57 protein-coding genes (1 of these 57 only partly in view) are annotated in these 55,530 nt (G+C 71.2%); 33 read left to right on the top strand and 24 right to left on the bottom strand.

Features of this window, described 5'->3' with window-relative positions; all coding sequences use genetic code 11:
* A protein-coding gene (locus QM572_RS04475) for a hypothetical protein (protein ID WP_415090466.1) crosses the window boundary here: on the top strand, positions 1-1,433 show its 3' portion. It extends 952 nt beyond the left edge of the window; the window shows 1,433 of its 2,385 coding nt (coding positions 953-2,385); its start codon lies off the left edge, out of view; it ends in the stop codon at positions 1,431-1,433.
* Between the two features lie 274 nt (positions 1,434-1,707).
* On the opposite strand, the gene QM572_RS04470 is transcribed toward QM572_RS04475, so the two are convergent.
* Positions 1,708-3,867 (bottom strand): MMPL family transporter, encoded by a 2,160-nt coding sequence (locus tag QM572_RS04470; protein WP_415090464.1) that lies wholly within the window; start codon positions 3,865-3,867, stop codon positions 1,708-1,710.
* A gap of 201 nt (positions 3,868-4,068) precedes the next feature.
* Here QM572_RS04470 and QM572_RS04465 point away from each other — a divergent pair, with 201 nt between their 5' ends.
* From QM572_RS04465 to QM572_RS04445, 5 genes are read left to right on the top strand one after another with little or no spacing between them, the layout of a single operon-like run.
* Positions 4,069-4,461, top strand: coding sequence for a hypothetical protein (locus tag QM572_RS04465; protein ID WP_415090462.1), 393 nt, complete (start codon positions 4,069-4,071; stop codon positions 4,459-4,461).
* Between the two features lie 19 nt (positions 4,462-4,480).
* Complete coding sequence (locus QM572_RS04460) at positions 4,481-5,236, top strand: phosphatase PAP2 family protein (RefSeq protein ID WP_415090460.1); 756 nt, start codon at positions 4,481-4,483, stop codon at positions 5,234-5,236.
* 4 nt (positions 5,237-5,240) lie between these two features.
* Entirely contained in the window at positions 5,241-5,870 is a 630-nt protein-coding gene (locus QM572_RS04455) for a DedA family protein (RefSeq protein ID WP_415090458.1), read from the top strand.
* Positions 5,845-7,056: a sensor histidine kinase gene (locus QM572_RS04450; protein WP_415090456.1), complete on the top strand. Its 1,212-nt coding sequence runs from the start codon at positions 5,845-5,847 to the stop codon at positions 7,054-7,056. The genes QM572_RS04455 and QM572_RS04450 overlap by 26 nt, the downstream gene beginning before the upstream one ends.
* Entirely contained in the window at positions 7,053-7,712 is a 660-nt protein-coding gene (locus tag QM572_RS04445; protein ID WP_415090454.1) for a response regulator, read from the top strand. Before QM572_RS04450 ends, QM572_RS04445 begins: the two co-directional genes overlap by 4 nt.
* On the opposite strand, the gene QM572_RS04440 is transcribed toward QM572_RS04445, so the two are convergent.
* The gene (locus QM572_RS04440) at positions 7,702-8,415 is read right to left on the bottom strand and encodes an NADPH-dependent F420 reductase (RefSeq protein WP_415090452.1); all 714 of its coding nucleotides are present in this window, start codon (positions 8,413-8,415) and stop codon (positions 7,702-7,704) included. The two genes, QM572_RS04445 and QM572_RS04440, sit on opposite strands and share 11 nt — an antisense overlap.
* A 92-nt stretch (positions 8,416-8,507) precedes the next feature.
* Here QM572_RS04440 and QM572_RS04435 point away from each other — a divergent pair, with 92 nt between their 5' ends.
* The gene (locus QM572_RS04435; RefSeq protein ID WP_415090450.1) at positions 8,508-8,912 is read left to right on the top strand and encodes a winged helix-turn-helix transcriptional regulator; all 405 of its coding nucleotides are present in this window, start codon (positions 8,508-8,510) and stop codon (positions 8,910-8,912) included.
* Positions 8,913-8,918: 6 nt separating this feature from the next.
* On the opposite strand, the gene QM572_RS04430 is transcribed toward QM572_RS04435, so the two are convergent.
* On the bottom strand, positions 8,919-9,488 hold the full coding sequence (locus QM572_RS04430; RefSeq protein WP_415090448.1) for a hypothetical protein: 570 nt from the start codon (positions 9,486-9,488) through the stop codon (positions 8,919-8,921).
* A 124-nt stretch (positions 9,489-9,612) separates the two neighbouring features.
* The gene (locus QM572_RS04425) at positions 9,613-10,251 is read right to left on the bottom strand and encodes a TetR/AcrR family transcriptional regulator (protein WP_415090445.1); all 639 of its coding nucleotides are present in this window, start codon (positions 10,249-10,251) and stop codon (positions 9,613-9,615) included.
* A 96-nt stretch (positions 10,252-10,347) separates the two neighbouring features.
* On the opposite strand from QM572_RS04425, the gene QM572_RS04420 reads away from it, so the two are divergent.
* The 3 genes from QM572_RS04420 to QM572_RS04410 are packed head-to-tail and all read left to right on the top strand — an operon-like array spanning position 10,348 to position 13,195.
* A complete protein-coding gene (locus tag QM572_RS04420; RefSeq protein ID WP_415090443.1) occupies positions 10,348-11,817 on the top strand; it encodes an MFS transporter in 1,470 nt (489 codons plus the stop codon).
* Between the two features lie 56 nt (positions 11,818-11,873).
* Complete coding sequence (locus tag QM572_RS04415; protein ID WP_415090441.1) at positions 11,874-12,353, top strand: VOC family protein; 480 nt, start codon at positions 11,874-11,876, stop codon at positions 12,351-12,353.
* Complete coding sequence (locus QM572_RS04410) at positions 12,350-13,195, top strand: SDR family oxidoreductase (protein ID WP_415090439.1); 846 nt, start codon at positions 12,350-12,352, stop codon at positions 13,193-13,195. Before QM572_RS04415 ends, QM572_RS04410 begins: the two co-directional genes overlap by 4 nt.
* A gap of 79 nt (positions 13,196-13,274) precedes the next feature.
* On the opposite strand, the gene QM572_RS04405 is transcribed toward QM572_RS04410, so the two are convergent.
* Together QM572_RS04405 and QM572_RS04400 are read right to left on the bottom strand one after the other, a co-directional pair.
* On the bottom strand, positions 13,275-14,132 hold the full coding sequence (locus QM572_RS04405; protein WP_415090437.1) for a mycofactocin-coupled SDR family oxidoreductase: 858 nt from the start codon (positions 14,130-14,132) through the stop codon (positions 13,275-13,277).
* 40 nt (positions 14,133-14,172) lie between these two features.
* Positions 14,173-15,708 (bottom strand): aldehyde dehydrogenase, encoded by a 1,536-nt coding sequence (locus QM572_RS04400; protein WP_415090435.1) that lies wholly within the window; start codon positions 15,706-15,708, stop codon positions 14,173-14,175.
* Between the two features lie 287 nt (positions 15,709-15,995).
* Between QM572_RS04400 and QM572_RS04395 the strand changes: the two genes are divergently transcribed.
* A complete protein-coding gene (locus QM572_RS04395) occupies positions 15,996-17,474 on the top strand; it encodes an MFS transporter (protein ID WP_415090433.1) in 1,479 nt (492 codons plus the stop codon).
* A 103-nt stretch (positions 17,475-17,577) separates the two neighbouring features.
* Here QM572_RS04395 and QM572_RS04390 read toward each other — a convergent pair whose 3' ends face one another.
* The 4 genes from QM572_RS04390 to QM572_RS04375 are packed head-to-tail and all read right to left on the bottom strand — an operon-like array spanning position 17,578 to position 20,968.
* The gene (locus QM572_RS04390) at positions 17,578-18,132 is read right to left on the bottom strand and encodes a cysteine hydrolase family protein (RefSeq protein WP_415090431.1); all 555 of its coding nucleotides are present in this window, start codon (positions 18,130-18,132) and stop codon (positions 17,578-17,580) included.
* Positions 18,129-19,598, bottom strand: coding sequence for an MFS transporter (locus QM572_RS04385; protein WP_415090429.1), 1,470 nt, complete (start codon positions 19,596-19,598; stop codon positions 18,129-18,131). Before QM572_RS04385 ends, QM572_RS04390 begins: the two co-directional genes overlap by 4 nt.
* Positions 19,599-19,805 carry a ferredoxin gene (locus QM572_RS04380; RefSeq protein WP_415090427.1) on the bottom strand — a complete coding sequence of 69 codons (207 nt, stop codon included), beginning with the start codon at positions 19,803-19,805 and terminating at the stop codon, positions 19,599-19,601. It abuts the gene before it with no gap.
* On the bottom strand, positions 19,799-20,968 hold the full coding sequence (locus QM572_RS04375; RefSeq protein WP_415090425.1) for a cytochrome P450: 1,170 nt from the start codon (positions 20,966-20,968) through the stop codon (positions 19,799-19,801). The genes QM572_RS04380 and QM572_RS04375 overlap by 7 nt, the downstream gene beginning before the upstream one ends.
* 162 nt (positions 20,969-21,130) lie before the next feature.
* Here QM572_RS04375 and QM572_RS04370 point away from each other — a divergent pair, with 162 nt between their 5' ends.
* On the top strand, positions 21,131-21,769 hold the full coding sequence (locus tag QM572_RS04370; protein ID WP_415090423.1) for a TetR/AcrR family transcriptional regulator: 639 nt from the start codon (positions 21,131-21,133) through the stop codon (positions 21,767-21,769).
* 4 nt (positions 21,770-21,773) lie between these two features.
* On the opposite strand, the gene QM572_RS04365 is transcribed toward QM572_RS04370, so the two are convergent.
* Entirely contained in the window at positions 21,774-22,259 is a 486-nt protein-coding gene (locus QM572_RS04365) for a MarR family winged helix-turn-helix transcriptional regulator (protein WP_415090421.1), read from the bottom strand.
* 125 nt (positions 22,260-22,384) lie between these two features.
* Here QM572_RS04365 and fdxA point away from each other — a divergent pair, with 125 nt between their 5' ends.
* The 3 genes from fdxA to QM572_RS04350 all read left to right on the top strand — a co-directional run bounded on the left by fdxA (position 22,385) and on the right by QM572_RS04350 (position 24,946).
* Complete coding sequence (fdxA, locus tag QM572_RS04360; protein WP_415090418.1) at positions 22,385-22,699, top strand: ferredoxin; 315 nt, start codon at positions 22,385-22,387, stop codon at positions 22,697-22,699.
* Positions 22,700-22,706: 7 nt separating this feature from the next.
* Entirely contained in the window at positions 22,707-24,032 is a 1,326-nt protein-coding gene (locus QM572_RS04355) for an FAD-dependent oxidoreductase (RefSeq protein WP_415090414.1), read from the top strand.
* A gap of 92 nt (positions 24,033-24,124) precedes the next feature.
* On the top strand, positions 24,125-24,946 hold the full coding sequence (locus tag QM572_RS04350; protein ID WP_415090412.1) for an IclR family transcriptional regulator: 822 nt from the start codon (positions 24,125-24,127) through the stop codon (positions 24,944-24,946).
* Between the two features lie 75 nt (positions 24,947-25,021).
* On the opposite strand, the gene mftR is transcribed toward QM572_RS04350, so the two are convergent.
* Positions 25,022-25,633, bottom strand: a complete 612-nt coding sequence (gene mftR, locus QM572_RS04345) for a mycofactocin system transcriptional regulator (protein ID WP_415090409.1) — start codon at positions 25,631-25,633, stop codon at positions 25,022-25,024.
* 94 nt (positions 25,634-25,727) lie between these two features.
* Between mftR and mftA the strand changes: the two genes are divergently transcribed.
* From mftA to QM572_RS04310, 7 genes are read left to right on the top strand one after another with little or no spacing between them, the layout of a single operon-like run.
* Positions 25,728-25,826, top strand: a complete 99-nt coding sequence (gene mftA / locus QM572_RS04340; RefSeq protein ID WP_415090407.1) for a mycofactocin precursor MftA — start codon at positions 25,728-25,730, stop codon at positions 25,824-25,826.
* Complete coding sequence (gene mftC / locus QM572_RS04335; RefSeq protein WP_415090405.1) at positions 25,826-27,142, top strand: mycofactocin radical SAM maturase; 1,317 nt, start codon at positions 25,826-25,828, stop codon at positions 27,140-27,142. Before mftA ends, mftC begins: the two co-directional genes overlap by 1 nt.
* Entirely contained in the window at positions 27,142-28,353 is a 1,212-nt protein-coding gene (gene mftD, locus QM572_RS04330; protein WP_415090403.1) for a pre-mycofactocin synthase MftD, read from the top strand. Before mftC ends, mftD begins: the two co-directional genes overlap by 1 nt.
* Positions 28,354-29,022, top strand: a complete 669-nt coding sequence (gene mftE / locus QM572_RS04325) for a mycofactocin biosynthesis peptidyl-dipeptidase MftE (RefSeq protein WP_415090401.1) — start codon at positions 28,354-28,356, stop codon at positions 29,020-29,022.
* Positions 29,019-29,828, top strand: coding sequence for a mycofactocin-coupled SDR family oxidoreductase (locus tag QM572_RS04320; RefSeq protein WP_415090399.1), 810 nt, complete (start codon positions 29,019-29,021; stop codon positions 29,826-29,828). The genes mftE and QM572_RS04320 overlap by 4 nt, the downstream gene beginning before the upstream one ends.
* Positions 29,825-31,261, top strand: a complete 1,437-nt coding sequence (gene mftF / locus QM572_RS04315; protein ID WP_415090397.1) for a mycofactocin biosynthesis glycosyltransferase MftF — start codon at positions 29,825-29,827, stop codon at positions 31,259-31,261. The genes QM572_RS04320 and mftF overlap by 4 nt, the downstream gene beginning before the upstream one ends.
* Positions 31,262-31,283: 22 nt before the next feature.
* Positions 31,284-32,099, top strand: a complete 816-nt coding sequence (locus tag QM572_RS04310; RefSeq protein WP_415090395.1) for a mycofactocin-coupled SDR family oxidoreductase — start codon at positions 31,284-31,286, stop codon at positions 32,097-32,099.
* Here QM572_RS04310 and QM572_RS04305 read toward each other — a convergent pair whose 3' ends face one another.
* On the bottom strand, positions 32,100-32,423 hold the full coding sequence (locus QM572_RS04305) for a hypothetical protein (protein WP_415090393.1): 324 nt from the start codon (positions 32,421-32,423) through the stop codon (positions 32,100-32,102).
* Entirely contained in the window at positions 32,410-34,044 is a 1,635-nt protein-coding gene (locus QM572_RS04300; RefSeq protein WP_415090391.1) for a flavin-containing monooxygenase, read from the bottom strand. Before QM572_RS04300 ends, QM572_RS04305 begins: the two co-directional genes overlap by 14 nt.
* 175 nt (positions 34,045-34,219) lie before the next feature.
* Here QM572_RS04300 and QM572_RS04295 point away from each other — a divergent pair, with 175 nt between their 5' ends.
* Positions 34,220-35,164: an SDR family NAD(P)-dependent oxidoreductase gene (locus QM572_RS04295; protein ID WP_415090389.1), complete on the top strand. Its 945-nt coding sequence runs from the start codon at positions 34,220-34,222 to the stop codon at positions 35,162-35,164.
* A 60-nt stretch (positions 35,165-35,224) separates the two neighbouring features.
* Here QM572_RS04295 and QM572_RS04290 read toward each other — a convergent pair whose 3' ends face one another.
* Together QM572_RS04290 and QM572_RS04285 are read right to left on the bottom strand one after the other, a co-directional pair.
* Positions 35,225-35,992 carry an SDR family NAD(P)-dependent oxidoreductase gene (locus tag QM572_RS04290; RefSeq protein WP_415090387.1) on the bottom strand — a complete coding sequence of 256 codons (768 nt, stop codon included), beginning with the start codon at positions 35,990-35,992 and terminating at the stop codon, positions 35,225-35,227.
* A gap of 53 nt (positions 35,993-36,045) precedes the next feature.
* Positions 36,046-36,963 carry a VOC family protein gene (locus QM572_RS04285; protein WP_415090385.1) on the bottom strand — a complete coding sequence of 306 codons (918 nt, stop codon included), beginning with the start codon at positions 36,961-36,963 and terminating at the stop codon, positions 36,046-36,048.
* A gap of 103 nt (positions 36,964-37,066) precedes the next feature.
* Between QM572_RS04285 and QM572_RS04280 the strand changes: the two genes are divergently transcribed.
* Positions 37,067-37,978, top strand: coding sequence for a cyclase family protein (locus QM572_RS04280; protein ID WP_415090383.1), 912 nt, complete (start codon positions 37,067-37,069; stop codon positions 37,976-37,978).
* On the opposite strand, the gene QM572_RS04275 is transcribed toward QM572_RS04280, so the two are convergent.
* The 5 genes from QM572_RS04275 to QM572_RS04255 are packed head-to-tail and all read right to left on the bottom strand — an operon-like array spanning position 37,972 to position 41,258.
* A complete protein-coding gene (locus tag QM572_RS04275; protein ID WP_415090381.1) occupies positions 37,972-38,739 on the bottom strand; it encodes a GntR family transcriptional regulator in 768 nt (255 codons plus the stop codon). The two genes, QM572_RS04280 and QM572_RS04275, sit on opposite strands and share 7 nt — an antisense overlap.
* Positions 38,736-39,437, bottom strand: a complete 702-nt coding sequence (locus QM572_RS04270) for a TetR family transcriptional regulator (protein WP_415090379.1) — start codon at positions 39,435-39,437, stop codon at positions 38,736-38,738. The genes QM572_RS04275 and QM572_RS04270 overlap by 4 nt, the downstream gene beginning before the upstream one ends.
* Before the next feature lie 6 nt (positions 39,438-39,443).
* Positions 39,444-39,917, bottom strand: a complete 474-nt coding sequence (locus QM572_RS04265; RefSeq protein ID WP_415090378.1) for an HtaA domain-containing protein — start codon at positions 39,915-39,917, stop codon at positions 39,444-39,446.
* Complete coding sequence (locus tag QM572_RS04260) at positions 39,914-40,525, bottom strand: carboxymuconolactone decarboxylase family protein (protein WP_415090376.1); 612 nt, start codon at positions 40,523-40,525, stop codon at positions 39,914-39,916. The genes QM572_RS04265 and QM572_RS04260 overlap by 4 nt, the downstream gene beginning before the upstream one ends.
* 4 nt (positions 40,526-40,529) lie before the next feature.
* Entirely contained in the window at positions 40,530-41,258 is a 729-nt protein-coding gene (locus QM572_RS04255; protein ID WP_415090374.1) for an SDR family oxidoreductase, read from the bottom strand.
* 199 nt (positions 41,259-41,457) lie between these two features.
* Here QM572_RS04255 and QM572_RS04250 point away from each other — a divergent pair, with 199 nt between their 5' ends.
* The gene (locus QM572_RS04250) at positions 41,458-42,687 is read left to right on the top strand and encodes an NAD(P)/FAD-dependent oxidoreductase (RefSeq protein ID WP_415090372.1); all 1,230 of its coding nucleotides are present in this window, start codon (positions 41,458-41,460) and stop codon (positions 42,685-42,687) included.
* 6 nt (positions 42,688-42,693) lie between these two features.
* Here QM572_RS04250 and QM572_RS04245 read toward each other — a convergent pair whose 3' ends face one another.
* The 3 genes from QM572_RS04245 to QM572_RS04235 form a co-directional block, all read right to left on the bottom strand.
* Positions 42,694-43,506: a mycofactocin-coupled SDR family oxidoreductase gene (locus tag QM572_RS04245; RefSeq protein ID WP_415090370.1), complete on the bottom strand. Its 813-nt coding sequence runs from the start codon at positions 43,504-43,506 to the stop codon at positions 42,694-42,696.
* An 84-nt stretch (positions 43,507-43,590) separates the two neighbouring features.
* A complete protein-coding gene (locus QM572_RS04240; protein WP_415090368.1) occupies positions 43,591-44,094 on the bottom strand; it encodes a flavin reductase family protein in 504 nt (167 codons plus the stop codon).
* The gene (locus QM572_RS04235) at positions 44,091-44,501 is read right to left on the bottom strand and encodes a hypothetical protein (RefSeq protein ID WP_415090366.1); all 411 of its coding nucleotides are present in this window, start codon (positions 44,499-44,501) and stop codon (positions 44,091-44,093) included. Before QM572_RS04235 ends, QM572_RS04240 begins: the two co-directional genes overlap by 4 nt.
* A gap of 291 nt (positions 44,502-44,792) precedes the next feature.
* Here QM572_RS04235 and QM572_RS04230 point away from each other — a divergent pair, with 291 nt between their 5' ends.
* From QM572_RS04230 to QM572_RS04195, 8 genes are all read left to right on the top strand, one after another.
* Positions 44,793-47,405, top strand: a complete 2,613-nt coding sequence (locus QM572_RS04230; protein ID WP_415090363.1) for an ATP-binding protein — start codon at positions 44,793-44,795, stop codon at positions 47,403-47,405.
* Positions 47,406-47,555: 150 nt separating this feature from the next.
* Positions 47,556-48,767, top strand: coding sequence for an acyl-CoA dehydrogenase family protein (locus tag QM572_RS04225; protein WP_415090361.1), 1,212 nt, complete (start codon positions 47,556-47,558; stop codon positions 48,765-48,767).
* A complete protein-coding gene (locus QM572_RS04220; protein WP_415090359.1) occupies positions 48,757-49,794 on the top strand; it encodes a phosphotransferase family protein in 1,038 nt (345 codons plus the stop codon). Before QM572_RS04225 ends, QM572_RS04220 begins: the two co-directional genes overlap by 11 nt.
* 45 nt (positions 49,795-49,839) lie before the next feature.
* Positions 49,840-51,066, top strand: coding sequence for an acyl-CoA dehydrogenase family protein (locus QM572_RS04215; protein ID WP_415090357.1), 1,227 nt, complete (start codon positions 49,840-49,842; stop codon positions 51,064-51,066).
* Between the two features lies 1 nt (position 51,067).
* A complete protein-coding gene (locus QM572_RS04210) occupies positions 51,068-51,868 on the top strand; it encodes an enoyl-CoA hydratase/isomerase family protein (RefSeq protein ID WP_415090355.1) in 801 nt (266 codons plus the stop codon).
* A gap of 39 nt (positions 51,869-51,907) precedes the next feature.
* Positions 51,908-53,482: a fatty acyl-CoA synthetase gene (locus QM572_RS04205; protein ID WP_415090353.1), complete on the top strand. Its 1,575-nt coding sequence runs from the start codon at positions 51,908-51,910 to the stop codon at positions 53,480-53,482.
* A gap of 9 nt (positions 53,483-53,491) precedes the next feature.
* Positions 53,492-54,469, top strand: a complete 978-nt coding sequence (locus tag QM572_RS04200; RefSeq protein WP_415090351.1) for an NAD(P)H-dependent flavin oxidoreductase — start codon at positions 53,492-53,494, stop codon at positions 54,467-54,469.
* The coding region (locus QM572_RS04195) for a CaiB/BaiF CoA transferase family protein (protein WP_415090349.1) at positions 54,466-55,530 on the top strand (1,065 nt) is incomplete at its 3' end. The genes QM572_RS04200 and QM572_RS04195, both read left to right, overlap by 4 nt.

The raw sequence follows: 55,530 nt of genomic DNA, 5'->3' as shown, positions 1-55,530 counted from the left end.
GGGATCGCGACGGCGTACGCGATGCCGACGAGCCGCCGGCGAACATGCAGCTCACCGTCGGAGGCGTCACCGCCCAGATCGGCAGCGACGGCGCCTTCACCGCATCCGAGGTCCCGCTCGGCACCCAGCCGATCGCCGTCGGCCAGTCCGACTGGGACCTCACCGGTGCCACGCAGGTCACCGTCACCTCGGCAGGGCAGACGGTCACGAACGTCGTGGTCGGTGTCGCCCGCCCCGACGACGGGCACTCGCTCCTCCTGCACGGGAAGGTGTACGTCGACACCGACGCCGACGGTGTCCGCGACCCGGGCGAGCCGACCGTCTCGGGGATCTCCCTCCAGCTCCTCCACCAGTACGACGCCATCGAGCGCCGGTGGACCACCGACGCACGCACGCCCGGCCTCACCGCCGACGACGGGACGTGGTCGATCTGGTTCTACGACCCCTCCGTGACCGACTTCGACGACTACGTCGTCTATCCCACCTCCGGGACGACGAGCACCCCGGTGCTGAGCAGCGGGCTGCCGCCGTGGGCCCGGTTCGTCGGCGGGCTCGGCGGCCGGCCCGATCCGTTCGACCTCGCCTACCCCGGCGGCGGCACGCCCCCCTATCCCGTCACCTCCATCACCGCGACGCCCGGCGGCCACTCGGCGACGTTGAGCTGGATCGAGCGCACCGACTTCAACCAGAGCAACGGCATCACCGGCTACGTCGTGCAGCGGCTCGACGGGCACGCGTGGGCCGACCTCGCGGTCCTGACACCGGAGGACACGACGACCAGCGAGCCTCTGGAGCGCAACACCGACCTGTGGGAGCGCAGCATCCTCCTGCTGGGCCTGACCCCGGGTGAGACCTACACACTGCGCGTCGTCTACCTCACCGCGGCAGGTCGTGGGTTCGGCAGCTGGATCGGGGAGCAGCGCGACGGCTACGGACTGCTCGTCAGCTCGGGCTACGTCTTCCCGGTCGTCCCCACCAGCGATCCGGAGCCGACCCCCTCACCGACGCCGACGCCCACCGCGACTCCGACGCCCACGCCCACCCCGGATCCGACGGACACCTCCAGTCCCACGCCCGACCTCACCTCCTCGTCGGCGCCGACCACCACTGCTCCGACGGTCACCGCCGCACCCGTTCCCCTTCCGGGAGCGCCCCGCTCCTGGGTCCGGGCATGGCCGAGGAGGTCGGGCACCGCCCGGGTCCGGCACACGGTCACGGTGAGCCGCCCGGTCCTCTCGGCGGCCGGGAAGCGCGCCCACGCGGTGGTCACCTACCAGTGGCTCCTCGACGGGAGGCCGATCACCTCCGCGACCCGGCCACGTCTGCGCATCCCGGTCTCCGCCAAGGGCAGGCGGCTCAGCATCCGCGTGAGCGTCGTCGCCTCCGGCTACCGCCCGCTCGCCAAGACGATCAGCTTCGGCCGCGTGCGCTGACGGCCGGGCGACGCGGACCGCTCCGGCTCGCCCGCCGGACACGGCCCGCGCACACCATTTCACTCCCTCTTCACTCCCTCCTTCACTCCCTCGCGGGGGCGTTCCATCCCCACGTGACCGCACGAGAGGGCGCAAGCGTCCCCTCAGCCCGGCGACGATGCCGGCCGGGACGTACGGACCGCACCCCCGACCCACGGAGCGAACGACACGAGCCCCCGGGTCTGCGTCACCGCAGACTCGGGGGCTCACGACCTTCAGATCGGGTCGGATCCCGTCACGCGGTGGACCCCTGTGCGTCGGCGGTCGAGGGGCCCTCCACCGACAGGTGGGGGGTGATCCGGTCGGCCCAGCGAGGGTAGGCCCAGATCCGGGGGCCGATCAGCCGCATGAGCGCCGGGATGAGGATCATCCGGACGACGAGGGCGTCGACGACGACCGCCAGCGCGAGCCCGACCCCGATCGCCGAGACGATCCGCTGACCGGAGAACCCGAACGACGCGAAGACGGCCAGCATGATCAGCGCGGCGGTGATGATCACCTTGGAGGTCTCGGCGACACCCGCCCGGATCGCCGCGACGTGGTCGCGGCCGTGGGTCCACTCCTCGTGCATCCGGCTCACCAGGAAGACCTGGTAGTCCATCGAGAGGCCGAACATCAGGCCGACGATCATCACCGGGACGATGTAGGAGATCGCGGCCCCGTCGCCCACGCCCAGGAGCGTGCTCCCCCAGCCCCACTGGAAGATCGCCGTCACGACGCCGAGCCCGACGAGGATGGTGGTGAGGTTGCTCAAGGCGCCGACCAGCGGCAGCAGCAGGCTGCGGAACGCGACCATCAGCAGGAGGAACCCGAGCACCGCGATCACCAGCAGGTAGAGCGGGAGGTTGCTCATCAGGTGGTCGGCGATGTCGATGTTGGTCGCGGTCTCGCCGCCGACGTACACCTGCAGACCGCTGCCGGACTCGGCGGCGGGGATGACGTCGTCGCGCAGGTGGTGGACGAGGTCGACGGTCGCCTCCGAGCCGGAGCTGCTCGAGGGCGTGAGCTGGATGACGGAGACCCCGTCGCCGATCTCGACCGGCGCCGAGGCGGAGGCCACGTCGTCGACCGAGGCGAGGCCGGTCGCAAGGTCGGCGAACGCCTGGGCGGACGCCGCGTCGGGGGTCTTCGCCGCCAGGACGAGGGTGGCGTCCAGGCCCTCGCCGAAGGCGGGGCTGACCATCTCGTAGTAGTCACGCGAGGCCGAGCCGGCCTTGTCGGTGCTGGCGTCGGCCTCGCCGACCCGCATCGAGAAGAACGGGATCGCGAGGGCCGCCAGGACGACGAGGGCGACCAGGCTCATCGGCTTCGGCGCGCGGGTGACGAGCCGGGACCAGAGCACGCCGGGCGTACGCCGGGCGGGAGCCGTGGCCTCGACGACCGCTCCCTCGGCGAGCTGACGGCGCTGCCTCTTCGACAGCACCCGGGTGCCGAGCATCGCCAGGAGGGCGGGCAGCAGCGTGATCGCGGCCAGGACGGTGAACACGACGGTCACCGCGGCGGCCTGGCCCATGCCCGTCAGGACGCTCATGTCGACCACGCGCATGGCGACCAGGGCGGCGATGACGGTCATGCCGGCGAAGATGACGGCGCGACCGGAGGTGTCCTCGGCCTTGCGGATCGACTCCTCCACGGAGTCGCCGGCCATCAGCGCCTTGCGGTGGCGGTTGACGATGAACAGGGCGTAGTCGATGCCGACGCCCAGGCCGATCAGCGATCCCATGGTGATGGACTCGCTGGCGAGATCGACCACGTGCGAGCCGACCATGACGAGCAGGAGCGAGGTCACGACGCCGGCCACGCCGGTGATGATGGGCAGCAGTGCCGCCCACGCGGAGCGGAACATCAGCAGCAGGATGACCAGCGCGGCCAGGATGCCGACGCCCTCGGCGATGCCGCCGGACTCGGTCACGGGGGCGAAGGCATGGCCGCCGAGCTCGACCTGGACGGCGTCGGACTCGATCGACTCGGCGACCGAGGTGACCTCGTCGACGTCGACGTCGTCCGTGACCGTCACCACGGCGTAGGCGGTGTCCTGGTCCAGGCTGAGCTGGGCGGACTCGGTGGCGCCGTACGGGCTCTGCACCGAGACGACGCCGGGAAGGTCGGCGACCTCGGCGAGCATGGCGGCGACGTCGGTCCGCACCGCGCCGGCGTCGACGGCCTCGCCGGTGGTGTGCCAGGCGATCCGGCCGGTCTCGGTGTCTCCGGAGGAGGCTTGGGCCGAGCCGATCAGGGTGTAGGCCTGGGCCGACTCGCTGTCGGGGAGGTCGGCGGTGGTCTTGAAGTCGGAACCCACGCCGACCACGAGGCCGATCAGGAGGACGACGGCGCCGACCCAGCCTCCCAGGACGATGAAGCGGTGCCGGGAGCACCAACGGGCAAGAGCGGACACGGGACTGCCTTTCGCAGGGGTTGATCAGGACTCCCTCACGCTCTCGTCTTCGCTCTCCCGAGACGTCCGCCCAGCGCGGTGACCCCTCTACCGCGATCGCGGTACGCCGGATGCCGCATCAGGACGACGCGCGAGGCCGCGACTCCGGCGACGGTGGTGAGACCACCCGAACAGGTCCGCATCGAGTCCAAGGAGACCGAGATGGCATCACCGACGACCGCCGGCGGGCCCCGCCTGGCGAGCACGACCTGCTGCTTCGGCGCCTGCGCGTGGATCGAGCTCGGCGCCTGGAGGGCCGGGGCGCGGCCGCTGGTCGGCGCGCTCCACGCCGCGACGTCACGACTGCCGTCCACCGTGAGCTGGGTCGTGGTCGCCGTGGAGTCCGCCGAGACGCTCACCATCGAGACGGTCACGGCGCTCGCGATCGGCCGCCGGATGCTGGCCGCGCGGGGCCAGCGGCTCGTGCTCTACGTTCCCTCGCTTCCCGAGAGCGCCGGCACCCTCGCCGTGCTCGGCCTCATCCCGTACGTCGTGGCGGGCGGCGAGCACGAGGAGCGCCTGCTCCGGGTGCGCGACGTGCCGGTCGGCGCGTGAGGACGGCCGCCGTCTCATGATGAGGACGCGCACCGCGGCCCGCGTCGCCGGCGAGGTCGGGCTGGCGGCTCTGCTCTACCTCGTCTATCGCGCCGGGCGGCTGCTCGCCACCGGGCACGAGGCGATCGCCCGCGAGCACGCCCGGCGCCTCCATGAGCTCGAGCAGTCCCTGGGCCTCCCGTCCGAGGCCGATCTGCAGCGGCTGCTGCCCAGCCCGGACCTGTTCCATGCGGCCAACGTCTACTACGTCTCGGCGCACTTCCCGATCACCATCGCCTTCCTCGTCGCCGGCCTGCTGTTCCGCCCGCACGTCGAGTACGCCTGGGCCCGCAACCTCCTGGTCGTCCAGACCGCGCTCGCCCTGGTCCTGCACATCGCGCTCCCGCTGGCGCCACCGCGGATGTTCCCGAGCCTGGGCTTCACCGACACGATGACGGTCTACGGGCCCTCGGCGTACGAGGGCGCGACGGCCACGCTGGCCAACCAGTACGCGGCCATGCCGAGCCTCCACGTCGGCTGGGCCGTCCTGATCGCCGTCGTGGTGACGCGCACCGGGCCACGCTGGCTCGCCGTCCTGGCCGGCGCCCACGCGGGCCTCACCGTCTTCGTCGTCGTCATCACCGCCAACCACTGGTGGCTCGACGGCGCGATCGGCGCCGCACTGCTGCTCATGGCCCTCCTCCTCTTCCCCGAGCCCGGCCGGCACCAGCTCGCTGTCCCTCGCCCGGCACGCGCCCCTGCGCGCGCCGAGCCGATCGCGGACGGGCGGAGCTGACGCGATGTGGATCCGTATCGCAGCGGGTGCGGCGGCCGCTCTGGTCGAGGCGCTCCCCGGCGCGGGGGCCGTCCTCCCCGGCGAGGTCACGATCTCCGCCCTCAGCGGGACGATGGCGTCCGCGGACCGGCTCTGGCTGCTGCTGGCCGTGATCGCCGGGGCGGCCGTCGGCGACCAGGTCGACTACTGGCTCGGCCGCCGGCTGGGGCCACGACTGGCCGACAGCCGGGTGGTACGCCGGATCGGCCGGCAGCACTGGGATCGCGGCGTCTCGCTGGTCCGCCGGCGAGGGGTGATCGCCATCGTGCTGAGCAGGGTGGTGCCGATGGTCCGCACGCTGGTGCCGGCCGCCGCCGGGGCGGCCCGGATGAGCCACCTCCGGTTCACCCTCGCCTCGCTGACCGGCTGCGCCCTCTGGTCGATCGCGTGGGTCTTCGCCGGTGCCACGGCCGCCGGCCTGGCGCGCACGCCGCTGCTGCCGATCGTCCTGCTGTGTCTCGTCGCCGCCGCGTCGTGGCTGCTGTATCGGCGCGTCTCCGGGAGAATGCGGAGGAACCCACGGAGCGGCGCGGTCCCGGCCGTCGTACCTCGAGGAGGGAGGGGACGCCTTGGCTGGACGGCCGACGCAGACTGACTGGATCGTCACGGTCGGCACGCTGGCGATGATGCTCACGACGGCCTCCGTGCGCACCGGGGTCTTCGCCGTCCCCGAGCCCGCCCTGCTGGGCGCGACCCTGCTCTCGTGGCTGCCGTTGCTGGGCCGGACCGCCTGGCCGCTCGGGGCACTCGCCGGCACCGTGATCGTGGAGGCGTTCCACATCGCGCTCCTGGGATCGATGAGCCTGCCGCCGCCGGGCGATCCGATGGGCGCCTACCAGCCGGTCCCGGTCGCGACGATGGTGGCGGCCTACACGCTGGCGTCGCGGACCCGCCCCCGGCTGGCGTGGTCCGCCTCGGGCGCCGCCTCGGCACTGCTGCTCCTCACCGGCCTGGTCTTCCACGGCCGGCCGCTGCTCGCCACCGACATGGTGGCCGTCGACCTGGTGCTGATCGCGACCGGGGTCGGCGCCGTCGTCGGCGCGCGTCGCGAGCGCGCCCGACGCGCTGCGGGCCGCATCGCCGAGGAGACCCGACAGGCAGTGCTCGACGAGCGGCTGCGGATCGCACGCGACCTGCACGACGCGCTCGCGCACAACCTCACCCTGGTGAACGCCCAGGCGGCGGTCGCCGACTACCTCCTGAGAACCGACCCGGACGCCGCCGAGACGGCGCTGCGCGACATCACCCAGCACTCCCGGCAGGCGATCGACGAGCTGCGGGCCACCGTCGGCCTCCTGCGGTACGACGAGGGCGACCCGTCCGAGGGGGCGACCGGCGAGACGCTGCGCCCGGTGCCCGGCCTCTCCCAGCTCGACGAGCTCGTCGCCGGCTTCAGAGCCGGCGGCACCCCGGTGGAGCTGGCCGGCACCGGCGCCCCGCAGACCCTGGACCAGCAGACCGACCTCGCCGCCTATCGCATCCTCCAGGAGGCGCTCACCAATGCCGCCAAGCATGCACCCGGCGGAGCTGTGGCCGTGGAGCTCGACTGGACCACGCCGGGATCGCTGACGCTGACGACCATCAACGCCGTCGCTCCCGGTCGCCACGCTCCCCTACTGCCCGGGACCGGGCACGGCCTGATCGGGATGAACGAGCGCGCCACCGCCGCCGGAGGCAGCCTGCGCGCCGGTCCCCTGCGGGACGGAACCTTCGAGGTCCGAGCCACGCTCCCCGCCACCGTCGCGCCGCTCCCGGCACCATCCGAAGGAGATCCGCGATGACCGTGCGCGTCCTGCTCGTCGACGACCAGGCCCTGTTGCGAGGCACCTTCCGCCTGCTCCTCGACTCCGATCCGGAGGTCGAGGTGGTCGGCGAGGCCGCCACCGGCCGGGAGGCCGTCGAGCTCGCCCGCCGGACGCTGCCCGACGTCGTGCTGATGGACATCCGGATGCCCGACATGGACGGGGTCGAGGCGACCGGGCTGATCAGCGCCGACACGGCGCTCGCCGGCGTACGCGTGCTGATCCTGACCACCTTCGAGACCGACGACCTCGTGGTCGCGGCCCTGCGCGCCGGCGCGTCCGGCTTCCTCGGCAAGGACGTCGCTCCCGCGGCCCTCATCGAGGCCGTCCGGACCGTCGCCGCCGGCGAGCAGCTGCTCTCGGCCACCGCCACCCGGGCCCTCATCGAGCGGGTCACGAGCCAGCCCGAGCCTCGTCCCCCGGGGCGGCTTCCGGGCGTCGACCCGCTCACCGAGCGCGAGCTCGAGATCACCGCGCTGGTCGCCCAGGGGCTCTCCAACACCGAGATCGCCGAGCGGCTCTTCATCAGCCCGGCCACCGCCAAGACCCACGTCAACCGCGCCATGATGAAGACCGGAGCGCGGGACCGCGCCCAGCTCGTCGTCTTCGCCTACGAGGCCGGCCTCACCGCGTAGCCTCCGACGCCAGCGCACGCGCCGTCTCCAGCGGCACCGGAGTGGGCTCGGCGGTCATGAATCGCTGCCTCGGGTCGAGATCCGGCTCGTCGCTCTCGCGGTAGTACGGCGTGACGTAGACGGGCGACCCGGGCTGGGACCGCCATCCCTCGGCGAGCGCCCCGAGATCGAGCGCGTCGAATCCGATCGCATCGAGGAACGTCACGACCCGCGCCTTGGCGTCGCCGTCGTCGCCGGCGATCGGGAGCGCGGTCCGGTCGTCGGCGCCGGCCGGACGAGGGAGCATCGGCAGGTGGAGGAAGTCCACGTTGTTCAGGCCCTTGACGACCTGGGCGTCCGGCCACTGCCGGGCCAGCAGCTCGCTGGAGGTGAGCTCGGCGGCGTCGAGGGCCGGGACGTGTCCGTCCCGGTCGGGGTAGTAGTTCGTGGCATCGATCACCACCTTCCCCGAGAGCGACGCCGCCGGGAGGGCCGCGCTGGCGCCGAAGGGAAGGGCGAGCACGACGAGGTCGGCGCGGGCGACGGCATCCTCCACCGTGGCGGCCGTCGCGCTCGGCCCGAGCTCGGAGATCAGCGCGTCGAGCGTCTCGGGGCCACGCGAGTTCGCCACCACCACCGGCAGGTCGGCCGCGGTCGCCATGCGGGCGACGCCGGCGCCGATGTTGCCGCTGCCGACGATCCCCACCATCACCACTGGATCCACGTCTCGCTCCTCCGTCTCGCGGGCGTCTCCGCCTCGGTCGTCTGCTCAGCACTTCCGAATCAGAAGTGCCCTCTCCGGGCTACGGTAGCAGGGTGAGCAGAGCCACCGAGCGCGCCGAGCAGATGAGCGTCTTCGATCCCGAGTGCCTCTCGCGCAGCGTGCTGGAGCACGCCACCGGGCGATGGGGCTCGCTCGTGCTCGCCTCGCTCTCCGACGGTCCCCTGAGGTTCGGGCAGGTGCGGCGCTCGGTGACCGGGATCGGCGACCGGATGCTGGCGCAGACGCTTCAGCGCCTGGAGGCCGACGGGCTGGTCTCGCGAGCCGAGCACTCCGCGGTTCCGCCGCACGTGGAGTACGCGCTGACGGCGGTCGGGCAGCCGATCGCCGAGCGGATCGGCGAGCTGATCGAGACGATCTATCAGCAGCTGCCCGCGATCGTCGCCCACCAGCGGGACCGGCGGCCGACGGCCGCGAGCGGTACGGCCCGACACCCGTAGGGAACCTCACCGCAGCAGCTGGCGGGCCTGGCGGCTCCGGTCCTCGAGCGCATCGAGCTCGCGGGCGATCTTCGGGGCGACCGACTCGGTGCGGCGGCGCCTCACCCAGAGGTAGGCGACCCCGGCGCCGATCCAGTGGGCCAGGCCGGCAGCGCCCAGGCCCGCGGAGAGCAGCTGCGCGTCGTCGCCGAGGGCGAAGACCGAGCCGGCCAGCTGGGCGCAGCCGATGAGGAACACCACCAGCGCCACGGTTGCCGGGACGAAGGTCTTCGACCGCTCCAGGCGACCGATCAGCGCGAGGGACTCCTCCGCCTTGTCCTGAAGGCTCCGCAGGGTCAGCGGGTGCTGGGAGTGGGACTCGCGGCTCATCCGGAGGGTGGCGACGTTCGGCCTGATCGCGGGCATCAGCGGCAGCAGCCGGATCGGGCGGGCGGGCTCGGCGGACACGATGGTCCAGCCGAATCCGCGAAAGGTGTCACAGCCCAGCGCTTCGATGGCGCGAGGAACCCGCACGGAGGTGTACTCGCGCGTGGCGCGGTCGTCGGTCGACGTGGCGGTGCCGTGGTGGGTGCTCATCTCGGTTCTCCTTGATCGGTGGGTGCCCGGGAGGGGCCTGCATCAAGGGTTGCCGCGGAGCGCCGCGCGTGAATCCTCCTGGCGGACCGTGCGTCGTACCGCGTCCGCGGTACGACGAGCTGCCCTACGCCAGGGGGGCGACGGCCGTCATCGCCTCGTCGACCAGCGGTCCGAGAGCGGGGTCGGACCCGTCGAGAGCCCAGGACAGCTGGGCCGCGTCGAAGCACGCCAGCGCACTGGCGACGAGAGCTCGCGCTCGCAGTCTCTCCACTCCCTCGGCGGCCGAATCCTTCGGCACGGAGCCACGCCTGGCCGCGAGCACCGGCCCGAGAAGGTCCGCCCAGCGAAAGGCCCGCTCATGGAACGCCGTCCGGACCTCCGGCTCGTCGAGCAGGAGACCGTGCAGGCGTCGTGCGATCTCCGCGTTCTGCTCGACATCGGTGACCACACAGTCGAAGGCCCGGCGGAGCGCGACCCAGTCCGACTCGGTCGACGGCCGTTCGAGCAGCTCGCGCCTGACCGCGGCACCGGAGGCGAGTAGACGCCAGGTGACGAGCTCCTCCTTGCCGCTGAAGTAGCGGAAGAACGTCCGGCGCGACATCCCGGCCGACTCGACGATCTGGTCGACCGTCGTTCCGGCGAACCCCTGCTCCGCGAACAGGCGCCACGCCGTCTCGACAACCTCCGACCTGATCGCCTCACGCGTCCTCTCGCGGAGCGATACCGGCGCGTCCGCGCCCTGATGGGTGCCCTCGAAGCTCATGCGACCACTCTATCGCGGTGTGGCACTTCATCACGAAGTTGACATTCAGTGCCAATCACGACATAGAATGCCTTCACTAACGAAAGGAGTATCGCCGTGCGCGACTCACTCAAGGGGCCACAGGATCCGGCCCCACACGACGCCGTTCCGAGCACGACCCTCGGCTCCGGCCGCGCCAACGTGGTCCTCCTCGTCGTCGGTCTCGGCGCGCTGGCGGTCTCGCTGGCGCAGTCGGTGCTCGTCCCCGTCATGGCCACCCTTCCCGCCGACCTGGACACCTCCGCGACGAACGTCGCGTGGCTGCTCACCTCGACCCTGCTGGTCGCCGCGGTATCCGTCCCGATCATGGGCCGGCTCGGCGACATGTACGGCAAGCGACTCATGCTGCTGGTCGCCATCGGCTCGCTGATCGTGGGATCGCTCCTGACCGCTGTCACGGACGACATCGTCCTGCTCATTGCGGGCCGGGCCATCCAAGGTGCCTCGGCCGCGGCCATCCCCCTGGGAATCAGCCTGCTCAGCACCACCATGCCGAAGGAGCGGGTCGGCTCGTCGATGGCTCTGGTGAGCGCCATGCTCGGCGTCGGTGGTGCGCTCGGGCTCCCCCTCGCCGGCTTCGTGGCCGAGCACACCGACTTCCACGCACTCTTCTGGATCAACGCGGCTCTGGGCGCCGTCGCCTTCGCCGGCATCGCCGCTCTGGTCCCCGAGTCGTCCCAGCGCGCGGGTGGCCGCATCGATCTCGTCGGCTCGTTCCTCCTCGGCGCCGGGCTCGTCTGCCTGCTGCTCCCCCTGAGCCAAGGATCCGACTGGGGATGGTCGGACCCGCTGACGCTCGGAATGATCGCCGGGTCGGTCGTGATCTTCGCGGTCTTCGGCTGGGCGCAGACCCGCATCCGCGACTCGCTGGTGGACCTGAAGACGCTGGCCTCCCGCCCGATCATGCTCGTCAACCTCGCGTCGATCTGCTTCGGCTTCGCGCTCTTCGCGTCGTTCATCGGCACGGCGTCGTACGTCGAGGCGCCGGAGGCCAGCGGCTACGGATTCGGCTCCAGCCTCCTGGTCGGGGGTCTGGTTCTCCTGCCGAGCGGTGTCGCGATGCTGCTCCTCGCCCCGCTGGCAGCTCGCCTGATCGCGAGCTGGGGCGCCCCTCGGACACTCGCCCTCGGGGCCGTCGTGATCGCCGTGGGCTGGGCCGGCCGGATCGTCCTGACCGACAGCCTGTGGGAGGTGACCCTCTTCACCACCGTGGTCGGCGCCGGCACCGGGATCGGCTATGCCGCCATTCCCGCCATGATCAACACGTTCGTGCGGTCGAGCGAGGTGGCGGCCGCCAACGGCCTCAACACCCTGTTCCGCAGCCTCGGGAGCTCGCTCGCCTCGGCGGTGGGCGGCAGCATCCTCGCCGGGTCGTCGGTCCTGGTCAGCGGCATCTCGATGCCCTCACTGGACGCGTACCGCGTGCTGTTCGCCGTCTGTGCCGCGGCCGCCGTCGCGGCCGCACTGCTCGTCCTGCTGGTGCCCCGCACCAGCCCGACCGGAACCCCCTCTCCCATCAGCGCCTGACCGGGCGCCCCAGCAAGCACCACCACACCCATCGACCCATCGATCAGGAGAAGCACATGAACGACATCCCCCGCCCCGTCGATCCGGCCGGGCAGTATCACGTCGGCATCATCGTCGAGGAGCCCGAGGCCACGATGGCCGAGCTCACCCGCACCCAGGGATACGAGTGGTGCGAGGAGATCGGCGGTCAGGTCGCGGTATGGCTGCCCGACGGCCCTGCCGAGATCCACCTGCGTGCGTGGTACTCGAAGACCGTGCCCCACCTCGAGATCGTCCAGGCGATCCCCGGCACGGTGTGGTCCCCCGCCGAGGGCTCCGGCATCCACCACCTCGGCTACTGGGTCGACGACGTCGCCGACTCGCTCACCCGGCTCGAGGCCGAGGGCTACGTCCGGGAGGCTGCCGGCGTACGCCCCGACGGCGAGCCCTACTGGGCCTACCTCCGCCACCCCGCGGGGATTCGCGTCGAGCTGGTCAGCCAGTCGCTCCGCCCGACCATGGAGGGCTACTTCGAGCGCGGGACGGTGAGCGCATGACCACCACGGTGACAGTCGGGATCGCCACCGGCGCCGGCCGGGGCATGGGCCTGGAGTGCGGTCGCGAGCTGCTCGCGCTCGTCGATCACGTGATCCTCGTGGACCGCGACGCCGGCACCGTCGAGCGAGCCGCGGCCGCCCTCCAGCAGGAGGCCCCCGAGTCGGTGGTCGTCGAGCCCTTCGTCCTGGACATCACCGACCGCGACGGCCTGGACCGCCTGGCCGCCCACGTCGGCGAGACCGGGACGCTCCGGGCGGTGGCCCACGCGGCCGGGATCTCGCCCACGATGGCGGACTGGCGACGGATCTTCGAGGTCGACCTGATCGGCTCCGCACTCCTCATCGAGGCCCTCCGCCCGCTCTCGAGCGACCAGACCGCGTTCGTCTGCTTCAGCTCGATGTCGCCGCTCCTCCTGCCACCTCGCGAGGATGACGCCGCGCTCGACGCGCTGATGGCCCGTCCCCTCGCGCCGGACTTCCTCGAGCGACTCGAGGAGCTGGCCGGTGCCGCGATCGAGAACACCGGCTGGGCCTACGGACTCGCCAAGCGCGGAGTCAAGGTCCTGGTGCAGCAGGAGGCGGTGGCCCTCGGCGCGGCCGGGGCCCGGATCTGCTCGATCGCCCCGGGAGTCATCGCGACGCCGCAGGGCAAGCAGGAGGCCGAGGCACACCCCTCCATGCTGCGGATGGTCGAGCAGACCCCGCTGGGCCGGATGGGCGAGGCACACGAGGTCGCGGCCGTCGCGGGCTTCGCGCTCTCCGACGCCGCGTCCTTCCTCAACGGCGTGGACCTGCTCGTCGACGGCGGCGTCTTCGCCGCACTGCAGGTGGCGCGGCGCTGACCGCCGTACGACGTCCGTGAGGGCGTCGACATGACGAAGGCCCCCGACCAACCAGCCGTTGGTCGGGGGCCTTCTCCGATCAGGCGGGAACGCCGGCGTTCGTCACCGGGCCGAGCTGGCCGCCGTCGAGCTTGAGCTGCTGACCGGTGACCCACTTGGCCTCGTCGGAGGCGAAGTAGAGGATCGCCTCGGAGACGTCGTGGGGCTCGAGCCACGGCACGCCCATCGGCGACTTGTCGACCAGCGCCGGCATCATGTCCTCGCCGGTCGGGCTGGAGAGGTCCGGTCGGAAGGCGTGGTACATGAAGTCGTTGTCCATCATCCCCGAGTGGACGTTGGTCGGGTGGATGACGTTGACCGTGATCTGCTGCTTGGCGAACACCCGCGCCATGTCGTGCCCGAACCGGCCGACGTGCCGCTTGGCGTGGGCATAGCCGAGCCCACCGGCCCCGGCCATGTCGACCGAGCCGGAGAGCAACGCGGCCGTGGAGCCGGTCAGCACGATCGAGCCACCGGCCTGGAGGTGCGGCTCGGCTGCGGTCACGGTGTTGATCACGCCGAGCAGGTTGACCTGGACGACGTCGAGGAAGGCCTTCGGCGTGTCCAGGCCCATCGTGAGGATGCCGGCGTTGGCCAGCACGATGTCGAGACGACCGAGTTCGGCGACGCCCTCGTCGACTGCCGCCTGGAGCTCGGAGAGCACCCGCACGTCGGCCCGGCGGGCGACGATACGGCGCCCGGTGGCCTCGACGAGGCGAACCGTCTCCTCGAGGTCCTCCTTGCCGGCGAGCGGGTAGGGAACCGTGTCGATCTCCTCGAGGAGGTCGACGGCGATGATGTCGGCGCCCTCCTCCGCCAAGCGCACCGCGTGGCTGCGGCCCTGGCCGCGAGCGGCACCGGTGATGAAGGCGACCTTGCCCTCGACGCGTCCGGTCATGAATCTCTCCTGATCACTTGAAGTGGGATGGCGTGCTCGATCAGCCGAGCTGGCTGTGGCCGGTCGGGGCCTGGTCGAGGATCATCGTCTTCGACTCCAGGTACGGCAGCAGCCCCTCGCGACCGCCCTCGCGACCGACGCCGGACTGCTTGAATCCGCCGAAGCCCATCCGGGGGTCGGCGCGGAAGCCGTTGTGACCGACCGTGCCGGACCGGATCCGGCGGGCTGCGTAGTAGGCGCGGTCGATGTCGTTGGTGAAGACGCTCGCGTTGAGACCGAACACGGTGTCGTTGGCGAGCTCGATGGCGTGCTCCTCGTTCTCCGCCGGGATCACGCTGAGCACCGGGCCGAAGATCTCCTCCCGGGCGATGGTCGCGTCGTTGTCGACGCCGGCGAAGACGGTCGGCTCGATGTAGTAGCCGCGGTCGAAGCCGGACGGACGGCCACCGCCGGTGACGAGGCGGGCGCCCTCGGCGAGACCGACCTTCACGAAGCTCTCGACGCGGTCACGCTGGCGCTCCATGGCCAGCGGCCCGAGCTGGGCAGCGGGGTCGAACGGGTCGCCGATCCGCACGGACCCGAAGAAGCTCCCCAGCGCCTCGGCGAACTCGTCGTGCCGATGACGACTCACGATCACGCGGGTGAGGGAGGAGCACACCTGGCCGTTGAGCGTGCACTCGGCCGCGGCAAGGGTCTCCGCCGCCTTCTGCAGGTCGAAGTCGTCGAAGATGACCGCCGGGGACTTGCCGCCGAGCTCCAGCGTGTAGCGCGCGAGCCGGTCGCTGCAGATGCTCGCGATCCGCTTGCCGACGGCGCTCGAGCCGGTGAAGGCGACCTTGTCGACCCGGGGGTCGCGCACCAGCTGCTCGGAGACGTCGCGGTCGGCGGTCAGCACGTTGAGCACGCCCGGCGGGAGGCCGATCTCCTCGGCGATCTCGGCGAGGACATAGGCCTCGCCCGGCGCCTCGGGAGGCGCCTTGAGCACGACGGTGCAGCCGGCGACCAGGGCGGGCGCGACCTTGTAGGACATCAGCGAGGCGGGCGTGTTCCAGGCGACGATGGCGCCGACGACGCCGATCGGCTCCCGTACGACGGCACCGAACCCGCCCATCAGCGGCGTGTGCCGAACCTCCCAGTCGAAGTCGGACGCGAGGTCGGCGTAGTAGTCGTAGGTCGCGCCGACGCGTGCCATCGACGGCCCCGACATCGAGTGCATCACGCCCACCTGGCGCGTCCACAGCATGCCGGCGTCATCCGCCCGGCGGCGCAGGCCGTCGGCGATCTTCCGGACCCACTCGGCCCGCTCGGTGGCGGGCAGCAGCGGCCAGCTGGTGTGGTCGAAGGCCTGGCGCGCGGCCGCGATCGCCGTGTCCATGTCGGACTCGCCGGCCAGCGAGACGCGGTAGTAGAGCTCCTCGGTGGCGGGGTCGACGATGTCGAAGCCGTCGGCCGTCGAGGCCTTCACCCACCGTCCGTCGATGAAGAACCGGTCGGGGTGCCGGAGGGGCACCCCGGCTGCCCGGACGTCGCCGCCACCGCCGTCGACCGGCGCATCCACACTCACCTGGCTGGACATTCAGAGCCTCCGTCTATTCCAACGCCTCGAACGATCCGTCGATACGTTCCGCACAACAGAACATCTGTTGTCTTATATGGCGTGACCAGCATCACGCCGCGCCGCCCCCTTGTCAAGAAGCCCGGTCGACGATTCCCCCGCGCGCTCGCTCCTGTGGAGGTGATTGACAGGTGCTGTTAGGCGGATCACACTCTCCACGTTGTACCGAAGTTTCGTTCTTTACAACGAAACACGTGATGAAGCGGACGACACACGTCCGCTTGAAGACGTCCCGAGAGAGGCCCCCCATGGCAACCACCACCGGACTCGAGCCCGAGTCCCGGACCCAGCGCCCGACGGCGCTGATCATCACGATCCTGATCTTCGCCGCCATCGTCAGCTCGTTCGAGGCGACGATGATGTACACCGCACTGCCGGGCATCATGGAGCAGTTCCAGGCCACCCCGAGCAGCGCGGGCTGGATCCTCACCGGCTTCCTCCTGGTCGGCGCCGCGTCCGCGGCGATCGCCGGCAGGCTCGGCGATGCGTTCGGACGTCGCAACGTCCTGATCGTCCTGCTGCTCGCCTCCGTGGTCGGCTCGGTCGTCAGCATCGCCTCCGACAGCCTCGGCGGTCTCATCGCCGGCCGCTCGATCCAGGGTCTCGCCGGCGGTCTGGTGCCGCTGTGCGTCGGGATCCTCCGCGAGAACCTTCCGAGGAAGAACCTCCCCGTCGCGATCGCCACCGTGGCGGGCGCCGCGATGTGGGGTGGCGCCGCGGGCAACATCGTCGCGGGCAACATCTACGACGCCTGGGGCTGGCACTACATCTTCGTCGTCTCGCTCGTCCTCGCGCTGGTCACGGCCGTGGCCGCGTTCCTGCTCCCGCCTGCGACGGTCCGGACCGGGCTGGAGAAGGTCGACTGGCTCGGCGGCATCCTCTTCGTCCCCGGCATCGCGCTGGCGATGTACGGCATCAACGAGAGCCACGACTGGGGCTGGGGCAGCGGCAAGACGTGGGCCTTCATCCTCGGCGGCCTGGTCGTCCTCGCCGCCTGGGTCGCCTGGGAGCTCCGCACCGACAAGCCGCTGCTCAACGTCCGCATCTTCACCAACCGCAAGGTCGGCCTGACGCTGATCGCCACCATGCTGGTCTCCGTCGGCACGCTCGGCATGTCCGGGTACGTCGGCCAGCTGATCTTCCAGATGCCGACCATCGCTCCGGTCGGCCTCGGCGTCAGCGCCGGGCACGCGGGCGATCTCTCCTTCGCCATCGGCCTGATCGGCTTCGCCCTCTCCCCGCTGAGCGGCCGGATCTCCCGAGGAGGCCGCGCCCGCAACGCCTTCATGATCGGCTGTGCCCTCGGCCTCGCCGCGGCGGTCCTCTCCGCCCTCCTCCTCGACACGGTCGTCGGCTTCGTGATCTCGCAGATCGTGCTCACCGGCGCCACCGGGTTCATGCTCAGCTCGCTGCCGAACCTGATCGTCGAGAGCGTCGGCGAGGAGAACACCAGCGAGGTCTCCGGCTTCTACATGGTCACGCAGAACGCGTTCGCGGCCGTGGGCACCTCGCTCGGCACGATGATCCTCACGCACAACCTCGTGCCCGAGACGCCGTTCAGCACCCGCCACGGCTACAACCTGCTCTTCATCGTGGTCTCGGTGGTCGCCGTCCTGGCGCTCGCGGTGGCGAGCTTCATCAAGCGGGGCACCGAGGACGAGGTCGGCGAGGCGACCAGGGCCGAGTTCGAGGCCGACGCCGTCGCCATCGTCCCCGAGCCCATCTGAGCGAGGGGTCCAGCGCCGTACGGCGTGGAGACCCGGATCCCGGTGGCGTGCCTGCACGCCACCGGGATCCTCTCGTTCTCGGGCACGGCGAGCGACCAGCCGGTCAGAGCAGGTCGAGGACGTCGGCGGTGCTGCCGGTCTCCGCCAGGGCCGGCAGGATCTCGGTCACCGTGAAGTCATGACCGTGCGGTCGCGGGTCGGTGATCGCGTCGAGCGCCACCACCACGTGGTAGCCGGCGTCGTAGGCCTGGCGGGCCGTCGACTCGATCCCGAAGCCGGTCGCCACGCCCGCGAGGACCACCTGGCCGATGCCTCGCTCACGCAGGCGTGCGTCGAGCCCGGTCCCGACGAAGCCGCCCCACCCGCGCTTCTCGATGACGATGTCGCCGGGCTCCGGGGCGAGGTCCGGCACGATCGCCAATCCCGCCGACGGCACCGGTGGCCGCGGAGAGGCGTGGTCGTTCCGTCCCACGGGCGGGTCGTTGAGGTCGGTCGTCAGGAGCGCGACGGCGCGTCCACTGCGACGGAAGGCGTCGGCCAGCCGGACGGTGTTCTCGACGACGGCGCCGGAGCCGCGCTCTGCCAGGCCGGCGACGAGGGCCACCTGCAGGTCGACGACCACCAGCGCCGCGTCGGGTCCGATCGTCGTCACACTCACGCGCGCGCCCGCCCCCGCTGCGCGGCGATCCCGCTCGGGATCGTGAGCACCAGAAGGCCGGCCACCAGCGCGGCGACGGCACAGACGGCGAACAGCCATCGGTAGGCGGTGAAGCTGGAGGCGGCCCCGACCACCTCGCCGTCGACCACGTGGTAGACCAGCGAGCTGGTCAGGATCGCCGTTCCGATGGAGGTCGCCAGCGTCGAGCCGAGGTTGCGGAAAAGCGTGTTGAGCCCGTTGGCGGCGGCGATCTCGTGCGGCGGCGTGTGCAGGTTGATCAGCGTCGGGATCGTGGCGTAGCCGAAGCCCGTCCCGATGCCGGTGATGGTGGTGCCCAGCATCACCTGCCAGAGCGAGTCCGACAGCACGATCCGCAGCAGCCAGCCGGCCGCGACGATGAAGGCGCCGAGCGCCATCGTCCGCGGTGCGCCCCACCGCGGGATCAGCTTGGCCGCCAGCGGGGAGAAGATCAGCATCATCAGGCCGGAGGGGAGCATCGTCATGCCACCGGCGACGAGGCTGGCCTCGAGCCCGTAGCCCGTCCACCGGCCGGCCTCGACGAAGGTCGAGGTGCCGATGAACGAGGCGAAGAGGGCGAAGCCGAAGCAGACCGACGCGAGGTTCGTCGTGGCGATCGGGCGGCGCCGCAGCGCGGTGATGTCGACCAGGGGCTCTCGGGTCCGGGTCTCGACGGCGACGAAGATCGCGAAGGTCGCCGCGGAGACGATCAGGAGCCCCAGCACCCCCGGCGAGGTCCAGCCCCAGTCGTGGGACTGCTCCAGCGGGAGGATCAGGCTGACCAGGCCGATGCTCAGGAGGATCGTCCCCGGGACGTCCACCCTGCCGCCGTCACGCTGCAGCGACTCCGGCACGAAGAGGAGCACGAGCGGGAAGGCGATGGCACCGGCCACGGCGGTCGTCCAGGACAGCAGGTGCCAGTCCCAGTTCTCGGCGATGAGGCCGGCCAGCGGCATCGCCAGGGCGCCCCCGACGCCGAGCATCGCGGAGATGACGGCCACCGCCGAGGCGGCCTTGTGCCGCGGCATCAGCGTGGCCACCAGCGAGATGCCGAGCGGCACGGCGGCCGACGAGATCCCCTGGACGGCTCGGCCGGCGATCAGCCAGCCGATGTCGCTCGTGAGCGCATCGATCAGCGAGCCGACCGTCAGCGCCGCCAGGGCGACGAGCAGCATCAGCCGCTTGCCGAACATGTCGCCCAGACGGCCCAGGACCGGAACGCAGACGGCCGCCACGAGCAGCGGCGCCGTCAACAGCCAGTTGGCGTTGACGCCGTACAGCTCGTTGAGCTGCCCGAGCGCTGGAGCCAGCATCGTCTGGCTCATCGAGACGGCGAGCGCCCCGAGCCCGACGATGAACAGCTCCAGGTTGGCCCGGCCGCTGCCGGTGCCCTCGCGGAGCGACCGGTCCTCCGGCTCCGCTCCCGGCTCGAGCAGTGACTCGGTCATCTATTCGGCGAGCGAGAGCGCGCGGCCGGGGCAGACGTTGACCGCCTCCTTCGCCCGCGTCAGCTCGGCATCGTCCGCGGGCTCGGGCCGCTGGACGATCACGAGTCCGTCCTCGTCGTCCTGGTCGAAGGCGTCGGGGTCGGTGAGGACGCACTGGCCCGCCCCCACGCAGCGGTCGCGGTCGACGACGATCCGCACGTTCACCACGCCACCTGCATCTCGTTGACGCCGTAGTTCGGCCCGTTCTCCTTGAACGAGATCTCGTCGAAGGGCGTCGCGAGGCGCAGCGTCGGCACCCGGCGCAGCAGCGTCGCGAGGACGATCTCGATCTCCAGTCGGGCGAGGTTCTGGCCCAGGCACTGGTGCGGGCCGAATCCGAAGGCGAGGTGGTTGCGGGCCAGCCGGGTGAAGTCGAGCTCGTCCGGCTCCGGGAACACCTCGGGGTCGCGGTTGGCGGTGTTCGCGAGGCCGAAGACCGAATCGCCCTCCTTGATCAGCTGGCCGCCGATCTCGATGTCGGCGAGCGCCAGCCGCTGGTGCCCCACCTCGGCGATCGTGAAGTACCGCAGGAGCTCCTCCACGGCCCCGGCGGTGAGGTCCGGGGTGCTGCGCAGCGCCTCGAGCTTCTCGCGCTTGTCGAGCAGGGTCGCCACGGACAGCGAGATCATGTTGGCCGTGGTCTCGTGGCCGGCGATCAGCAGCAGGAAGCCGATCGACCCCATCTCCTCGGCCGATGCGCCGGCGGCGATGCGACGGCTCAGGAGGTCGTCGCCGGGGTTCTTCATCTTCTGCTCGACGAGGTCGGAGATGTAGCTCTTGAGATTGCCGATCGCCTTCATCCTCGACTCCGTCGAGGCGCCGTAGCGGCTGAAGGTGGCGCTGTTCTCCTGGAAGAAGTCGTGGTCCTCGTACGGCACGCCGAGCAGCTCGGAGATGACCATGGACGGGACGGGAAGCGAGAGCGCCTCGACCATGTCGACCGGGTTGGGGCCGGCGAGCATCGCGTCGATCGTCTCGTCGACGATCTCCTGGATCCGCGGGCGCCACGCGGCGAGCTTCGTCACCGTGAACTCGCCGATCAGCGAGCGGCGGACGGCGGTGTGCTCCGGCGGGTCCATCTCGATCAGGCTCGGCTTGTGGTCCGGCCCCATCTCCGGGATGTGCGAGGGGTGACGCGGATCCAGCCGGTAGGAGCTGAAGCGCGTGTCGATGAGCATCGCTCGCACGTCCTCGTAGCGCGTCAGCACCCAGACCTTGCGGCCGTCGGGGCGTTGCACGTAGCTGATCGGAGCCTCCGCCTGCAGGCGGCGGTGGTCCTCTGGCGGGTTGTAGGGGTCCGTTCGGGTGAACGAGATGGTCGGTGTTGTCATGATGTACTCCCAAAGCGCGACCGAAAGCCTTAAGTGGAATCTCGTCGTCCACTTCTGTTCGAGAGTGAGGCTAGTCACATCTGCCCGCCTACGTCGAGCCCTCCTCCGAAATCGGCTCGAGAATCCACCGGCACGACCGCCCCGTCCGCGCCCGAGGAGCCCGTGCTCCGTGCGGATGCGCGCCGCAACCGCGACCAGATCATCAGTGCCGCCGCCGGGATGTTCGCGACGGCGGGCCTCGACGTCCCGATGGAGGCGATCGCACGCGCCGCCGGCGTGGGCGTCGGAACGCTCTACCGCCGGTTCCCGGATCGCTCGGAGCTGGTCGCCGCCGTTGCCGGCCAGGGCTTCCGCACGCTCCTGGAGGAGCTCCGCGTCGCCCGCGAGACCGAGACGAGTGCGTGGGCGGTGCTGGTCCGGATCATCACCGAGTCCGAGAGCCTCCGACTCACCGTGCACCTGGCGTTCCTCTCGCCCCTCTCCTGGACCGCGGTCCACGGGGCCACCCTCTCCCGGGGCGCGCACGAGGAGCTGATGGCGGTGCTCGACCACCTGGTCCGCGACGCCCAGGCCGAGGGATCGATCCGCTCCGACATCGGCTCGGGCGACGCGCTGAGCCTGCTCTCCCTCATCCTCGGCGCCCGGCCGCCCGACTCCGACCCGGTCGGACAGCTGCGCACCCAGCGGTCACTGTGGCTGGTGCTGGACGGGCTCCGGGCGACGCCCGGCAGCCCGCTTCCCGGCGAGCCGGTGTCGGTGGGCGATCTCAGCATCGGCGCCGCCCGGACCGGCGCACCCTGACCGGTCAGGGCCGAGCGACACTCCCGAGGGCCGCGTTCAGGCGCTCCAGACCCGCCGCCAGGGCACCCATCTCGTCGGGCCGCCAGTCGGCGAGGCAATCGGCAAGGAGGACCTCCCGACGTGCCTCGACCTCGGCCAGGAGCAGGCGAGCCTTCGGCGTCACCGAGACGAGCGCGGCGCGTCGGTCGACCGGATCCGTCCGACGCTCGAGCAGCCCGAGGTCGACGAGCTGCTGCACCGAGCGGCTGACCGGTCCCTTGTCGATGACGAACTCACTGCACACCGCCTGAGCCCGGACGGGCCCCACGTCCGCGACGCGGCTCAGCACCAGGAACGCGCTGGTGGACAGGCCGGGATGAACGGCGTCGGCGTGGTCGGCCACGACGCGCTTCATCTGGCGGGCCAGCACGCCCAGCTGCTGTTCCAGCTGCTCGAAGGACCGCGCAACCGAGGGTCCCCGGCCCCGCACGGACCTCGGTTCGCCGACCATCTCCCGACCTTCTCCGCCTCGTCGCCGCTCTAAGCGGAATCTATTCTTCCGCTTGACAAGCAGTGTAACGCGGAACACACTGAGTTCGTTGTAAGGATCATCCGTTCCGTTGTAAGGGAGGCAAAGTGACTTTCGTTGTCACCTCGGCCTGTGTCGACATCCAGGACAAGAGCTGCACCAAGGTGTGCCCCGCGGACTGCATCTACGAGGGCGGTCGGATGATGTACATCAATCCCGACCAGTGCATCGACTGCGGCGCCTGCGAAGAGGTCTGCCCGACGTCGGCGATCCGCTACGAGTCCGACCTGGCCGGCGACGACGCCATCTTCCTCGAGCTCAACGAGCAGTTCTTCGAGGGCATGGACAAGCCGAAGAGCGCCCGGAAGCTCGGCAGGATCGACCGCGACGTCGAGTACGTCGCTCAGCTCCCCCGCGCGTGAGCTGACCATGCGCAAGCTTCGCGTCGCCATCGTCGGCTCGGGGCCCTCGGGCGCCTTCTGTGCCGAGGCGCTCGCCGAGGAGGCGGAGTACGACATCTCGATCGACGTCTTCGAGAAGCTCCCCACCCCCTTCGGCCTGGTCCGGTACGGCGTCGCGCCGGACCACCAGAAGATCAAGTCGATCGTGGCCTCTCTCGCAGAGATCTTCGAGATGCCCGGCGTCCGCTTCCTGGGCAACGTCACCGTCGGCTCGGACATCACCATGGACGAGCTCCGTGAGCACTACGACGCGGTCATCCTCGCGGCCGGGGCGCCCCTGGACCGACGCCTGGGAATCCTGGGCGAGGACCTGCGCGGCGTCGTCGCCGCTCGCAACTTCGTCTCCTGGTACAGCGGCCACCCGGACGCCGCCTTCGACACCTCGCTCCTCGATGCCGAGCGCGCGGTCGTGGTCGGCGTCGGGAACGTCGCCCTCGACGTGGCCCGCATGCTCGTCCGCACCCCGGACGAGCTGCGCCGGACCGACGTGCCCGAGCACGTCATCGAGGCACTCGCGGAGCACGCGGTCCGCGAGGTCCATGTGATCGGACGCCGAGGGGCCGAGCACGCGAAGTTCACCAACAAGGAGTTCCTCGAGCTCACCGAGGTCGCGAGTGCCGACGTGGTGGTCTCGCCGAGCGAGCTCGCGACCCCCGAGGTCGAGAGTGCCCGGGCGAGTGCCGGACCGGCGACGTCCCGGCTGCTCGCCGCACTCCAGGCCGCCGCCGACCGGCCGCTCCACGGCCGGAGTCGCTCCATCCACTTCCACTTCGACCGCACGCCGGTCGAGTTCATCGGCGACACGGCTGTCCGCGCGATCCAGCTCGCCCAGACCTCCGCGCCGGAGACGCTCTCCACCCTCGAGGCCGGACTGGTCCTGCCAGCCGTCGGCTACCGGAGCGCCGCGCTCGAAGGAGTGCCCTTCAACGAGAGCACCGGGACGATCCCGCACCGCGACTCCCGGGTCGTGGAGGGGGACGAACCTGTCCCAGGCCTCTACGTGGTCGGCTGGATCAAGCGGGGCCCGAGCGGCGTCATCGGGACCAACCGCCTCTGTGCGAGCGAGACGACCGGTGCGATCCTCGAGGACGCGCCCCTTCTTCGCGACGCCGGCTCGAGTCCGGAGGCCGTCGACGAGCTGCTCGACGCCCGGGGCGTCGAGGTGGTCGACTGGTCGCGCTGGCTCGCGATCGAGGCGGCCGAGACGACGCGGGGCGCCGCCGCCGGCCGCGACCGGGTCAAGCTCCACGACCGCCTCGGCATGCTCGCCGCGGCCGGCGTCTCCGTGCGCTGAATCCCCACCGCAAACGCGCACAAACACCCCTCGCACTGCTACTGTTTCTTTCAAAGAAACGGCGATTCGGCTGTGCGGAGAAGGAGTGGGACGTGGCAGTTCAGACGAGTGACACCACGAGTGCGTCCGACCGCCAGCGGCACCCGTTGGCTCGCGGCATCGAGATCCTGACCCTCATGGTCGACACCGGCGAGACGTCGTACGGCGTGCGGGATCTCGGCAACCGGCTGGGCGTCAGCGCCAGCACCGCCCACCGTCTCCTCGGTGACCTCGAGGAGCTGGGGATGGTGGCCCGCACCCCCGCCGGCAACTACGGCCTCGGCCTGGAGTTCCTGCGTCTGGCCTGGACGGCCAGCACCCGCTTCCCCCTGCGGGACGCCGCCAAGGACGTGCTCGCCGACCTGACCGAGCGCAGCGGCGAGTCCGCCTTCTTCGCGATCTACAACGAGCAGCGCCGCGAGCTCATGTTCACCGTGTCCGTGGACTCCTCCCACCCGCTGCGCTACACGGTGCCGCAGGGCATCTGGCTCCCGCTGCACGCCGGCGCGAGCGGTCTCGCGATCCTTGCGTTCCTGCCCGACGAGGTGCAGGCGGAGATCATCCACGGCACCCTGAGCGCCCTCACCGAGCGCACGCTCGTCGATGCCGACAAGCTCGCCGAGCGCCTGGCCCAGATCCGTCGCGACGGCTACGCCCTCTCCCACGGCGAGCGCATCGACGGCGCCATCGCCGTCGCCGCCCCCGTCATGGGCCCGGCCGGAGCGGTCATCGGGGACATCGGCATCACCATCCCGGAGACGCGCTTCAACGCGACCACGACCTCGGAGCTCACCAGCCTGGTGATGCAGTCGGCGACGCTGCTCACCCAGCGATTCACCGGCACCCGGCCGAGCAGCGAGGCCGCGCGGGTCTGACTCCGCCGCCTCCCCGGACGCGTCACCTCGTTGTAGGGGCACCTTGTCCCGCTAATCGGAACATGATCGTCCGCTTCAGTCGTCAGGGGTGACGGGTGCCGGCGCGAGGTGCTCGCGCAGGGCCGACATGGCCTGGTCGAGGAGGCTCGCCAAGGCGTCCTCGGGGTGCGCGAGCCACGCCTCGTACGCCGAGATCGCCGCCCCGAGGCTGACGTTCGCGACGATCTGGACCGAGAGGTCGTCGACGGGAACCTGCCGTCGCTCGGCCACGAACTCGGCGACGACGTTGCGCCACTCGACGTACCGCAGCGTGGAGTGGGCCTGGAGCGCCGGCGTCGAGAGGATGATCCGCATCCGCTCGCGCAGGAAGGGCAGCTCCGCGGGCGGGAAGTCGTTGAAGGCGAGGACGGCCCGGTGGACGATCTGCCACAGCGGCATCGTCTCGGGCATCGCCCGCAGGTGCTCGGCGAAGGCGTCGAGGGTCTCGCCGAAGCGTCCCCACGGGATGTCGTTCTTGCTCGGGTAGTAGCGCGCGACCGTGCGACTGCTGACACCCAGCTCCCCGGCGATCATCTCCAGGGTCGTCGCCTCGAAGCCGTGCACCGCGAAGAGCCGGAAGGCCGCGCGCTCGATCTCGGCGTGCGACGTCGCCGCCGGACGGCCGCGCAGGGAGCTCCGGACAGTCATGAGCACGGAATCTATCGGTGCCGCCCCCTTCCTTTTTGTCGGTGACAGACATTATTGTGGTGTCCGTCACAACAATCGTCGAGAGGTGAACGCCATGAACCCCGAGCAGATCAGCTCCGCGCAGGCCGACGAGGCAGGCGAGGAGTTCGTCATCGAAGAGGTCTCGATCGACGGCATGTGCGGCGTCTACTGATGACCGCCGAGCTCCTCCGGGAGGAGTCACTCGCGGCTGCCCTGGCAGTCGCGAGTGACTCGCTGCCGCCCACGACCTCGCTGCGCCCGGAGCGCTTCGGCGCCCTCGCCTACGACTTCGACAGCCGCAAGCTCTCCTTCCTGCGCCAGCGCGGCAGCGCGCCGCTGCGCGACCAGTTCGAGCTCGGCCTCGACGCTCCCATCTGCCTCACCTGGGAGCTGACCTACGCCTGCAACCTCACCTGCGCGCACTGCCTGTCCAGCAGCGGCCGCCGCGACCCGCGCGAGTTGTCGACCGAGCAGTGCAAGGCCGTCATCGACGAGCTCGAGCGGATGCAGGTCTTCTACGTGAACATCGGCGGCGGCGAGCCCACCGTCCGATCCGACTTCTGGGAGATCGTGGAGTACGCCGTCGACCACCACGTCGGGGTGAAGTTCTCCACCAACGGCGTACGCCTCACCCCCGAGCGCGCGGCCTGGCTCACCTCCCCCGCCACCCGCGGCTACGTCGACGTCCAGATCTCCCTGGACGGCGCCACCGCGGAGGTCAACGACCGGGTCCGCGGCGCCGGCTCCTACGACATGGCGATGCGCGCGCTGCGGAACCTCGCCGACGCCGGCTTCGCCGACGCGAAGATCTCGGTCGTCTGCACCCGGGAGAACATCGGCCAGCTCGACGACTTCAAGGCGATCGCCGACCGCTTCGGCGCCACCCTCCGCCTCACCCGGCTGCGCCCCTCGGGCCGCGGCGCCGACGTGTGGGACGAGCTGCACCCCACCGCCGAGCAGCAGCGCACGCTCTACGACTGGCTCGTCGCGAACGGCGAGGACGTCCTCACGGGCGACTCCTTCTTCCACCTGGCCGCCTACGGCCCGGCCGACGGCAGCGGCGCCCTCCCCGGGCTCAACCTCTGCGGCGCCGGCCGCGTGGTCTGCCTGATCGACCCGATCGGCGACGTCTACGCCTGCCCGTTCGCGATCGACGACCAGTTCCTCGCCGGGAACCTCCTCCACGACGGCGGGTTCGGCCGGGTCTGGCAGACCTCGTCGCTCTTCGCCGAGCTCCGCTCGCCGGTCACCCAGGGCGCCTGCACGAAGTGCTCGCACTACGACTCCTGCCGCGGCGGGTGCATGGCGGCCAAGTTCTTCACCGGCCTGCCGCTCGACGGCCCCGACCCCGAGTGCGTGCAGGGGTACGGCGAGCAGGCGCTCGCCGGGGAGCGGACCGTGCCCGAGCGCAGCTGCGACCACTCACCCCTGACCTCGCGCCGCAACGAGCCGGTGCTTCTCACGATCAGCAGAAGGGAACGCGCCTGATGGCGTCGAAGTTCGAGAACCCCTGGAAGAAGAACCCCTGGTTCGAGTCCGTCGCGGTGGCGCAGGAGCGCGCCCGCAAACGGCTGCCCGACCCCGTCTACAAGGCGCTCGTCGCCGGGTCCGAGCGGGGCCAGACGATCGAGGAGAACCAGCACGCGTTCTCCCGGATCGGGTTCGCCCCGCACGTCGCCGGCCACCGGCCCGAGCGCTCGATGAGCACCACCGTCCTCGGCCAGGACATCTCGCTCCCGGTGATTCTCAGCCCCACCGGTGTCCAGGCCGTGCATCCTGACGGCGAGGTGGCGGTCGCCCGTGCCGCCGCGTCGCGCGGGACGGTCATCGGACTCTCGAACTTCGCCTCCAAGTCGGTGGAGGAGGTCTGCGACACCGGCGCCCCGACCTTCTTCCAGATGTACTGGACCGGCGACCGGGACGTGATGCTCCAGCGGATGGAGCGTGCCTACAAGGCCGGCTCCAAGGCGCTGATCGCCACCCTCGACTGGTCCTTCTCGATGGGTCGCGACTGGGGCAGCCCCGAGATTCCCGAGAAGGTAGACTTCAAGGCGGCCATGCGCTTCGCCCCCCAGGTGATCACCAAGCCGCGCTGGCTCTGGGCGTTCGGCAGGGAGGGCCAGATCCCGGACCTCACCGCCCCCAACCTGGCCCCTCCCGGCGGTGACGCGCCGACGTTCTTCGGCGCCTACTACGAGTGGATGACGACGCCTCCCCCGAGCTGGGACGACGTCGCCTGGATGGCCGAGAGCTGGCACACCATGACCGGCACGCCCTTCATGCTCAAGGGCGTCACCCGGGTCGACGACGCCAGGCGCGCCGTCGACGCCGGTGTCGACGCCATCTCGGTGAGCAACCACGGAGGCAACAACCTCGACGGCACGCCGGCCACCATCCGCGTCCTCGAGCCGATCGCCCAGGCGGTGGGCGATCAGATCGAGGTGCTCCTCGACGGCGGGGTCCGCCGCGGGTCGGACGTCGTCAAGGCCCTCGCCCTCGGCGCGCGGGCCGTGATGATCGGTCGCGCCTACCTGTGGGGCCTGGCCGCCAACGGCCAGACGGGCGTCGAGAACGTCCTGGACATCCTGCGCGGCGGGATCGACTCGGCCCTGCTGGGCATGGGACTCGACTCCATCGAGCAGCTCTCCGCGGAGCAGCTGCTGGTGCCCGACGACTTCGTGATCGAACTCGGTGGCTAGATGAGCCTCCTCGACGCGGTCTCCCCCGAGGTCTCCCGCGGGGGACTGGTGCTGGTCCCCGTGGGCTCGGTGGAGCAGCACGGGCCGCACCTGCCGCTGGACACCGACACCGTGATCGCCACCGCCGTCGCGGAGGAGCTCGCGCCTCTGCTGGGCGGCGTCGTCGCTCCTGCCGTCGGCTACGGAGCCAGCGGCGAGCACCAGTCGTACGCCGGAACCATCTCGATCGGCACGACGGCCCTGACCACCACCCTGGTCGAGATCGGCCGCTCGCTGGGCACGTGGGCCGGGCGACTGGTCTTCGTGAACGGCCACGGGGGGAATGTCTTCGCGCTGCGCGACGCCGTCGCCGTGCTCCGCGGCGAGGGCCGCGACGTCGACTGGGTGCCGTGCGCCGTCCAGGACGGCGACGCGCATGCGGGTCGCACCGAGACCTCCCTCCTGCTCCATCTCGCTCCCGGCCGGGTCCGGCGTGGCTACGTCGCCCCGGGGAACACCGCGCCGCTGCTCGACCTGATGCCGACCCTGATGGCCCACGGCGTCGAGGCGGTCTCGCCCAACGGGGTGCTCGGGGACCCGGCCGACGCGACCGCGGAGGAGGGCCGGCGGCTGCTGCAGGAGATGGTCGCCTACGCCTACGGCCGCAGCCGGGTGAGCGTCCGGCGATGACCTCGCCCGCCTCCCCGGACGGCCGGGTGGCCCTGGTCACCGGGGCCGCGCGGGGCATCGGCGCGGCGACGGTCCAGCGGCTCGTCGCCGAGGGCTACCGCGTCGTCGCGTTCGACTGGTGCCTCGGTGCGGACTCGCCCGCCTCCTACCCGATGGCGACGCGCGAGGATCTGACCGCGGTCGCCCGATGCGGTGAGGACGGCCAGGTGCTGCCGTGGGTCGGCGACGTCCGGGATCTCGGTGCGCTCACCGAGGCGGCGACGGCCGCCGTGGACCGGTGGGGACGACTCGACGCGGCCGTCGCGGGTGCTGCGGTGCTGGCCGGCGGCGCCCCGCTCTGGGATCCCACAGCGGCCTCGGACCTCGCCCTGATGTGGGAGATCGACGTCCGGGGAGTGCACCACACCGCCACCGCGACGATCCCCCACATGCTGGCGGGGCCCGACCCCGGCGGATGCCGGTTCGTGGCGATCGCCTCCGCCGCTGGCGCACACGGGCTGCACCGTCTCGGCGCCTACACCACCGTCAAGCACGCGGTCGTTGGGCTGGTGCGGGGGCTGGCTGCCGACCTGGTCGCCACGGGCGTCACGGCCGTGGCCGTCTCCCCCGGCTCGACCCGGACCGCCATGCTGCGCGGCACGGCGGAGCTCTACGGCGTGAGCACCGACGAGCTCGCGCGGCACCAGCTGCTGCACGACGTCCTCGAGCCGGACGAGATCGGCGCCACCATCGCCTTCTGCTGCTCTCCCGAGGGCCGGGTGCTCAACGGCTCGGTCGTCGCTGCCGACGGAGGCTTCGGCGGATGAGCGCCGCCCCGCTCCCGCCGGGCTTCCGGATCCGTCTCCGGCCCGAAGGCCGCCTGGACGCGGGCCGCGTCCTGGTCGGGGGCTCGCCCCTGCGCGCGGTGCGACTGGCCCGCTCCGCCGACGAGCTGGCGCCGGGTGGCGTGCTGACCGTCCGCGACGCCGCCACCGCCGCGCTCGCCCGGAAGCTGCTGGCGGGCAACCTCGCCGACCCGGCCCCGGGCACCCCGGCCGATGCCTCGCTGATCACCGTGGTCGTCCCCGTCCGGGATCGCTCACCGCAGCTGGATCGCTGCCTGGCGGCGCTCGAGGGCCTGAGCGTCGTCGTGGTCGACGACGCGTCCCGCGACCGGGCCGCCGTGGCGGCGGTGGCGGCCCGTCACGGCGCCGAGCTCCTGCGGCTCGACGTGAACGTCGGGCCCGCCTCCGCCCGCAACGCCGGCCTGACCCGGGTGAGGACGCCGCTGGTCGCCTTCGTCGACTCCGACGTGCGCGCGCCGGCGATGATGCTGCGCTCCCTCGGCGCCCAGCTCGTCGATCCCCGGGTGGCGCTCGCCGGCCCGATCGTCCGGGGGGTCGCAGTCTCGGCGCGCGTCCGCTGGTGGGAGCGGTACGACGAGGCGTGCTCCGCCCTGACGCTGGGCCGTCGTCCCTGTGCCGTCCAGCCGGGCGCCTTCGTGAGCTGGCTCCCCTCCGCCTGCCTCGTCGGCCGGACCGAGGCACTCCGGGCCGTCGGCGGGTTCGCCGAGGGGCTCCGGGTCGCCGAGGACGTCGACCTGGTCTGGCGGCTCGTGGCCGCCGGGCACGGCGTGCGCTACCAGCCCGAGCACGTGGCGCTGCACGAGGCCCGCTCCTCGCTGGGGTCCTGGCTGGGCCGCAAGGTGCTCTACGGCAGTGGCGGCGCCGTCCTCGCCGAGCGTCACGGCGGTGCCGTCGCACCCGCCGTGCTCTCTCCGGCGATGGGCCTCGCCGCACTGGCCGTGATGCAGCGGCGCTGGTGGTCGATCCCCGCCGCGGCGGCAGCGGTCGGCTGGGGCACCCGCTCGGTGCGGCGCAGCCTGCCTCCGGTCGCCGGACGCGACGCCGCCGCCGGCCGGATCGCCACCCAGGCCCTCGGCTGGGCCCTCTTCCAGGAGGCCGACCTCGTCACCCGGCACTGGTGGCCGGGCGTCGCGGTGGCCTGCCTCGTCAGCCGCGGCGCCCGTCGTACGACGGTGAGCGCCCTGGTCGTCGACGCGGTGGTCCAGCTCGCGATGGACCGGCCCCGGATCGACCCGGCCACCGGATGGCTGGGACGACGGCTCGACGACCTCGCCTACGGCGCCGGCCTCTGGCTCGGCGCGCTCCGCGCCCGCAGCCTCCGCTGCCTGGCGCCCCGATTCGTGACGTCGTCGCCACGGCGACGCCCGGCAGGAAAGACGAACGCACCGCACTAGCCGATCACAGGAGCTGAACACCATGACGGGACGTCTCGAGGGCAAGGTCGCCTTCATCACCGGCATCGCACGAGGACAGGGCCGCTCGCACGCGATCCGCCTCGCCTCCGAGGGGGCCGACATCGTCGGCCTCGACATCTGCGCGCCGGTGGACGACGTGCCCTACGACCCCGCCACGCCGGAGGATCTCGCCGAGACCGTCCGGCTGGTCGAGGAGACGGGGCGCCGGATCATCGCCGAGCAGGCCGACGTCCGCGATGCCGAGGCCCTCGGCGCGCTGGCGCAGCGCGGCGTGGACGAACTCGGCGGGATCGACGTGGTCGCGGCCAACGCCGGCATCTGCATCCCGGCCACGTGGGACGCCACGACGCCCAGGATCTGGGCCAACCACATGGACATCAACGTCACCGGCGTCTGGAACACGGTGATGGCCACCGCCCCGCACCTGATCCAGCGGGGCGGCGGCTCGATCATCATCACCAGCTCGTACGCCGGGAAGAAGATGCAGCCCTGGATGATCCACTACACGACGAGCAAGCACGCCCTGGTCGGGATGACCCGTGGCTTCGCCTCGGAGCTGGGCCGGCACAACATCCGGGTCAACAGCGTCCACCCCGGCGGGGTGAACACCCCCATGGGCTCCGGCGACATGATCAACGCCCTGCAGCGCGCCTCCGCCGGGACCGAGGCGCTCTCGACGATGGGCACGCCGTTCCTGCCGAAGTGGGTCGCCGAGCCCGAGGAGATCTCGGCGGTCGTCGCCTTCCTCGCCTCCGACGAGACGCCCTGGATCACCGCCGAGCACATCAGTGTCGACGGTGGCCAGCAGCACTTCTGATCAGGGCGCGGAGACGAGTGGGATGACCGCCACGGTGGTGACGTCGAGCGTGTCGCTCGAGCTCAGCGACGAGGTGAAGAGCAGGGTCCGAGCCTCGTCGGCCGAGCCCTCCACCTCGTACAGCGTCGCGTAGCGGTAGGGGATCCCCATCGTGACGTCGTCGGGAACGTGGTACGGGTGCGCGGCGACGAAGCCGGGCAGCTCGAGGACCTCCGGGATGTGGGTGCCCCAGTACCACTCCCGGAGCTCCTCGTCGCGGCCGTCGACGGCGTTGCTCAGCGCCAGCAGCGCCTGCCGGGGAGCCGAGCCGTCAGACGAGGACATTCTCGGCCACCTTCCGCATCGCGCCACCGTAGTTGTCGGTCGACGACATCTCGTCCAGCATCTCGTGGAGCTTCCCGCGGCCGCCGGGGTTGAGCAGGAACTTGCGCGGCTTCCCCTCGACGTTGGCGCCGTAGTAGTGGCTGTGCTCGGCCGAGAAGATCGAGAGCGGCGCGAGCGTGTCGATCATCGTCATCCAGGCGCCCTGCTGCTCCTCGGTGGGCTCGAAGACGTCGTACCCGTGCTCACGGGCGTAGACGATGGTCTCGGTGATCCAGTCGACCTGGTCCTGGGAGTAGCGGGGGTAGTTGCCGCCGCCCGCGCCGTGCGGCCCGCCCGGGAAGAAGAAGTTCGGCATGAGATGGGCGCTGAAGCCGCCGAAGTCGAAGGGGCCGTCCTCCCAGTCGGTGCTGAGGTCGAGGCCCTCGCGGCCCTTGATGCCCATGCGGGTGAGGGCGCCGGTGCCGAAGTCGAAGCCGGTGGCGTAGACGATGATGTCGTAGTCGCGGTGCTTCTCGGTGGTCTCGATGCCGGTGGCGTCGACCCGCACGATCGGGGTCTCGCGCAGGGCGATGAGGGACGCGTTCGGCTTGTTGAACGACTCGAAGTAGTTCGACACGAACGGCGGCCGCTTGGCGCCGAAGAGGTGGTCCTTCGGGATCAGCCGCTCGGCGGTCACCGGGTCCTGGACGATCGAGCGGATCTTGTTGGCCAGGAACTCGCAGAACTCGAGGTTGACCTCGCGGTTGGTGGTCATGTCGTAGTAGTTCATCGTGAGCTTGCCGAAGCCCGGCGCCTTCCACATGGTCTCGTAGAAGGCCTGCCGCTGCTCGGCGTCGTCCGCGGTGGAGAACTTGCCGGCCGGGTCGTGCAGGAAGCCCGAGGGCGAGGTGTTGAGCGTGGTGGTGACGGTCTCCCAGTTCTCACTCAGCCACTGGTGCCGCTCGTCGGTCATGTCGGCGTTGTTGAGCGGCGTGGTCCAGGTGGGGGTGCGCTGGTAGAGGTCGACCTGCTCGACGACGTCGACGATGGCGGGGAGCAGCTGGGCGCCGCTGGGACCGTTGCCGATGATCGCCACCCGCTTGCCGGTGAAGTCCAGCGGCGTGTGCGGCCAGGCGCCGGTGTGATGGGCCTCGCCCTGGAAGTCCTCGAGGCCGTCGATCTCGGGGTAGTGCGGCACCGAGAGGCCACCGGTCGCGGAGATGACCCAGCGCGCGCGTACGACGTCGCCGGCCTCGGTCGTCACGACCCAGACGTTCGCCTCCTCGTCGTAGACGGCCGAGACGACCTTCTGCCCGGTGCTGATGTGCTGACGCAGGTCGAAGCGGTCGACCACGAAGTTCAGGTAGCTCTCGATCTCCGGCTGGGTCGCGAACTCCTCCTTCCAGCGCCACTCGTCGAAGAGCTCCTTGGAGAAGATGTAGCCGTAGGTGTAGCTCTCGGAGTCGAAGCGCGCCTGCGGGTAGCGATTCCAGTACCAGACTCCGCCGACGCCGTCGCCGGCCTCGAGGGTCCGCGCGGAGAAGCCGGCGTCGAGCGCGCGGTAGAGCGCGTAGATGCCCACCACTCCCGCTCCGATCACCAGCACCTCGACGTCAACGTCGTTGTCGATCTGTCCTGACATGGGGTCACTCTCCCTCTCGTCGGCAGCTCCGGTAGCGCCGTCTCATCAAACCTAAGCATTATCGCTGAACTTTGGCAATGGATTGACATTTTTAAGCGCAATCTTGCACTGGCCGACCGTTGTGCAATCTGAGCGGCTGTGATGAAATCTTTGGAGAATCAGTCAAAGGAGAATGATGAACACCACCCCTGAGCTCCGCTTCGACGAGCGGGTCGCCATCGTGACCGGGGCGGGCCGAGGACTCGGTCGCGCTCACGCCAAGCTGCTTGCCGCGCGCGGCGCCAAGATCGTCGTCAACGACGTCGGCGGCTCGAAGGAGGGCACCGGCAGCGACACCGGTCCCGCCAACGAGGTGGTGGAGGAGATCCGCGCCGCCGGCGGCACCGCGATCGCCGACACCAACACCGTCGGGACCGAGGACGGATGCCAGTCGCTCGTGGAGCGCGCCGTGTCCGAGTTCGGCCGGATCGACGTCGTCGTCAACAACGCCGGCATCTCGCGCTGGGCCACCTTCCCCGACGCCGACGCCGAGAACCTCGAGCTGACGCTCGACGTCCACCTGCGCGGCACCTGGCACACCACCCGCGCGGCGTGGCCGCACATGGAGAGGCAGGGATACGGACGGGTCATCACGACCGCGTCGACCGGCATGCTCGGCCTGCCCGACAACCTGGCGTACGCCACCGCGAAGGGCGCGCTCATCGGGTTCACCCGCAGCCTCGCGCACGCCAGCGCCGAGAAGGGGATCCTCGTCAACTGCATCGCGCCGAACTCGGTTACCCGCCCCAGCGAGTCCGCGACCAACGTGGTGACGAGCAGCCCGATGGACCAGGCGCGCGCCGTGGCGATGGCCACCGACCTGGTCTCGCCCATGGTCGCCTTCCTGGCCCACGAGTCCTGCCCGGTCAACGGCGAGATCCTGGTGGCCGGCGCCAAGCGGTTCAGCCGGTGGTTCCTCGGGTTCACCGAGGGCTGGCTGGACGAGAGCGGCGAGCTGCCCACCGTCGAGGACATCGCCGCCCACTGGGGCCAGATCACCGACGAGAAGGACTACTACGTGCCGACGGGCACGATGGACTGGGGCGCGCGCTTCATGTCCCACCTCTACCCCGGAGCCTGACGAGCCGATGACGACGGCGCCGGCGCGAAGCACGCGCCGGCGCCGTCGAGGCTTCCGGCCTCAGGCGGTCAGGCCGCCGTCGACCGGGATCAGCACGCCTGTCACGTACCGCGAGGCGTCCGAGGCGAGGAAGAGGGCGACCGCGGCGTCCTCCTCGGGCTCGCCCATCCGTCGCAGCGGGATCTGCTCGGCGATCCGCGTGCGGACCTCCTCGGAGTTGTTCCTCACCATGCCGGCCGTCCTCGTCGCTCCGGGGGCGATCCCGTTGGCGCGGATCCCCTCCGGGCCGAGCTGCACGGCGATCGACTTCATGTAGTTGATCACCCCGGCCTTGGTGGCGCCGTAGGTCATCAGGTGCGGCGACGAGCCGAGTCCCGAGATCGACGCCGTGTAGATGAGTGAGGCCGACTCGGAGCGCCGCAGCAGCGGGAGGAGCTGCTTGGTCAGCAGCATCGGCGTCAGCAGGTTGATCGTCGTGGTCGACAGGACGTCCTCGGCGTCGTACGCCATCCCGACGGCGCCGCGCAGGCCCGCGTGGTTGTAGAGCACGTCGAGGACCTCGTGGGTCTCCAGGATCGTCTCGATGAACGTCTCGACCTGGCCGATGTCGGTGAGGTCGACGGTGTGCGCCTCCGCGGAGCCGCCGGCGGCGACGACCTCCTCGACGACCTCCTTGACGGCGTCGGCGATCACGTCGACGGCGATCACGTGCGCGCCGCGCTCGGCGAAGAGCAGGGTGGCGGCGCGACCCATGCCCGATCCGGCCGCGGTGATGAGCGCGACCTTGCCGGCGACGCTGAAGAGGGGGTCGGTGCTGTCGAATGCCATGCGATGGCTCCTTTGCCGTGGTGGTGCGTGAGGGGGAGGTGCGTGAAGGGAGGTCAGGCGACGCTGCGAGGGTCGCCGGGGATCAGCTCGGTGGTGAAGCCCCACGGGACGCCGAGGCTGGTGGCGGGGTCGGTGACGAGGGTCGTGTCGGAGCGCGACTGGATCCGGACGCCCTCCGCCTCGAGATGGCGCTCGACGCGCTCCAGGTCGGCGACCTTGAAGGTGATCGCGTGGTAGGTGTCGACGCCCGTGGTGGCCGCGTCGGCCTCGGCCGCCGAGCCCGCCTCGGGCGTCGCGTAGTGGAACAGCGCGTCCGCGAGCCGGACGTAGGGACCCGAGGCGCCGCGGAGCTCGTCATGCCCGGTGTGCACCACCTCGCCGCCGAGGACGTCGACGGCGAGCCGGAGAGCGCGCTCCGGCTGGGTGGTGAGGATCGTGTGATGGGAGCAGAGCTCGATCCCGAGCGGGTCGGCGTCGCTCACCGGCGGGAGCGTCCAGCCCTCCTCGGTGCGCGGGTCGAGCGGGAAGGGGAAGCTCTCGAAGACGTGATAGCGGATGCCCGCGTCCTCGGGGTGGGTGTGGAACGGCTGGCCGCCCTTCGGCGGCTCGGGCTCGGTCAGGACGCGGTCGCGGGAGTCGGTGACCCGGATCCCCTGTCGGGCGAGCTCCGCGTACAGCTCGGCCGCGCCGTCGACGTACCACCCCGTCGTCCGGAGGTGGCCGGCGTCGACGTCGGGGTAGCGCTGCTCGCCGTTCGTCACGTAGCGCTTCGGCTCGAGGTCGTCGAGGAGGACGTCGGCGACCGAGGTGAAGGTCGAGTAGTCCGAGGCGTGGTCCGCCGAGGGCGGGAAGATCGCCGAGATGTTGGTGCTGGGCCTCCCGAAGACGCGGGCATAGAAGTCCTCCGCCTCGTCCAGGCTCCGCACATGGATCGTGGGGTGGAACATCATCCGCACTCGATACGCTCGCATAGCCTTACTGTCGACATTGAGTCGTAGATTGTCAATGTCTTGACGCATTTCTCTCTCTATGACTGTATTAGTGTCGACACTTGATGAACTAGGAGATGCCCTCATGGTGGATGAAAGCCCCGTCGCCCCCTGGCTGCGGACGATCGCGGACGAGCACGCGCAGAAGCGCCACGCCTCGGACTCGCGTTGCCTCGGGTCGGTCGGCCTGATCGACAGCACCGCTCGGCTCCGCGGCGTCCGGTCGGTGACGCGCGGGGAGGCCGTCTCGCTGCAACGCCCCGTCGAGACCCGGCCGGACCGTCTCGAGGGCAGCCACAAGCACGTCGAGCTGGACGTGAAGGTCAGCGTCCACGGCCGCTTCGTCTCCGGTGGGGACACCATCACCGTCGATGCTCACGGCACCGGCAACACCCATCTCGACAGCGTCGCCCACATGGGGATCGACGAGCAGTGGCACGACGGCATCCCCGCCGCGTCGTCCTACACCGCCGACGACGCGCTCCTCCGCTGGGCGCAGTACGGCGTCGCCACCCGGGCCGTCGTCGCCGACATCCCGTCGCTGCGTGGCGTGCCGTGGGTGACGGTGGACCAGCCGGTCACCGGGGAGGAGATCGAGGCCGCCATCGCCACGACCGGTCTCACCTTCGAGCCCGGGGACGCGCTGCTGCTGTACATGGGCCGCGACCGCTTCGAGGAGGCCGGCAACACCTACCCGACCGGCGCGATCCAGGGCAGCCGTCCCGGCATCGGCGAGAGCGGGGCGCAGTGGATCGCCGACCACGGCGTCAGCGTCCTCTGCTGGGACTTCCACGACGCCCGCGCGGGCGAGGACGGCTCGCTCGAGGTCCACATGCTCATCTGGGCGATCGGTCTCTGCCTGGTCGACAACAGCCTGCTCGGCCCGGCCGTCCGGACCATGGCCGAGGCCGGTGTCGCCGGCGGACTGCTCTCCGTGCCGCCGCTCGGCATCTACCGCTCGACGGGCTGCCTGGTGAACCCCATCGTCCTCTACTGAGAGGCTGCGGGCCGCGCGGTGAGCGCGAAGTCGTCGTACGCCAGCAGGAGCCCGGGCAGACCGCTGGTGACGATCGACCGGTTCAGTACGGCGGCGAGCTCGCCGTCCCGGTCGCGGAGCGCGAGCACGAGCCGGACGTGGTCCGCCCACCAGCGCTCGAGCTCGCCGGCGTCTCGTGTCATGGCGAAGTGCCTCAGGGGCAGGACGCGGAGGTCGAGCGCGTCGGCGGTCTGCTTGAGGGTCTGGTCGCCGCACCGAGAGGACGCGACCTCGTGGAAGAGGACGTTCGACCAGAAGGCGCGGGTGCGGTCCCCCTCGCGCGCCGCGGCGATCATCTCGTCGAGCGGGTGCTGCAGCTCGTCCAGGTCGGCCTCCCCCGCACTCCGGGCGAGGCGCCGGGCGACCTCGGCGTACAGCAGGGCCCGCAGCTCGTAGACCTCGGTGACCCTCTCGCGCGGCAACAGCGCCACTCTCGGGCGCCGGCGCGCGCGGATCTCGATCAGGCCCTCGCGCTCGAGCACCAGCAGCGCCTCCCGCGGCGGTGTCCGGCTGGTCTCGAACCGCTCGGCGAGGTCGATCGAGGTCAGCTCCGCGCCGGGGGGGATCCTGCCCTCGATGACGTCGCGGGCGATGTCCCGGGCGATGCGGCCGACGAGGGGCTCGCGGTCGGACTCGGCTCCCAGCGAGCGGGCGAGCAGGAGGTCCAGGACGTCGGTGCCCGACTCGCCCCCCGGCAGTCGGCTGCCCTCCGCGTCGGTCATGAGCGCGGGTCGCGTTCGACCGGGGGCGCGGTGAGACCGGCGCTGAGGAAGGCCACCAGGTCGTCGAGGAGGACGTCGATGGGCGCCGGCAGCTGCGCGCGCTTCCGCTGGGACGCGTGGTAGCGGGCCAGCGCGTGCACGGCACTGGTGAGCGTCACCCACCACCGCTCGTCGAGGACGGCCTCCGGGACATCGGGGACCAGCCGGCGCAGCAGCGTGTGCAGCGTGACCACCGAGCCGCCGGTGTGCAGGTGCAGGTCCCCCATGCCCTCGTATCCGCCCTCCTCGGTGATGTAGAGGGACAGGAACGCCAGGTAGTGGTTCTCCGGCGCGATGTGGAGCGCGAGCGGGCGCACGAAGGCGTTGACCACGTCGGAGACGGTCGGCGTCGGCCCCATCATCAGCTCGGCGACCATCTCGGTCCGGCTGTCCTCGCTCTCGGCCCCGCGGAACTCCATGATGGCCTTGACCACCTCGTCGCGGTCGCCGAAGTGGTACTGGACGGCGGCATGGTTGCGCTGTCCCGCGGCGATCCCGATGTCCCTCAGCGGAACGGCCGAGATGCCGTGCTCGGCGAAGAGCCGCTCGGCGGCGGTGAGGATCAGCTGCCGGGTCGCCTCACCGCGGACGTTCTTCCGCTCCCCGCCGCTCCGCGAGCCCGTACGCCGGGGAGCACGCTCGGACGACGTCTGGGTCATGGGTCGTCAATCTATCGGCAAGGCCACATCCAGCGGGGCAAGCTCGGACCCCGCCGGGTAGACCGAGCCGAGCACCTCGGAGCCGACGTCCGTCAGGCTCGGCACCACACCACTCCACGAGAGCCGGCCGTCGGACCCGACGGGCGAGGCAGGGGGGACGGTCGCGATCACGACCCACTCCCCCGGGCCGGCGCCGATGCCGATCGAGCCGCCCTCGCTGCCGAGCTCGATGCGGAGCCTGCTGAGCACCACGTCGAGGAAGCCGTGATGGGCGTTGAAGCGGGCACTGCCGCCGCAGGAGAGCGTCCACATCCCGTCCGACTGGGTCGTCTCGACGACCGGGAACTCGAAGACGTCGTCCGCGTCGAGGGAGGCTCCGCCGGCGGCCTCGCAGGTGCCGGCCGCGATGAGCCGGACGTAGCGTACGAAGGAGGACTTCACGCCCCACCGCACGGATCCCACGGACACGGTCGTGCTCACGCCGTCGGCCGGTGGTCGGCGGGGAAGCCGGTCATGCCTTCGTCCAGCTCGAGGCCGAGGACGTGGAAGGCGGTGCAGTGCATGTCGTAGGTGCCGACGGTGAACGCGAAGTCGATCAGCTGCTGCTTCGAGAACTGCGCCGCGAGCGCGCTCCAGGTGGCGTCCGAGACGTTCTTGACCGTGCACATCTCGTCGACCGCCCGCACGATCGCGGCGTCCTCGGCCGACCACTCGGCCGCGTCGGGCCCCTCGGAGAGCGCGGCGACCTCGGCCTCGGTGAGAGCGCCGGCCGCCTGGCTCATCCAGACGTGCTGGGCCCACTCGTACTCGCCGAAGCCGAGCCACGTGGTGCGCAGGATGGCCATCTCGCGGACCCGGTCGGAGAGCGTGGAGTGGCGCAGGTGGTTGGAGAAGGGCATCCAGCCCCGGACGAAGTCCGGGTGCCAGGCGTAGATGCCGAGGATGTTGGCCTTTGGCCGCTGCGGCGGCGCGGCGGAACCCGGATCGCCGTCGGAGCCGGGGGCGTGGGTGCGGAGCACCGCGAAGGCGTCGTCGACGTCCGAGGTCCAGTCCTCGGTGGGGCGGGGGGAGATGCGTGGCTGGTTCATGAGATCACCCGATGAAGGAGCCGCCGTTGACGCTGACGGTCTGGCCGGTTACGTAGGACGCCCCGTCGGAGACGAGGTAGGAGACGGCCGCGGCGATGTCGTCGCCGGTGCCGACCCGGCCGACGGGAATGTACTTGGCCATGTCCTCGGCCGAGGGCATCCGGCCCGCCGCGCGCTTCTTCTGGACGCTGGGCGTGTCGATCGAGGACGGCGCGACGGTGTTGACGGTGATCCCGGACTTGGCGAACTCCATGGCGAGCGCCTTCGTCAGGGCCATCTGCCCGCCCTTGGAGGCCGCGTAGTGGGCCATGTTCGGAGCGCCCCGCTGGGCGCTGGAGGAGGAGATCAGGACGACCCTCCCCCACCCGGCGCTGACCAGGTCGGGAAGGGCGGACTGGACGGTGTTGAAGGTGCCGGTCAGGTTGATCGCGAGCGTGCGGTTCCACTGCTCCAGCGTCATCTCGAGGAAGGGCTGCTGGATCGCGACGGCCGCGTTCGCGACGATCGCGGCGATCGGGCCGAGCTCGGCGCGCGCGGAGGCCACGGCCGCGTCGACCTGGTCGCGCTCGCTGACGTCGACGCCGTAGCCGCGCGCCACTCCGCCCGACTCCGTGATCTCCTCTGCGGCCTGGACGGCGGCATCGGTCACGACGTCCAGGATCGCCACCTTGAAGCCGTCGGCTGCCAGCCGGCCGGCGATGGACCGGCCGATCCCCGCAGCTCCGCCGCTCACGACGGCAACGCCACCTTCGGGCCGCATCGCCCACCTCCTCGGCATGTTTCCGGCAACGGAACAGGCGTTCTGTTGCAGACTCAGATTGTCGGTCAGGCGTCGTGCTGTCAACCCTCAGCCCTCGACAGATGTTGCGTTGTATGACTAACTTGTTTCTTTGAATGCGGCAACGCCTGCTCTTCCAAAAGGATCTCACTCGATGACCATCGAACATCTCGACCGCCACGTGGTGATCGTCGGCGCATCGCTCGCCGGGACGAGGACGGCCCAGGGCCTGCGCGCGGCCGGCCACACCGGCCCGATCACGCTGATCGGCGCCGAGGCCGAGCTGCCCTACGACCGGCCCCCGCTGTCCAAGGCGCTTCTCACCAGCGACTGGTCCGAGGTGGCCGTCGCCGGCGTACGCCTGGCGAGCGCCGACGAGCTGGCCGAGGCGGGGATCGAGCTGCTGCTCGGCCAGGCGGCCACCAGCCTCGACACCGCCGCCAAGCAGGTCGGGCTCGCCGGCGGCGGCACGGCGTCGTACGACGTCCTCGTCATCGCCACGGGTGCCGCGGCGCGTCCGTCCCCCTGGACGCCGGAGTCGGGGGTCTACCAGCTCCGCACGCTCGAGGACGCCCGGGCGATCGCCCAGCGCCTCGCGCTCGGCGAGCCGATCGTCGTGGTGGGTGGTGGCTTCATCGGGACGGAGATCGCCGCGGCCGCCGTCGGCCTCGGCTGCCCGGTCACCGTCGTCGACCCGCTCCCCGAGCCGATGGCCCGGCTGGTCGGGCCGGAAATCGCCGGCAGCCTCGTCGGCCTCCACCTGCGCAACGGAGCCGAGACGCGGTTCGGCGTCGGCGTCGCCGACATCACCGGCAGCGCCGGTGACCTGACGGTCGAGCTCGCCGACGGCGAGCGGATCGCCGCGTCCAGCGCCATCGTGGGCATCGGCTCGGTCCCCGGCACCGACTGGCTGGAGGACTCCGGGCTCAAGCTCGACAACGGCGTCCTCACCGACGGCCGCCTCCAGGCGCTGGGCGTCGAGGACGTCTACGCTGTCGGCGACGTCGCGCGCTGGCCGCACGCTGGCCGTGGCGCGGACGTCCGGGCCGAGCACTGGACCAATGCCAGCGACCAGGCCCGCTATCTCGCCACCGCGCTCACCCAGGGTGTCGAGACCGACTACGCCTCGACGGACTACGTCTGGTCCGACCAGTACGACTGGAAGGTCAACGCGGTCGGGTGGCGCGACCCGGCCGGCACGTCCGTCGTGATCGGCGACCTGCTCGAGGGGAAGCGGGCCGCGGTCGTCCACGCGGACGCCGCCGGCGCCGCCTGCGGCGTCGTCACCGTCAACTGGGTCCGCGCGCTCAACCAGGCGCGCCGCCTGCTCATGGCCGGCGAGTCGGCCGAGACGATCGCCGACGCCCTCCGCCAGCTCCTCTGACGCCGGTCAGTACTCGGTGACCCCGGCGTCCGGGGTGATCTCGTGCGCCGTGATGAACGCCGACTGGTCCGAGGCGAGGAAGACCACCGAGTTGGTGATGTCGGACGACTGCGCCTTCTCCGCCGGGAGGATGTTCGCGAACATCCCGCCGAGCTTGGGGTGCGCCTCGAGCGCGTCGCCGATGATGCCGAGCACGCGCCCTCCACCCATCGGCGTGTCGACGGCGCAGGGGTGGATGCTGTTGACGCGGATGTTGTACTCGCCCAGCTCCACCGCGAAGGCCTTCGCGAGCCCCCGGACACCGAACTTGCTCGCGGTGTAGGGGACCAGGAACGGCTGCACCCGGATCCCGGCCGCCGAGCTGATCAGGATGATGGAGCCCCCGCCCGCCGCGACGAGGTGCCTCGCACCTGCCATCACGGTGTTCCACGTGCCGGTCAGGTTGACCGCGATCGTCGTGTCCCAGTTCTCCGGCGTCACCTCGTCCCAGACCGCCGGGAAGCAGATCCCCGCGTTCGCCACGATGACGTCGAGGCGGCCGAGATCCGCCACGGCGCTCTCGACCGCGGTGCTGAGCCCCTCGCGGTCGCGAATGTCGACCCGGGCGGCGATCACCCGCCGGCCCTCCTTCTCGACCAGCGCGGCGGTCTCGTCGAGCTCGTCGGGGGTGGCCGCCTCGTACGGCATCCCGGGGATCTCCTCGCATACGTCGACCGCGATGATGTCAGCGCCTTCCTCGGCCAGCCTGACCGCATGGCTGCGGCCCTGGCCCCGGGCCGCTCCGGTCACCAGCGCCACCTTTCCCTCAAGCAGTCCCATCTGACTCGACCTCCTCGTTCCTGGTGCGTGTTCCTGGTGTGTTGTGTCGTGCTGTTCGTGGTGCGGCGTGCCGTGCGTCGTGCCTCAGGGCGCCAGGGGCGCATGCGTGCCGAAACGCCGGCCGAAGTAGGACAGCGGCGGCTGCTCTACGTCGACCTCGCAGTGCTCGACGCGACCGACCAGGATCAGGTGGTCGCCGCCGCCGAGGATCTCCTCGGTGCTGCAGCGCAGCCACGCCACTGACCGGGGCAGCCGCGGAAGCTGACCCTCGGGGAGCCAGGTGACCTCGTCGAACTTGTCATCGCCCTTGCCGGCGAACCGCATCGCCAGGGAGGCCTGATCGGTCGAGAGGACGTTGACGCCGAAGCGGCCCGTGCGCTCCACGACCTCCAGCAGGCGCGAGGAGCGATCCAGGGCGACGGTGACCAGCTGCGGATGCAGCGAGAGCGAGGCGAACGCGCTCACGGTGGTGCCGTGGGCGCGCCCCTGCTCGCAGGCGGTGACGACCGTGACAGGTGCGCACAGGTGCGCCATCGCATCGCGGAACTGCTCGGTCAGCACGCCGCTCTCCGTCGGGACCGCGCTCATCCGGCAAGCCCGACCCGGCGCCAGAACTCGGCGAAGGAGGGCGGGCAGACGTCGGTCCCGCGGGTGACCTTCCCGTCGACGAACTGGTGGGTCATCACCATGGTGAAGTCCAGCTCCTCCTCGCCGAGGCGGCGATAGGCGCTGAGGTACGCCACGACGAGCCCCTCGGGAGTGGTCTCGGTCTTGACGACGTCGTTGCGCGCCTCGTCGAGCTTCGCCAAGATGCCGAAGGCCTCCAGGAACTCGCCCTTGGTGTAGACGCGCTGGCTTCCGTCCAGGGTGAAGCCGGCCCACGTCATGTCCTCGGCGTAGAGGTCGACCAGCAGGCTGGCGTCCCCGGCAGCGGCGGCGGTGAACGCGGCCACCAGCGCCTCGGCGTCGGTGGATGTCGTCGATGTCGTGCTCATGGGTCTCTCTTCCGTGCGGCGGATCCGGCCGATCGCGACCGGTGGACCCGACTCACCCTGGTCGGCGGGGGACGCGCGTGTAACCGTCGTCATACGTGGTCAGCCACCCGCCTGTCGGCCCCCGGTGGCCCTGCCGGAGCCACCGGCTCCCGGGACCGGGCCAGGAGCGACGACACATGTTGACCCCCGGTGACACGTAGCTCCACCCGACTCCGTCCGATCGCCTTGACAGGAGCGACGGCGGGACGGAAAGTGACGCACATCTCATCGATGAGGCTGAGGGGTGGTCCGGTGAACCGTGCCGAGTGGAGCGAGATCCACCGCCTCCGAGACGCCGGCATGTCGATCAAGGGGATCGCAGCCGCGCTCGCCATGTCCCGCAACACCGTACGCCGGGGGCTCGGCCTGACCGAGCCGCCCGATGATCACCGCGCGCGAGCCGGCAGCGTCACCGATGCCTACGCCGACCGCATCCGCGAACTGCTCGCGGACGACCCCGACATGCCGATCGCCCGGATCGCGGAGGAGCTGGGGTGGACACGCTCACGGACGACGCTCGCCCGCCGCGTCGCGACCGAGCGCGAGCGCCTTGGCTCGGGGGACGCGGCCTCGCCCGACCCGACACCGGACCGACGACCGACTCTCGCCGTGCCCTCCTTCCCCACCGAGTTCGTCGGACGGCGGGCGGAGCTCAACCAGCTCCGCACCTCGCTCGGAACGCACCGGCTCGTCACGATCGCGGGCGTCGGCGGCGTGGGCAAGACGCGGATCGCGGCGCAGGCTGCCTCGGAGTTCCGCCGTGCGTACGCCGACGGAGTGCGGGTGGTCGAGCTGGCCCAGGTCCGGAAGCCGGCGCTGGTGGCCCAGGCGGTCTTCGACGGACTGGGGCTGGCACCCTTCGACCGACCGGGCCACTCGGTGACCGGGGCCATCATCGAGCGGATCCGCCACCAGCAGCTGCTGCTGGTGCTCGACAACTGCGAACACGTCGCCGAGGCGTGCGCCGACCTGATCGCCGAGCTCCTGCGCTTCACCACCGGACTCCGCGTCCTGGCCACCAGCCGGGAGGTCCTGAGCCTGCCCGGCGAGTGCGTCGTGGTGCTGCAGCCGCTGTCGTCGGCCGCGATGTCCCTGTTCGAGAGCAGGGCCCGGGACATCCTGTCGGACTTCGAGCTCAGCGACGCCAACCGTGCGGCGGTGCAGCGGATCTGCGAGCGTCTCGACGGGCTTCCCCTGGCGATCGAGCTCGCCTGCGCCCGACTGCGCGCACTCACCGTCACCGAGTTGGCCGACCGGCTCGACCGCGGGCTCGACCTGCTCTCCAGCCGCGGGCTGGCCGGCTCGGAGCGCCATCAGAGCCTCGAGGCGGCGCTGCGCTGGAGCTACGAGCTCTGCACACCGCAGCAGCAGCTGCTCTGGGCCCGGATCTCGGTGTTCGCCGGCGGGTTCGACGTCGAGATGGCCGAGGCGATCTGCGCCGACGAGCGGCTGCGGCCCGGAGAGGTGCTCGACTGCCTCTACGACCTGGTCGGCAAGTCCGTCCTGGCTCGCGAGGAGGCCGGCGGCCGGGTGAGATTCCGCGTGCTCGAGACGATCCGCGAGTTCGGCCACGCACTCCTCGAGCCCGTCGAGAGCCAGCGACTGACACGGCGACACCTCACCTGGTGCGCGGAGCTGGTGGAGACCGCGGCGAGACGATGGTCCAGTGACGAGCAGGCGGCGCTGGCGATCCGGCTCCGGAGCAACGTGGCCAACCTGCGCACGGCCCTGCAGACCGCCACCGGTGCCGGCGACCTGGATCCCGATCCGGAGATCGCCGCGGTGCTCGCGTCCTCGGCCTGGTTCCTGTGGACCTGCGGCGTCTCCGCCCGCGAGCACGTGCACTGGCTCGAGGAGGTGCTCCTGATGCCGGACCTCCCCGAAGCGGCCCGGGCCCGGGTGATCGCGACGCTGGGCATGGTGGAGACCCTCCGCGGCAACCGGACCGGCCTGAGCGACGCGCTCTCGTCGGCCGTCGAGGTGGCCGAACGCCACGACGACCTCGCCACGGCCGCGCTCGCCACCGACGCGCTCGGCCTCGGAGCATTCTTCGGCGGAGACACGGCGGCCGCCGGCGTACTCCTGACCCGCGCCGTCCGGCTGTGCGAGCACGGAACGGTGACCCGCCCGGACGTCTGGTGCGCGGCCCAGGTCCATCTCGGGATGGTGGCCGCGTTCGCGGGACGCGGAGATGACGCCGAGAGGCATGTCGACGCGGTCCTACGGCGCTCCGAGACGACGGGCGAGCACTGGTTCCGGTCCTACGCCACCCACGGACGCGGACTGGTCGCCCTGGCGAAGGGCGACCCCCGCAGGGCCGCCGAAGAGGCACGGGAGAGCCTGCGGCTCCTGCGCGAGTTCGCCGACGGCGTCGGCGTACCCCTCATGATCGAGCTGCTGGCCTGGGCCGAGGCCGAATCGGGCGTCGCCGACCGGGCGGCCGTCCTCCTGGGCGCGTCGTCGGTGCTGTGGCAGGCGTTCGGGGAGCAGCTCTACGGGTCGCGGCCGTGGCTCGCGAAGCGCGAGGAGGTCGAGCGCGCGGTCACCAGGGCCCTCGGTGAGCACGGCTACCGCACCCGGCATGCTCACGGAGCGGCTCTGAGCATTCAGGAGCTCCTGGGCTTCGCCCTCGGGGAGAGCACCCAGACCTTCCCGGCTGCCGGCGGGGTGCCCTCCTCGCTCGAGTCGCTCTCTCCTCGCGAGCGCGAGGTCGCGCAGCACGTGGCCGCCGGACTCACCAACAAGCAGATCGCCGAAACGCTCGTCGTCTCCCCACGCACCGTGGAGGGCCACGTGGAGCACATCCTCGCGAAGCTCGGCGTGGCGAACCGCAACCAGGTCGCCCTCACCGTCGCAGGCGGATGAGCGGGCGGGGAAGCCGGCCAAGGCACCGGCACCGTCGATCACGTGCCTGACCACGTGGTCTCCCGGCTGTGACCCAGGTCTCGTTCTCGGAGTGTTGTCCACGTCACAACGACGGCGAGACGCCGGAGACGATGGATGGGAGTCCTGCGCATGACCGAGACACTGAGCCGCCCGCTGGCGACGAGCACGACATCGACCGATGGCGAAGAGTACGTGGCGCGCGCTCGTGCCCTGTCGCCCCTCATCCGCGCCGAGGCCGACGGGATGGAGGCCGCGCGGACCGTCTCCGAGCCGGTCGTGCAGGCCCTGCGCGATGCGGAGCTGTTCTGGGCCCTCGTGCCCCGCGAGTACGACGGCCTGGGACTCGGCATCGTGCCCTCCCTCAAGATCGTCGAGGAGCTCTCCTGCGCCGACGGCTCGACCGGCTGGGCGTTCATGGCCAATGCGTTCAGCACCGGGATCGCGGCCGGCTACCTCACCGAGAGGGGAGCGCGCGAGATCTTCGCCCTGCCGGGGCGCGGGATCACGGCGGGGATGATCCTGCCGACGGGCACCGCGGTGCGGGTCGAGGGCGGCTACCGGGTCAACGGGCAGTACCGCTTCGCCAGCGGATCCGCCCACGCCACCTGGATCGGCGCCGGCTTCTCGGTCACCGGTGCCGACGGCACCCCGGAGATCGACGCCAACGGGCAGCCTGTCTGCCGCGTCGCCTTCGTCCCACGCGCCGAGGTGGACTTCACCGGCGGCTGGGACGTCATGGGCATGGCGGCCACCGGCTCCTACGACTACACCGTCTCGGACGTGTTCGTCCCCGAGGCCCACGCGATGGACACCTTCTCCACCGTCCCCGTCCGCCCCGAGCCGGTCTACGCCCTCGGCCTCCTGGGGATCGGGGTCGGCGGCCACGCCCCGGTCGCCCTCGGCCTCGCCCGGCGCGCGCTCGAGGAGATCGCGTCCATCACCGCCACGAAGTCGCGGCCCGGCTATGCGACCGTGATCGGCGACAACGAGATGTTCCGTCGCGAGTTCGCCCACCACGAGGCCACGCTCCAGGCGGCGCGCCGCTACGTCTACGACCTCCACGCCGAGGCGGAGCTGGCCGCAGGCCGGGGCGAGCTGACCGACGAGCAGCGCGCTCGGCTACGCCAGGTCACCACCTGGGTGCAGACCGTCGCCCATGACGTGGTCTCCTTCGCCTACAACTGGGGCGGCAGTGCCTCGCTGCGCAATCCGAGCGCGCTCGGCCGCTGCATGCGCGACGCACTGGTGGCGACCCAGCACGCGCTCGTCGAGCCGATGACCCTGGTCGATGCCGCCGCTGAGATCCTTCCCGGCTACCGCCTGTCCGTCGATGGTCTCTGATCGGGACGACGAGGTCCGGCTCGCCGACTACCTACGGCCGCACGTCGGCGGTCTGGCCGGACCCCTGCGTCTGGACCTCATGGCCGGCGGGCGATCGAACCCCACCTATCTGGTCTCGGACGGCGCGCGCGAATGGGTGCTGCGCCGACCCCCGCACGGTCACGTGCTGCCGACGGCGCACGACATGGCGCGGGAGTTCCACGTTCTGCGGGCACTCGGGCCGACCGTCGTACCGGTGCCGGAGGCGGTGCTGCTGTGCACCGATCACACCGTTCTCGGCACCGACTTCTACGTGATGGAGCGGCTCCGCGGACACTCGCTGCGGACCCGCGAGCAGGCGGAGGAGCTGAACCCGCAGCAGCGCCGCGACCTCAGCGCCGCCCTGGTGCGTGTCCTCGCCGACCTCCACACGGTGGACGCCGAGCAGGTCGGTCTCGCCGGATTCGGCCGTCCGGACGGCTACCTCGCCCGTCAGCTTCGTCGCTGGCGGCAGCAGTGGCAGTCCTCGCGCACCGGCGACCGGCCCGAGGTCGAGCGGCTTCTCGACGAGCTGGAGCACTCCTGTCCGGAGAGCCGGTATCCCGGCATCGTCCATGGGGACTACAAGACCGACAACGTGATGCTCGCGCCGGAGGACCCGACCCGCATCGTGGGCGTCCTCGACTGGGAGATGTCCACCCTCGGCGACACCATGGCCGACCTGGGGATCCTGCTGAGCTTCTGGGACCAGCCCGACGAGCCGTACAACCCGGTCAGCGTCGGCGTCACGGCCCTGGACGGCTTCCTCACCCGCGAGGAGGTGGTCGACCTCTACGCGGCACTCCGCGGCGTCGACGTGACCGACATCGACTGGTACATCGCCTTCGCCGACCTCAAGGTCGCCATCATCCTCGAGGGGATCCGCCGCCGGCATCTCCAGGGCCAGACGACCGGCGAGGGCTTCGACGACGTCGGCGACATGGTCGATCCCCTCATCGACCGCGCCCGGATGCGCCTCAGCAGCCTTCCCGCTCAGCGCCGGCGCTGAGCTCCGGACCCTCCGACATCGAGCACACCGAAGAGAGCACCCAGGGTGGACTTCAAGCACAGTGACAAGGTCATCGACCTCCAAGAGCGCCTCACCGCCTTCATGCAGGACCACGTGATCCCCGCCGAGCAGGTGGCCGAGGAGTACCTCCGCGAGCACCCGGACCACTGGGGACAGCCACCGGTGATGCGCAACCTCCGAGACGAGGCCCGGCGTCAGGACCTGTGGAACCTCTTCCTGCCCCAGGATCCACGCGGCGGCGGGCTCACCAACCTCGAGTACGCACCGCTCGCCGAGCTGACCGGCTGGAGTCCCCAGCTGGCTCCCGAGGCGCTGAACTGCAGCGCCCCCGACACCGGCAACATGGAGATGCTCTCCCGGTACGGCACCGACGAGCAGCACCGGCGGTGGCTGGCGCCGCTGCTCGCCGGCGAGTTCCGCTCCGCCTTCTCGATGACCGAGCCGGCGGTGGCGAGCTCGGACGCCAACAACGTCGAGCTGGAGATCCGCGCCGACGGGGACGCCTGGGTGCTCAACGGCCGCAAGTGGTGGTCCAGCGGAGCGATGCGGCCCGATTGCCGGGTCACGTTCGTCATGGGCGTCACCGACCCCGAGGCTCCGGTGGGACGGCGGCACAGCATCGTCGCGGTTCCGCTCGACGCCCCCGGGCTGACGCGGGTGCGCTCGACCCACGTGCTCGGGTACGACGACCGCCACGAGGGCGGCCACGCGGTGATCGACTTCCAGGACGTCCGCGTGCCCCAGGACCACCTGCTCGGCCCACGCGGCGGTGGGTTCGCCGTCGCGCAGGGGCGCCTCGGTCCGGGTCGGATCCACCACTGCATGCGCCTGATCGGGATGGGCGAGCGCGCGCTGGCGCACCTGGTCAACCGTGCCAACAGCCGAGTCGCGTTCGGTCAGCCGCTCGCCGACCAGGGTGTCGTGCAGGCCCACGTCGCCGACGCCCGCGTGGCGATCGACGCCGCCCGCCTGCTCGTGCTCAAGGCGGCGTGGCGGATGGACCGCGAGGGGGCCAAGGCCGCCCGACACGACATCGCCAAGGCGAAGATCCTCGTGCCCGGCGCGATCAAGAAGGTCATCGACGACGCGATCCAGGTGCACGGTGGGGCAGGTCTCTCCCAGGACGTCCCCCTGCCGATGCTCTACGCCCAGGCCCGCTTCCTGCAGATCGCCGACGGCCCCGACGAGGTGCACCGCCGATCGCTGGCCCGTCATGAGCTGGCCTCCTCCCCCACCATCAAGGTGGCCTGAGATGCGCGCCTACACGACGCTGACCGTGACCCGTCCCCAGCCCGAGATCGTGGTGGCGACGCTCGACCGGCCACAGCGGCTCAACGCCATCACCTTCGTGATGTTCGAGGAGTTCGCCGCCCTCCAGCGGGCCGTGGACGCCGACCCCGTGGCCCGTGTCCTCATCCTGACCGGAGCCGGCCGGGCCTTCTGCGCCGGCCTGGACCTCGACGAGGCGGCGACGCTGCCGGAGATGCCGGCTGCCACGATGCTGACCCAGCAGGACTTCTGGGCGGACGCGGTCGGCGGCTTCCGCACGATGAGGAAGCCGGTCATCGCCGCCGTCCACGGCGCCGCGGCGGGCGCAGGCTTCGGGCTGGCGCTCGCGGCCGACATCCGCATCGCCGCCACCGACGCCCGGTTCAATGCCGCGTTCGTGCGCATCGGCCTCTCCGGCGGCGACGTCGGCACGTCGTGGGCCCTGCCACGGATCGTCGGTCTCGGGCGCGCCTACGAGATCCTCCTGACCGGCCGGTTCGTGGACTCCTCGGAAGCGCTGTCGATCGGCCTGGTGACCGAGATCGTCGAGCCGGACGACCTGCTGGACCGCGCGGTCGAGGTCGCCCGGCAGATCTGCGGGAACAGCCCGGCCGCCATGGAGCTGACCAAGAGGGTGGTGCAGCAGAACGTCGACGCGCCGTCGCTCGAGGCCGCCCTCGCGCTGGAGAACCGCAGCCAGGTCCTGGCGACCCGGACAGCCGACATGGTCGAGGCGCTGAGCGCCTTCCGCGAGAAGCGAGAGCCGACCTTCGTCGGCCACTGAGCAGACCATCCGACACCACACCCGGAAGGCGGGACGACTGTGACAGAGAAGGACATCGCGCGAGCCCGGCGCCATGCGCTCGGCGATCTGCCTCGCCGCAGCGCCCGGCGGACGCCGGCGAAGCTCGCGATCGTGGACGGCGACACCACCCTGACGTTCGCCGAGCTCGACGACCGGATCGACCGGTTCGCGGCGGCCCTCGCGGACGCCGGTCTGGTCAAGGGGGACGCGCTGGCGATCTTCGCCCACAACTGCTGGCAGTTCCCGGTCGTCGTCTTCGCGGCAGCACGACTCGGCGTGATCACGGTGCCGATCAACTTCATGCTCACCAGCGACGACGTCGCCTACATCCTCGGCCACAGCGGCGCGAGGGGCCTCGTGGTCGAGGACGAGCTGGTGGACACCGCGAGCAAGGCCCTCGCCGCCGTACGCCGGGACCTGGCCCTGACCGCCGTCATCCGCAGCACCGGCGCCCTCGTCGACGGCGACTGGGTGGACGTGGACTCCTGGCTGACCCGGCCCGGCGGCCCGCCCCCCGAGGTCGAGGTCGACGACGAGGACCCGATCCGGATCATGTACACCAGCGGGACCGAGTCCCGTCCCAAGGGCGTCGTGCTCACCAGCCGGTCCCTGCTGTGGCAGTACACCAGCTGCATCAGCACGGGCGGGATGTCGGCCTCCGACGTGGAGGTGCATGCTCTGCCGCTCTATCACTGCGCGCAGCTGGACAACTTCCTCGCGACCGACATCTACCTCGGCGCCACCAGCATCATCCTGCGGCGGCCGGATCCCGTGACGATCCTGCGGGCGATCGAGGAGCACCGGGTGACCAACCTCTTCGGCCCCCCGACCGTGTGGATCGACCTGCTCAACAGCCCGGCCTTCGACTCCACCGACGTCTCCAGTCTGGCCAAGGGCTACTACGGAGCCTCCGCCATGCCCGCCGAGGTGCTGACCAGACTCGGCGACCGGCTGCCGGAGATGCGCTTCTGGAACTTCTACGGGCAGACCGAGATGGCCTCCCTGGCGACGGCGCTGCCACCGGAGGAGCAGCGGACCAAGCCGGGTGCCGCGGGGTATCCGGCTCTCAACGTCGAGACGGTGGTGGTCGACGACGACGGGCGCGTGCTCCCGGCCGGCGAGGTGGGCGAGATCGCCCACCGCAGCCCGCATCTCACCCGTGGCTACCTCGACGACCCTGAGCAGAGCGCCGCGGCGTTCCGCGACGGCTGGTTCCACAGCGGCGACCTCGGCTACCTCGATGCCGACGGATGCCTGTACGTCGTCGATCGCAAGAAGGACATGATCAAGACGGGCGGCGAGAACGTCTCCAGCCGTGAGGTCGAGGAGGTCATCTACCAGCACCCGGCGGTGGCCGAGGCCGCGGTGTTCGGGGTGGCGGACCCTCGTTGGATCGAGGCGATCGTCGCCGTCGTCGTACCCGTCCCCGGCGCCGACCCCAGCCCCGAGGAGATCCTCGCCTTCGCCCGCGAGCGGCTGGCCGGCTACAAGACCCCGAAGCACGTCCACGTGGCCGACGCGCTGCCCAAGAACCCCAGCGGCAAGATCCTCAAGCGGGATCTGCGGACCACCTACGCGCCGACGCGCGCCTGAAGGAGAAGCATGATCACGACCCCGTTCACCTCCCAGCTCGGCGTGAGGCACCCGATCCTCTGTGGCGGGATGACCGGCTACGGGACGGCACAGCTGATCAGCGCCGTCGCGAACGCTGGCGCGCTCGGCTTCCTCACGGCGTTGACCCAGCCGACCCCCGAGGACCTGGTCAAGGAGATCGCGCGGACCCGCGACCTCACCGACCAGCCGTTCGGGGTGAACCTGACGATCCTGCCGACGATCAACCCGGTGCCGTACGACGAGTACCGCACGGCGATCGTGGAGTCGGGAATCACGGTCGTCGAGACGGCCGGGTCGAGTCCGGCGCCGCATCTGCCGGACTTCAAGGCCGCGGGAGTGACCGTGATCCACAAGGCGACCAGCGTGCGGCACGCGCTCTCGGCCCAGGCGAAGGGCGTGGACTACGTGAGCATCGACGGGTTCGAGTGCGCCGGCCACCCCGGGGAGGACGACGTGCCGGGCCTGGTCCTGATCCCGGCGGCCGTGAGGGCGCTGGACGTCCCGGTGATCGCCTCCGGGGGCATCGCGACCGGCTCCGGCCTGGCGGCGGCGCTGGCGCTGGGAGCGGTGGCCGTCAACATGGGGACGCGGTTCGTCGCCACCGACGAGGCGCCCGCCCATCCCAACGTCAAAGCCCAGGTGGTGACCAACTCCGAGCTGGACACGAAGGTGATCTTCCGGTCCTTCCACAACAGCGCGCGAGTGGCCCGGAACTCGATCTCCGAGCAGATCGCCGAGATCGGGGCGCGGCCCGGTGCGACGTTCGCCGACGTGGCCGAGCTGGCCTCCGGCGCCCGCGGCCGACAGCGCGTGCTGGTCGAGGGCGACGTCGAGGGTGGCGTCTGGTGGGCCGGCCAGACCCAGGGCCTGATCGACTCCGTGGGCTCCTGCGAGGAGGTCGTGGAGACCATCGTGGCCGAGGCCGAGGCCATCATCGCCTCGCGGCTGCCGGCCTACCTCTCATGAGCACGACCACGAGCGTGGGACCGCTCGCCGGGCTCCGCGTGGTGGAGCTCGCCGGGATCGGGCCCGGCCCGCACGCCTGCATGGTGCTGGCCGACCTCGGCGCCGACGTGGTCCGGATCGAGCGGCCCTCGGCCGGCCTCGACGTCGCCAACGGCAAGCCCGACCAGCTGCTCCGCAACCGCCGCTCGTTCGCCGCCAACCTGAAGGACCCCGCCGATCTCGCCACCGTGCGCAGCCTGATCGCCGTCGCCGACGTCCTGGTCGAGGGCTACCGCCCGGGCGTGGCCGAGCGGCTCGGGCTCGGTCCCGACGAGGTCACGGCGACCAACCCACGGCTCGTCTACGCCCGGATGACCGGCTGGGGACAGACCGGATCCCGGTCCCGCACGGCCGGGCACGACATCAACTACGTCTCCCTCACGGGCGCCCTGCACTCGATCGCCCGAGCTGGCCAGAAGCCGACGGTGCCCCTCAACCTCGTCGGCGACTTCGGTGGCGGGTCGATGCTCTGTCTCGTCGGCATCCTCTCCGCCCTGTGGGAGCGGGACCGGTCCGGCACGGGTCAGGTGATCGACGCCGCGATGGTCGACGGCACGTCGCTGCTGATGCAGATGGTCTGGTCGATGTACGGCGTCGGCGAATGGGTCGACGAGCCGGCGAGCAACCTCCTGGACGGCGGGGCGCCCTTCTACGACGTCTACGCCTGCGCCGGTGGAGGTCATGTGGCCGTGGGCGCCATCGAGCCGCAGTTCTATGCGGAGCTGATCCGCGGGCTCGGGCTGGAGGAGTCCACGCTGCCCGAGCAGCACGACCGCTCCGGCTGGCCGCGGCTGCGCGCCCTCATCGCGCACCGCTTCCTCAGCAGGACGCGCGACGAGTGGACGGCCGTCTTCGACGGCACCGACGCCTGCGTCACGCCCGTCCTGTCCCTGGCCGAGGCCTCGACCGACGCCCACCTGACCGCCCGCCGGAGCCTCATCGCGACCGCGGGCGTCACGCAGGCCGGCCCGGCGCCGCGGTTCTCGCGGACCGCGACGGCGCAGCCGCGGCCGCCCCGCCCG

The sequence above is a fragment of the Nocardioides sp. genome (assembly GCF_047607365.1).
Taxonomy (GTDB): Bacteria; Actinomycetota; Actinomycetes; order Propionibacteriales; family Nocardioidaceae; genus Nocardioides.
Note: the sequence above shows the minus strand (reverse complement) of the source record. Positions and strands in the feature narration are given on the sequence as shown.

Excerpts from the sequence above, each read along its gene's own strand:
- QM572_RS04465 (WP_415090462.1), top strand. The coding sequence starts at position 4,069 with ATGGCATCACCGACGACCGCCGGCGGGCCCCGCCTGGCGAGCACGACC.
- QM572_RS04460 (WP_415090460.1), top strand. The coding sequence starts at position 4,481 with ATGAGGACGCGCACCGCGGCCCGCGTCGCCGGCGAGGTCGGGCTGGCG.
- QM572_RS04455 (WP_415090458.1), top strand. The coding sequence starts at position 5,241 with ATGTGGATCCGTATCGCAGCGGGTGCGGCGGCCGCTCTGGTCGAGGCG.
- QM572_RS04445 (WP_415090454.1), top strand. The coding sequence starts at position 7,053 with ATGACCGTGCGCGTCCTGCTCGTCGACGACCAGGCCCTGTTGCGAGGC.
- QM572_RS04430 (WP_415090448.1), bottom strand. The coding sequence starts at position 9,488 with ATGAGCACCCACCACGGCACCGCCACGTCGACCGACGACCGCGCCACG.
- QM572_RS04425 (WP_415090445.1), bottom strand. The coding sequence starts at position 10,251 with ATGAGCTTCGAGGGCACCCATCAGGGCGCGGACGCGCCGGTATCGCTC.
- QM572_RS04415 (WP_415090441.1), top strand. The coding sequence starts at position 11,874 with ATGAACGACATCCCCCGCCCCGTCGATCCGGCCGGGCAGTATCACGTC.
- QM572_RS04410 (WP_415090439.1), top strand. The coding sequence starts at position 12,350 with ATGACCACCACGGTGACAGTCGGGATCGCCACCGGCGCCGGCCGGGGC.
- QM572_RS04405 (WP_415090437.1), bottom strand. The coding sequence starts at position 14,132 with ATGACCGGACGCGTCGAGGGCAAGGTCGCCTTCATCACCGGTGCCGCT.
- QM572_RS04400 (WP_415090435.1), bottom strand. The coding sequence starts at position 15,708 with ATGTCCAGCCAGGTGAGTGTGGATGCGCCGGTCGACGGCGGTGGCGGC.
- QM572_RS04395 (WP_415090433.1), top strand. The coding sequence starts at position 15,996 with ATGGCAACCACCACCGGACTCGAGCCCGAGTCCCGGACCCAGCGCCCG.
- QM572_RS04385 (WP_415090429.1), bottom strand. The coding sequence starts at position 19,598 with ATGACCGAGTCACTGCTCGAGCCGGGAGCGGAGCCGGAGGACCGGTCG.
- QM572_RS04375 (WP_415090425.1), bottom strand. The coding sequence starts at position 20,968 with ATGACAACACCGACCATCTCGTTCACCCGAACGGACCCCTACAACCCG.
- QM572_RS04365 (WP_415090421.1), bottom strand. The coding sequence starts at position 22,259 with ATGGTCGGCGAACCGAGGTCCGTGCGGGGCCGGGGACCCTCGGTTGCG.
- QM572_RS04355 (WP_415090414.1), top strand. The coding sequence starts at position 22,707 with ATGCGCAAGCTTCGCGTCGCCATCGTCGGCTCGGGGCCCTCGGGCGCC.
- mftR (WP_415090409.1), bottom strand. The coding sequence starts at position 25,633 with ATGACTGTCCGGAGCTCCCTGCGCGGCCGTCCGGCGGCGACGTCGCAC.
- mftA (WP_415090407.1), top strand. The coding sequence starts at position 25,728 with ATGAACCCCGAGCAGATCAGCTCCGCGCAGGCCGACGAGGCAGGCGAG.
- mftC (WP_415090405.1), top strand. The coding sequence starts at position 25,826 with ATGACCGCCGAGCTCCTCCGGGAGGAGTCACTCGCGGCTGCCCTGGCA.
- mftD (WP_415090403.1), top strand. The coding sequence starts at position 27,142 with ATGGCGTCGAAGTTCGAGAACCCCTGGAAGAAGAACCCCTGGTTCGAG.
- mftE (WP_415090401.1), top strand. The coding sequence starts at position 28,354 with ATGAGCCTCCTCGACGCGGTCTCCCCCGAGGTCTCCCGCGGGGGACTG.
- QM572_RS04320 (WP_415090399.1), top strand. The coding sequence starts at position 29,019 with ATGACCTCGCCCGCCTCCCCGGACGGCCGGGTGGCCCTGGTCACCGGG.
- mftF (WP_415090397.1), top strand. The coding sequence starts at position 29,825 with ATGAGCGCCGCCCCGCTCCCGCCGGGCTTCCGGATCCGTCTCCGGCCC.
- QM572_RS04310 (WP_415090395.1), top strand. The coding sequence starts at position 31,284 with ATGACGGGACGTCTCGAGGGCAAGGTCGCCTTCATCACCGGCATCGCA.
- QM572_RS04305 (WP_415090393.1), bottom strand. The coding sequence starts at position 32,423 with ATGTCCTCGTCTGACGGCTCGGCTCCCCGGCAGGCGCTGCTGGCGCTG.
- QM572_RS04300 (WP_415090391.1), bottom strand. The coding sequence starts at position 34,044 with ATGTCAGGACAGATCGACAACGACGTTGACGTCGAGGTGCTGGTGATC.
- QM572_RS04295 (WP_415090389.1), top strand. The coding sequence starts at position 34,220 with ATGAACACCACCCCTGAGCTCCGCTTCGACGAGCGGGTCGCCATCGTG.
- QM572_RS04290 (WP_415090387.1), bottom strand. The coding sequence starts at position 35,992 with ATGGCATTCGACAGCACCGACCCCCTCTTCAGCGTCGCCGGCAAGGTC.
- QM572_RS04285 (WP_415090385.1), bottom strand. The coding sequence starts at position 36,963 with ATGCGAGCGTATCGAGTGCGGATGATGTTCCACCCCACGATCCATGTG.
- QM572_RS04280 (WP_415090383.1), top strand. The coding sequence starts at position 37,067 with ATGGTGGATGAAAGCCCCGTCGCCCCCTGGCTGCGGACGATCGCGGAC.
- QM572_RS04275 (WP_415090381.1), bottom strand. The coding sequence starts at position 38,739 with ATGACCGACGCGGAGGGCAGCCGACTGCCGGGGGGCGAGTCGGGCACC.
- QM572_RS04270 (WP_415090379.1), bottom strand. The coding sequence starts at position 39,437 with ATGACCCAGACGTCGTCCGAGCGTGCTCCCCGGCGTACGGGCTCGCGG.
- QM572_RS04260 (WP_415090376.1), bottom strand. The coding sequence starts at position 40,525 with ATGAACCAGCCACGCATCTCCCCCCGCCCCACCGAGGACTGGACCTCG.
- QM572_RS04250 (WP_415090372.1), top strand. The coding sequence starts at position 41,458 with ATGACCATCGAACATCTCGACCGCCACGTGGTGATCGTCGGCGCATCG.
- QM572_RS04245 (WP_415090370.1), bottom strand. The coding sequence starts at position 43,506 with ATGGGACTGCTTGAGGGAAAGGTGGCGCTGGTGACCGGAGCGGCCCGG.
- QM572_RS04240 (WP_415090368.1), bottom strand. The coding sequence starts at position 44,094 with ATGAGCGCGGTCCCGACGGAGAGCGGCGTGCTGACCGAGCAGTTCCGC.
- QM572_RS04235 (WP_415090366.1), bottom strand. The coding sequence starts at position 44,501 with ATGAGCACGACATCGACGACATCCACCGACGCCGAGGCGCTGGTGGCC.
- QM572_RS04225 (WP_415090361.1), top strand. The coding sequence starts at position 47,556 with ATGACCGAGACACTGAGCCGCCCGCTGGCGACGAGCACGACATCGACC.
- QM572_RS04220 (WP_415090359.1), top strand. The coding sequence starts at position 48,757 with ATGGTCTCTGATCGGGACGACGAGGTCCGGCTCGCCGACTACCTACGG.
- QM572_RS04210 (WP_415090355.1), top strand. The coding sequence starts at position 51,068 with ATGCGCGCCTACACGACGCTGACCGTGACCCGTCCCCAGCCCGAGATC.
- QM572_RS04200 (WP_415090351.1), top strand. The coding sequence starts at position 53,492 with ATGATCACGACCCCGTTCACCTCCCAGCTCGGCGTGAGGCACCCGATC.